Raw genomic sequence first — 56,670 nt, 5'->3', positions numbered from 1 at the left:
GTGTCGCCGCGCGCGTAGTCGTCGATCAATCGCCCCGACAGGTGGTCCCGGTCGGCGCGGCCGTCCCGCCGCACTCGGCGGACGCCCCGTCCGGCGCGGTTGTCGACGATCCGCTCGCTCATGTCAGCGCCTTCCTCATCGCGATCCGGGCCCGGCGGGCACGCGTCTTCACGGTGCCTTCGGGCAGTTTGAGCAGGACGGCGGTCTCCCGGACGGAGAACCCGTCGAGCACCGTGGCCTGCAGCACCTCGCGCAGTTCCGGCGCGAGCTTCCGCAGGGCGTCGCCGACGTCACCGCCGACGGTCCCGGCGAGCGCCTCGTCCTCCGCCGCGAGCACCACCGTCCGCTCGGCGACGGCGACAGGGGGTTCGGCGTGGTGGGCGCGGCGCCGGAACGCGTCGACGAGGCGGCGTGCCGCGATCGTCCACAGCCACCCGACGGCCGTCCCGCCGACCGCGCTCCCGGCGAAGGCGCCGGCCGCGCGCCACACCGCCAGGTAGGTCTCCTGCATGACCTCGGCGACGATCTGCTCGTCGGCGCAGCGGCGGCGCAACCGCATCGCCAGCCACGGCGACGTGCGCCGGTACAGCTCGTCGAACGCTGCCCGCTCACCCCTGGCCACCAGCCGGACGAGGCGTTCCTCGTCCAGCTCGTCCAGTGCCCTCATGCTTGATCTCACACCAGCCAGACGCCCGCTGTGGCGTGCAGGTTCTTGTTTTCGCGTGGTCTGCGTCACACCTTCGCGGTCGCGCCGGCCCGGCGTCTCCGGTGGAGACGTGCTGGCGGGTCCGGTGCGTCACCCGCTCGTCCGGGCCGCCGCACCGGCCCAGGCGGCCACCTCGGCGGCGACCCCCGGCTGCATCGGGACGGTGTTCCTCAACTCCACCAGGACTGTCGGCAGCAAGGGGACGTTTCGGTGGTGTTCGGCGGGGACGGTTCGACGGCGGCCGGCGGGGAGGGGCTCGGCGGCGGCCGGCCGGTTCCTGGCGTCCAGCCAGGCGGCGGCGCTCCCACCCCTGCCGCGGGCCCGCACGAACGCCAGCACCGCCTCCGGGCGCGGCAACGACTCCCGGCGCAGCATGTCCGCCGCCGTGCTGCGCGCCAGCACGTCCCCGTACTGCGCGGCGTTGGCCTCCAACTGCCGGTAGGTCAGGCCGGCCTGTTCCTTGTGCCCCGCGTCCGGGCGCCGGTGCGAGCGGGCGTGCTCGCAGCGGTCGCGGGCCGGCGGTCCTGCGTCGCTCCGACGATCCGCCCGGTGCCGCAGACAGCTCCTTCGAGCGTCGCCGTCAGGTGCTGAGCACATCCAGGGACAGGCGTCTGGCGCGGTCCAGATCGGTATCGTCGCCGAAGAGTTGGTAGCGGGTGTTGGCGGCGCGCAGGTAGGCGTCGATGCGGAAGGCGTCGTCGGCCGGGAAGCGGCTGCCGGCGGCGGACAGTTCGGACTCCAGCAGATGCAGCCACTCGCGGACGAGGTCGCGGACCGCGTCGGCGACGGGGCCCTTGCGGCGGCCGTATTCGACCGAGGTCGTGGTGATGAAACACCCGCCGGGGAAGACGCCGGCGCGCAGATAGGCGACCCAGTTGTCGAGCAGGGCGCAGAGCCGGGGCCTCCCCGGGGCGGCGGGCCACGACGGCTCGACGACGTGCCGCCGGTACAGGGCGCGGGCCTCGGCGACTGCGGCGACCTGGATGGCCTCCCGGTTGGCGAACACCGTGAGGATGCCGCTCTTGCTGTGCCCGGTCCGGGCGGCGAGCGCGCCGACGGTGATGGCGTCCAGCCCGTGCACGGTCGCGGACAGGGCCGCCTGCCGGGCGACTTCGTGCCGTGTCCGGTCGCCGCGGGCGCGGCGGCCGTCGGCGCGCGGCGCGGGGGATTCCGCGGCGGGGTCGGGGGTGTCCGGGGCCATCCGCCGATGGTATGCGATTGGTCGGTCGTGTAGTGTGCGGCAATTAGTACGACCGATCGATCGCATAGTTGGGGGTGCGGATCATGGGTGTCGACGGCGGCGCCGGGCTGGACGGCTTTGCGAAACGCGTGCTCTCGCTGTCCGGGCGCGAGAAGACCGTCCATGTGGCCGGGAGCGGGCCCGCGGTGGTCGTGATGCCCGAGATGCCGGGTATCAGCCCCGACGTCGTGCGCTTCGCCGGGTGGGTGCGCGATGCGGGGTTCACCGTCTACGTGCCCTCGCTCTTCGGCGTCGACGGGGCGTATCCCACCGTCGAGCTTGCCGAGCCGATCCTCAAACGGGCCTGCGTCAGCGAGGAGTTCAGGGCGTTCGCGGGCGGTGGCACGAGTCCGGTGGCGGTGTGGCTGCGCGCGCTGGCCAGGACCGCGCACGACGAGTGCGGCGGACCGGGCGTGGGCGCGGTGGGGATGTGCTTCACCGGCAACTTCGCGCTGAGCATGACGCTGGAACCGGCCGTCATCGCCCCGGTCCTCGGCCAGCCCTCGCTGCCGCTGGACGACCCGGCCGCCCTGGAGCTGTCGCCGGACGACGAGGCCGCCGTCCGCGAGCGGTTCGAGCGCGACGGACTCACCGCACTCGGCCTGCGCTTCGACACCGACAGGTGGTGCACCGGCCGACGCTTCGCCGCCTACGCACAACTGCTCGGCGACCGCTTCGACGGCCGCGTCCTCCCCGGCGAGTACGCGAACCCCGAGCCGCCGCCGTTCTTCCGCGACGTGGTGCAGACTCCCCACAGCGTGCTCACCGCGCACCTCGTCGACGAGGAAGGCCACCCCACCGTGCAAGCCCGCGACGACGTCCTCGCATTCCTGCGCGCCCGCCTGCTTCCCGACCACACCACGGCCTCACGGCCGGAAGCAACCTGACCGCGACGGCATACCGGCGGCAGCCCGTCGACATTCGTCCACGACCAGTCCGTACGTCGGATGCACTCATCCCACCACTGGAGGTTCCATGCCCAAGGGCTACTGGGTCAGCGTCTACCCCGCCATTTCCGACCTTGAGAGGCTGACCGCCTACAACAAGCTCGCCGGTCCGGCCGTCCGCGCGGCGGGCGGGCGCCTCCTGACCCTCGACGGTCGGGTCGTCGCCCACGAAGCCGGAATCACGCAACGCGTCGTTCTGATCGAGTTCGACAGCTTTGAACAAGCCGTCGCGGCATACGAGAGCGAGGCGTACCAGAAGGCGCTGGTGGCCCTCCCCGACGGCTACGAGCGCGACTTCCGCATCGTCGAAGGCACCGGCTGACCCGGCCGCCGTCGTCCGGCCCGACCGGGTCCGGCAGCCGCGTCACGCTCGTGCGCCGTGCTGAACCGTCCCGGCGGCGCCCGGCCGGGACGCAGCTGCCCGGCCGCTCCCCGCCGGAGGGCCGCTGACCCGCGGTGACCCCGGCACGGACCACCTCGGTTGCGACGGCGCGGTGTTCACCGTGCTGCTGCCCGGCCCGCCGGGGCCGACGGGGCCGCCCCGAGGGGCCCGCGCCGGGGTCCTCATCCGGCGGGGACGGTGGCCGACGGCTCCCGTACGTCGTCCACGAGCTCCCGTATCAGCGCCGCGACCTGCGCCGTCTCCAGGAGGAACCCGTCGTGGCCGTAGGGGGAGGAGATCACCCGGACCCGGTCGGCGGAGGGGATCGAGGCGGCGAGCTCCTCCTGCTGCGCGAGCGGGTAGAGGCGGTCGGTGTCGACTCCCGCCACCAGGGTCCGGGCGGTCACCCGGGCCAGCGCGGCGCGCGTGCCGCCGCGTCCCCGGCCCGTGTCGTGGGCGTTCATCGCCTCGGCCAGCACCGCGTAGCTGGCCGCGTCGAACCGCCGGACCAGCTTGGCGGCGTGGTGGTCGAGGTACGACTCGACCTGGTAGCGGCCGCCCGCCCGGGGGTCCTCACCGTCCTGGGCGCGGTTGCCGAAACGGACGTCGAGCTCCTCGGCACCGCGGTAGGTGATGTGGGCGAGGCGCCGGGCGATGCCGAGACCGGCATGCGGACCCCGGCCGGGAGCGGCGGTGTGAAAGTCACCGCCGTTCCAGTGCGGGTCGGCGCGGATCGCGTGGACCTGGGCGGTGGCCCAGGCGATCTGGTCCGCGCTCGCCACCGCCGTGGAGGCGAGCACGAACAGCGAGGCGACCCGCTCCGGGTGGGAGACGGCCCACTCCAGCGCGCGCATCCCGCCCATCGAGCCGCCGACCACGAGTGCCCAGCGCTCGATGCCCAGCGCGTCGGCGAGCCCGATCTCGGCCAGCACCTGGTCGCGCTGGGTCAGGCGCGGGAAGGACCCGCCCCAGTGCCGTCCGTCGGGACGGAGCGAGGCCGGACCGGTGCTGCCCTGGCAGCCGCCCAGGACGTTGGGTGCCACCACGAACCAGCGGTCGGTGTCGAGGGCGCGGCCCGGCCCGACCAGCGCGTCCCACCAGCCGGAGGTCGGGTGACCGGGCCCGGCCGGCCCGGCGACATGGCTGTCGCCGGTGAGCGCGTGCAGGACGAGGACCGCGTTGGAACGGTCGGGCGCGAGCCGCCCCCAGGTCTCGTACGCCAGCCGCACGCCGGAGAGCCGACCGCCGGCCTCGAGCGGCAGGGGCTCCGTGCTGTCGTACCAGAGGCGGCGCCCGGGCGGGTCCCCCTCCCGCCACGCGCCGGTGGCGGGAGGGGGCGTCGCCTGCGGGGTGGTCCCGTCAGCGGCGTTCAGGACGCCTCCTTCGCCGCGCGGAAGCCGGCTTCGAGGTCCGCCTTGAGATCCTCCAGGTTCTCGATGCCGACCGACAGCCGCAGCAGACCCGGGGAGGTGCCGGTGGCGGCGAGCTGCTCCTCGTCGAGCTGGCTGTGCGTGGTCGAGGCCGGGTGGATGATGAGGCTGCGCACGTCGCCGATGTTGGCGAGGTGGCTGAAGAGCTCGACGGCGTCCACGAACCGCTTGCCCGCCTCGATGCCGCCGCGCAGCTCGAAGCAGAACACCGCCCCGGCACCGCGCGGGAGGTAGCGGCGCCCGGCCTCGTACCACTGGTTGGAGGGCAGTCCGGCGTAGTGGACGGCGGCGACCTCGTCGCGCTGCTCCAGCCACTCGGCGAGCGCCTGGGCGTTGGACGAGTGGCGCTCCATGCGCAGGCTCAGCGTCTCCACGCCCTGCAGCAGCAGGAAGGCGGAGTGCGGCGCGATGGCCGGCCCGAGGTCGCGCAGCAGCTGGACGCGCAGCTTGATGGCGTACGCGCCGGGCCCGAGAGCGGGCCAGTACCGCAGGCCGTGGTAGCTGGGGTCCGGCTCGTTGTAGTCGGGGAAGCGATCGGCGTGGGCACCGAAGTCGAAGGTCCCGGCGTCGACGACGACACCTCCGAGGGTGGTGCCGTGGCCGCCGAGGAACTTGGTCGCCGAGTGGACGACGACGTCGGCCCCGTGCTCGATGGGGCGCAGCAGGTAGGGGGTGGGGACGGTGTTGTCGACGATCAGCGGGATCCCGGCCTCGTGGGCGACGTCGGCGACGCCGCGGATGTCGAGAACGTTGCCGCGCGGGTTGCCGAGGGTCTCCGAGAACAGGGCCTTCGTCCCGGGCCGGATGGCGGCCCGCCAGGCGTCGAGGTCGTCCGGGTCCTCGACGAAGGTGACCTCGATCCCGAACTTGGGCAGGGTGTGCCGGAAGAGGTTGTACGTGCCGCCGTAGAGGGAGGCGCTGGAGACGATGTGGTCGCCGGCGCCCGCGAGGTTGAGGATGGCGAGCGTCTCGGCGGCCTGGCCGGAGGCGACCGCCACGGCGGCGACCCCTCCTTCCAGCGCGGCGATCCGCTGCTCGAAGACGTCCTGGGTGGGGTTGTGGATGCGGGTGTAGATGTTCCCGGGCTCGGCGAGCGAGAAGAGGTCGGCCGCGTGCTGGGTGTCGCGGAAGACGAACGAGCTGGTCTGGTAGATCGGGACCGCCCGGGCGCCGGTGGTGGGGTCGGGCACGGCACCGGCGTGCAGCTGCTTGGTCTCGAAGGACCAGGCGGGGGCGGTGGATCCGGCGGACTCGCCGTCGGGCGTGCGGTCGGCGGTGACGGCGTCGGTCGGCTGGCTCATGCTTCTCCTCGTACACATGTGGAGCCCGGTGGGCCGGGCTGGCGCCGATGTGAGCGGCGGGTGCGGGGAACGGGCGTACGGGCGCTCCGGGCGGAGCGGGTACGCGGATCGCGGCTACGGCTGCGGAAAGATCACCAGGCGCCGCGTCAGCGGGCGGTGGGACAACTCATGGTCGTGACACGCGTGTAGTCCACGTGGCGTCGGGTCACGAGCATGATCATGGGCTCAGCGAACCACAGGCGCGTTGCGGACACCAACGCGTCCCACCATGCGGACAGCCGGCGGTCCGATGCGTGGATGCGCTCCATTTTCCCGATGCGGCGCGCACGTTGGGGGCGGTCCTGCGGTGGCGCTGCGCGAGCGTGCCGACCGGGACGGCGGAGGGGGACGGCCGCCGTCCGGACGCGCGTTCTCGCCCACCGGGCTCTCTTGTCACCCCGACCCGCCCCCGCGGACATCCCGGCCTCGGCCCTACGGCAGGGCGGCTTCGAAAGCCGCCGTCCGACGGTCCGACCGTCCGACCGGCTGCCGTGCGCCGCGACCGGCCGTTGTCCTCCGCTTGTCGGGGGCAGGAGGGTGCTCCTCGTGGATCGGGCCGACCCTACGGGGTGGGAGCGGCGCGGGCGGCCGGTGCCGGTGGCCGGTCAGGGTGTGGAGGTCAGGGCAGCTCGTCGGTGATCGCGTCGAGGAAGACGGCGAGCTCGGCCCTGGCGGCCGGGTCGCGGACGGCATCGGGCAGCGCCTGTCCCGCCAGGCGGACGTGCTCCCTGATCCGCGTTTCGAGCCAGGTGCGGCCTCCGCACGCTGCGACCAGGGCGGCGACCTGCGCGAGTTGATCGGGGTGGGGCTCGCCGGAGTCGTCGTAGAAGGCGGCCAGTTGGTCCCGGGCCGGGCCCCGGGAGCGGAGTGCGTGGGCCACGAAGGCCCGGCTCTTGCGCCGGCGAAGGTCGGCGAGGGAGTCCTCCAGGGAGTCGCGCGAGCGGCTCCAGACTCCTTCCCAGTCGTCGAAGAACGCCATGGCCATCCCGGCGTGGTAGCCGAACCGCTCGGCCGCCGCCACCTCGGCGTCACTGGCTCCGCGTACCACCGCGCCGACCAGGCAGACGCCGGCGGTGGGCAGCGCGATGGTGCGCTCCAGCAGGTCGAGCGAGTCCCGCAGGCTCATCCGCGAACTGCCCTCGGACTCCAGGTCCCGGATCTGGCCCGAGCAGCACTCCCGGACGGCGAGGGCGGCGCGGCGGCTCAGTTCGACGGCGACCCGTGGCTCCTCGGCGGCGAGGAGCTCGAAGGCGAGGCAGTGGAGGGCGACGCCCACCTGGATCGCGGCCGGGACGCCGAATGCGTTCCACAGCGTCGCTCGACCCTTGCGGATCAGCTCGCGGTCGATGATGTCGTCGTGGACGGTGCCCGCCGCGGACATCAGGGTGCCCGCCACGGCGGCATTGCGGACGCCGTCCCACGCTTCCTCGCTGCTGCCGGCGCACAGCAGGGACATCAGTGCCGGACGGCGACGGAACCCCACCGGGGTGGACGGCCGTCCGTCGGCGTCGACCCAGCCGAAGTGGTACTCCGTCATGTGCAGAACGGGTTCGCTGAGCCTGCTCGTCGCCTCCCGCAGCGCGGGTTCGAGGTAGGCGATCACGTCGTGGGTGATCTGCTCCGAGGTTCGTACGGTCCGCAAGATGGCCTCCTGCAACGATGGGCGGGACCGGTGCGGGTACGCGGTTTCCCGGCCGCCAGGTGATCGACCGGAAACCCGTCGACTCTGCGTCACCGAGGTGCCACAGACTGTTTCGGCCAGTATCGGGGATCGGCATCGGCCGCCGCATGTCGGGCCCGTTCCCGCCGGGGGCGGGCCCTTCTCCACGCCCGCACCGAAGCAGGCCTCGACGCCGACACTCCACGACGCTCCCGCCGTCCGCACCCCGCGCTGCCTGAACCGCCCCCGCCGGCCGGAGGGGCCGGGCCGCTTCCGGGCGCGAGCCCCTCACCTGCCGCGCTGTCACGGAGGGCTGCGCCACCGGAACCGTGGCGCGTCGGCCGGTCACGGGCCGCGTTGGCGTCGCCCCGCCCGGAAGGCTGCTTGCCCGCAATGGCGGCCCGACGAGGACGCATATGTGCTGGACGCCGGCGGGCCGACCGTCGGCGCGCCGGCTCCCGGGTTTCCGGGCTATCCGAGGACAGGACTAGTGCAATTTCACATTGCGATGTAAGTTTCCCCATCAAGATCGGCGGGTTTCCCCGCAGGTGGCCACAATCCCCTCCTGCCGCCGGTTCCACCCCCCCTCAGGAGAACCGTGTCGATTTCTCTGATCCCGCTTCCGGACAGGTCCGTCCGGATGGAGGGCTAAGCCCCCTAACAGCCGCCACGCCCCGTCACCGGCACCCCCACTCCCGTACGAGGACACCCCCCCAACTGCGTCCCGTACGGTCCACGGCTCCGCGCCGGCTCTCGGCGCGGTCATCGGCCCCGGCCGCCGGTCCCCCACGCCTCGGCGCCGGTGTCGCCGGCACGTGCCGCCTCTCTCTCCTCCCTCGGTACGCGCCCGCACACGCACCATCAGACCACCCCCCCCACATCCCTTGAGGAGATCTCGGTGCCTTCATCAGCCACCGTGCGCAACACCCTGCTCTCGGCCGCGCTGGCCGCTGCGCTCGCGGTCCCGCTGCTGCACAGCGCTCAGGCCTCCGCCGAGCGCGCGCCCGCCGCCGCCCCGACCGCGGCCGCGGCCCGCACCGCCCCCGTCCTGCCGCAGGCCGGCGACCACCTCGCCCACCAGGGTGCCCCGGGCGGCGCTGCCGCCGCCGGCCCGCAGGGCTGGCCGGGGACGGCGACGCGCCAGCCGACCACCGGCCTGCAGTCCGGCGACCCGGCCGACCCCGCCCTCCCGGCCGCCGCCTCCGCCACCTCCGCCAAGAGCGCCGCCTGCACCCCCGAGGTGTTCACCTCGCTCACCCCCGCGGCCCTCGTCGACTTCCTCACCGACCGCGGCCACACCTACCAGGACTGCCTGCGGCCCCTGCTGGTCAACTGGGACCCGCGGACCGCGAAGGTGATGACGCCCGAGCACGTGCGGGCCGTCGCGGCCGAGGTGAGCTCCCGCGCACCGTCCTTCGACAGCGCGAACAACCTCAACCAGCAGGAACTCTGGTACTACCTGCACATCGCCGTCTTCTTCGACTTCAACCACACCGAGATCGACCTCGGCGACGACACCACCGTCGCCGCCCTCGACCGCGCGATCCGCGACTACACGGCCAACCCCCGGGTGTTCGAGCCCACCACCACCAACGGCGACACCATGGGCGAACTACTCCAGGCCGGCAGCGCCCCCAGGCTGCGCCTGGCCCGCCTGCCGCTGGTGAAGCAGGTCATGAGGACGTTCGCGCCCGGCTCGCCCGTGACCGGCGACCGGGGCTGGAACTGGGCCGTCCAGGGCGCCCTCCAGATCAACTTCCAGGGCATCGAGAACGTCGGCGAGGACCCGCAGGGCCTCTTCCGTGCCGCCGTCGCCGCCGACGCCGACTACCGCGAGGCGTTCCGCGCCTACGCCGGCTACACCCACCTCAAGGGCACGGCCAGCGAGTGGGCGGCCGCCGACGCCATGCTGGAGTACGGGCGCTTCGCCCGGATCGATGCCCTCAAGCCTGAGCTGAAGCAGCGCATCGGTGCCCAACTGGACCTCGCCGCGGCGACCTTCGGCCGGATGAGCCGGCCGTGGGCCAACCTCCTCGCCCCGGTCAACGACCTCGGGCTGTGCGGCCAGTACGCGGTCTGCCGCACCGACCTGGAACGCCTGGTGTTCCCCCACACCTACAGCTACGACAACGGCACCCTGATCGTGCGCACCGCCCTCGACAGGGCCACCGCCGACCAGCTCTACTACGCCACCAAGCAGGTCAAGGCCCAGTTCTTCCGGACCCTGGGCACCGACCAGCCCCTGGCCGGTGACAACCACCCCGTCCTGACCGTCCAGCTGTACGACACCAAGTCCAACTACCAGGCCCTGCAGTACGTCCTGTTCGGCATCGGCGACGTCCAGAACGGCGGGATGTTCATCGAGGAGAACTCCACCTTCTACACCTACCAGCGCACCACCCAGGAGTCGTACTTCAGCCTGGAGGAGCTGTTCCGGCACGAGTACACCCACTACCTCAACGCCCGCTGGGCGATCCCCGAGGAGGGCTACACCACCCGCTGGCCCAGCGACGCCACCTTCGCCATGAACGAGGGCACCGCCGAGTACTTCGCCGGCGCCACCCGCGACGGCGGCGTCAAGGCCCGCAAGTACATGCTGCGCCAGATCGGCTGGGACGACCAGGCCGGCACCCCGCGCCTGAGCGTCGACCAGATCCTCCACGCGACCTGGAACGGACTGGGCTTCCGCGCCTACCCGTACTCCGCCGCCTTCTTCAACCTGCTCGGCGAGAAGCACCCCGACCAGCTCGCCGAGATGTACCGCCTGCTGCGCGCCGACGACCGCACCGGCTACGACGCCTGGCGCGACCGCCTCGGCAGGGACACGGCCCTCCAGCGCGAGTACACCGCCTACCTGGACGCCGAGGTCCCGCTCGCGGACGGCCTCTTCGTCCCCAACACCACCTACACGGCCAACGGTTCGCTGAACTACGCCTGGGCCTCCGAGATCCGCAACGCCTTCGCCGCCGCCACGCAGAACACACCCGACTGCAAGGACAACGGCGACTGGGACAACAAGATGCGCTTCACCTGCACCGGCCGCATCACGGCCAACCTGACCAACGCCGCCGACTCCGGCCAGACCCGCAAGGACATGGCCGCCACCGTCGACCACTTCCTCCTCGGCCGCGCCGGCGCGGCCGCCAACAACATGGCCGACATGAACTGCTGGTTCGGCAAGGTCGACGTCTGGCCCTCCGGCCAGGCCGGCACCGCCGACTACACCTGCGAGGGCCCGCTGCGCCGCTGACGACGCCGCCCGTGCACGACGCGCCCGGTCCACCGCCCGAACGGGCCACCGGGCGCGTCGTGCACACCGCCCTCGGTCGTCGTCACCGGGTCACGGGCCGCGCAGTACGGCGGCCGGCGTGCACAGGAGGCGGTGACCCACCGTGGCGGCCTCGTCGGGTACGAGCAGCCGTGCCCCGCGGGCAGCAACAGAACAGGGGTGCGTCGTCGTCACCGACCGACTCGGCGCCGCACGGGGTGATCCCGTCGGCGTCGACCGTGATCACCGGATCACCGGATCACCGGATCACCGGCCGTCGTCGTGCCCGAGACCACGGCCGGGCGCGCTCATGTCGCCCGTCCTCGGCGTGCCGTCGGCGAGCCCGTAGCGCAGGAACACCGTGCCCGTGGGTCCGGCCACCGGTGCTTCGAGCAGCGTGACGTTCGTGGGCACCGCGCCGCCGTCGAAGACCTTCTTCCCGACTCCGAGCACGACGGGGTGCACCCACAGGTCGAGGCGGTCGAAGAGCCTGTCCCGCAGGAGGGTCTGCACCAGGTCCAGGCTCCCGACGACCTTCACGTGCTCGTGCCGGTCGCGGATCGCGCGCACCGCGTCGGCCAGGTCCGGGCCGAGCCGCGTCGATCCGGCCCACGGGAGCTCGGGCGTGCCGCGCGAGGCCACGTACTTCGGGACGCGGTTGAAGAGCTCGGCGATCTCGCCCTCCGTCTGGCGCGGCCAGTAGGAGGCGAAGAGGTCGTAGGTGCGTCGGCCGAGCAGGAGGGCGTCCGTCCCCTCGTACGCGGCAGCGATCTGCGCCCCGGTGACGTCGTCCAGCAGCGGCACCTGCCAGCCGCCGAACGGGAACCCCGCAGGGTCCTCGTCCGGTCCGCCCGGCGCCTGCCCCACGAGGTCCAGGGTCGCGAACAGCTCGATGTGGATGAGGCCCATGTCTGTACTCCCGATCCGTCCGGTGGTCCCTGTCGAGATGTAGACCCCCCGGGGCCGGAAAACTCATCGCCACGCCGTCCCGCCGTCATGCCCTCGGGTTCCGCTCGGTGGCGCAGCGGCCCCGCTTCCCCAGGCGGGGCGATCCCGGCGCGCGCGCAGCGCGACCACAACGCGCGCCGGTCGCGTGGCCGTGCCGCCCGCGCGGGGCCGATTACCTCACCACCACCGGCCCGGGCGGGCGGGCGTACGTGCGGTCGTCCCTTCATTCCCCCCGTGGGAGGTCAGCGCTGGTAGCCGAGGTGTCGGCGGGCCGCGACGACGAGTGCGTGCCCGTCGGACCTGGTCCACGGCCGGCCCGGCCCGAACAGCCTCGTGATTCCGTTCGGTTCGAGCAGGGTGTCCGGCTTGGCGAACATCGACCAGACGCCGAGCTGGTACTTCAGGAAGTCGAGGGCGCCGCGGAACGCGTCGTCGAGCGATCCCGCGCGCAGGGTTTCGTCGGGGACGCTGTGGATCAGGCATTGCGCGAAGTACGACGGGAGGGCCCTGGACGCCCCCGCCGAGGCCGGATCGGACGCGACCGCCTTGAGGGCGCGGACCGCGTACGTGTAGCGGTGGCCGGTCGCGGTGTCCTTCGCCCGCCCGTTCTCCAGCTGCTGCCGAGGCCAGTTGACGAGGTGCCTGCCGTCCCGGGTGAACACGACGGTGCCGCGCTGCTCGGTGCCCATCAGCACGGGCCGGTGGAGGTAGCCGAAGCACGGCACCACCCGGACGCCCGGCCGGCCGCCCGGAACACCGGGGACGCGGAGAGCGGTTGCGCGGCCGGTGTCGACGGCGTCGTGGACGGCCGTCAGCGCGGCGCCGAGTTCGGACCGGAACTCCGCCGGCGTCCAGCGGCCGCCGTACGCCCGGTGCTGGCGGGCGAGGCCCGGGGACGACACGCCGGCCGCGGCGCCGTGGAAGGTCCGTTCGGTGAACTCGACCCTGATGTCGATGTCGACGGTGCTGTCGAGGTGAGTGCCGTTCGCCCAGGATCCGATGGGTTCCACCAGCAGCCCGAGATCCGCGAACGCCGGATGCCGTGCCACCGCCTCGGCCACCAGCTGCCGCGCGTCCTCCAACCACTCCCGGTCCGAGGCTGTCCGGGGCTCGGCCCACCGGGCGAGCTCCGCGATCCGCTGCGAGTCCGTCAGTGGCATGCCCGCTCCTCCTCCTCGGCGCCGCCGCCGGTCCACGGCCACCGGCCGTCCTCGCGCCGCACGGGGGAGACCCCGCAGGCCGGCCCCGCCCCGCCGGCGCCCACCGTCGGCAGGAACAGCCGGTACTTCCGGGGCCGTCGGACGCCGATCTGCGCCTCCAGCCCCACGAGCCCGGCCGGCGACGGCACCGGGTCGATCCGGAACCGGTGCCCGATCGCGCCGAACGGGGATTCGGGCACCGCCGCCGATGCGCGGGCCGACTCCTGCGCCCGCTCCCGTACACCCGTCCACAACCGATCGTCCATGGGGCGGAGAGTAGCCTGCAGGTGTGACACGCGATCCGGTGGCGGAGGACCACGCCGGAACGCGGTGTCTCAGCGCAGCCGACCGTCGTCCCGGGTCGTGGAAACGGGCACCGGGCACCGGGACGACGACGCCGAGGCCCTGGCGAGGGGCTTGACGGCGCCGAAGACGGGAAGCGGCAGGTCGGTCGTGCCTGGCCCGATGACGCGGTGAACCTCTTCTCCCGTCGTCAGCAGCCCCCACCGCAGCCATTCCCGGACGCGGATCGCCCGCAGCGTGTCGGGCCGGCGACCGCCGCGGCGCGCTCCGCCCGGTGTCCGGCGGCCAGGAGCCGAGCCGTGGCCCGGACGCACCTCGGCCGCTCGGACCGCCGCACCCGGATCGACGGATCGCCGTCACCCGTTCGCCACCGCCACTGCACCGCCACCGCACCGCCACCGCCGGTGGTCCGGTGATCGGACTCCGGGTCGGAAGCTAGTGCTGAAGATCAGTCAACTCAATGGAAAAAGACGCTTGTTGCAGCCTGCAAAACATGTCAGGGCGGGCCTTGACCGCGGTGAACGCGAAACGATTCAGTGTGCGCCAACATCGTCCCCCACGGCGCCTGTCGGCCGACCCGGCCCCCACCGGGTCTGATCGGCGTGCGCGCGATGTACGAAAGGGATACACGTGCCCAGAGCTCGTATGAAGGCAGTGCTGGCCGGTCTGATGGCAGCCGGTTCCCTGGCCGCCGCGGCCCTCGTGCCCGGTACGGCGTCCGCCGCCACCCCCACCCCGGCGGACGAATGCGCGGTGGCGCCCGGCTGGTCGAAGGGCGCCAACTACCAGGCGCACGACATCGTTCGGTACACCGACGGCAGGATCTACGTCGCCCAGCGCGACAATCCCGGTTACGACCCCACGGTGAGCACGTACTACTGGTCGCCGTACACCTGTGGAACCGGTGGCAACCCGTACCCGAACAGCTTCGTGGTGAGCGAGGCCCAGTTCGACCAGATGTTCCCGAACCGGAATCCCGCCTACACCTACCAGGGCCTGGTGGATGCCATGAAGGCGTTCCCGGCGTTCGCGCACACCGGTGACAGCACGATGCGCAAGCAGGAGGCCGCGGCCTTCCTCGCGAACATCAGCCATGAGACCGCGGGGCTGTACTACATCAAGGAGGTCAACGAGGCGAACTACCCGCACTACTGCGACACCGGCCAGCCCTACGGCTGCCCGGCCGGCCAGTCGGCGTACTACGGGCGCGGCCCGATCCAGCTGAGCTGGAACTACAACTACAAGCGGGTGGGCGACTTCCTGGGCATCGACCTGCTGAACGACCCCTGGCTGGTGGAGAACGATCCGGCCGTCGCCATGATGACCGCCCTCTGGTACTGGAACACCCAGAACGGGCCGGGCCCGATCACCGGGCACGACGCCATGATCAGCGGCGCCGGCTTCGGGCAGTCGATCCGCTCGATCAACGGCGCGCTGGAATGCGACGGCAAGAACCCGCGCCAGGTGGAGAGCCGCGTCAACCGGTACAAGGCGTTCACGCAGATCCTCGGCGCGCCGACGGGATCCGGCGTCCCCTGCTGACCCCTCGCGGCTGACCGCGGTTGCGGGCCGGGCGTCCTCGCCCGGCCCGCAACCGTGCGGGTGGGGTCCTGGAGGCGGTCCTGCGAAGAACACCCCGGCCACCGTGAGCAGCGGCCTGCCCGGCCTGCCGTGAACAGGCGGGCCCGGCCGGGCGGCGCGTGAAGCTCGGGTGGGTGACGCCGCTCGGAGCGGCTGTCAGGGGCCCTCGGCGACCACCGACTTCGCGGTCTGCAGCATCGCGTCGTTGGCGGCCTTCGCCGCAGTCAGCTCCGACTGCCGCAGCCGGATCAGTTCCTGCTCGTACGCGGCCTCCACGGTGAACCACACCCCCACCACGTTGACCCGTTCCTTGCACTCGACGTCGGCGGTGGCGGTGGTGATCTCCTGCGTCGTCGGCCTGTCGGTGGCCGCCCAGCGGGGGTCCTTCAGCGCGTCCCCCGGGGTGGCGTAGGAGTACCCGCGCTCGGCCATGCACCGCGACCAGTCCTGGAAGACGGCCTTGACCCGGGGGTCCTCGCGCGAACGCTCGAAGCCCTCGTAGTTGACGCCCACCGCGACGTCCGCGTCCCGGCCGGTGCCGCCATGGGCGGTCAGCTCCCGCTGGGCGTCGGCGATGCACCCGCCGGCGGGGAGCCGACGGCCGCGGTACTCGACGGCGGTGCCGGAGGCGGGCCTGCCGTCCGCCCCGAGGCCCGCGCCGAGCACGGTGGTGACGTCGGGGCTCAGCGAGGGGGCGGCGGCCGGCTTCTTCCCGCGGTCCGTGTCGGGGGAGTGGTAGCCGTTCACCGAGACGTCGGAGACGTCGACCGGGTCGTAGCGGTGCGTGGTCTGGGTCTCCGCGGGCGCGACCGGGGCCGGCGCGGAGTAGTCCAGGCCGAAGCCCCGCACGCACCGGGTGACCAGGACGCCCTGGGCCTCGTCGTACTGCCGGAACTGCTCTCCGCTCAGCAGGTAGGCCTCGATCGGCAGGGCCCGGTCGTCGGCGCGGGCAAGCCGGGGCACGTCCCCGATCGGCGGCGGCTTCATGGCGGCCAGGGAAGCGGACGGCGGCGGCGCGGTCGCGGTCGCGCCGCCCTCGGGGGCGCAGCCGGCGACCAGGGCCAGCGTGGCGGGCAGCAGCAGGGCCGACAGTGACCGGCCGCGGCGCGGGGGTGTCATGCGGAGCTCCTCGGGCACCCGCCCGCGCGGCGCGGCGGGCGGTTGGGGCAGGTGGTTCGGCGGGTGGGGCGTGGCCCGGGTGCCGGACCCCGGTGAACGGGGTCCGGCACCCGGGCCGGTGCCTGCTTAGCGGGGTTCCCAGCTCTGCGAGTGGTTGTTGTTGCGCATGTCGATCGAGCCGCCGTTCCACGGCACCGCGCCCAGGTTCACCCACGAGTCGTGCGGGACGTACTGGTTCGGGCCGGTGTCGCGGATGCTGTACTCGCGGTAGTGGACCCGGAGGTTGAAGTTGTGGTCCATGTTCCACACCGAGGCGGCGTTGTTCATGACGGCCTGGCCGTTGCCGGCGCCGCCGCCACCGAAGTAGCCGTCGTAGTTACCGGCCTCGCCCTTGCCGAACTTGGCGCCCTGGAGGTTGGGGCTGTAGTAGACGCACGCGTCGCCGGTGACACAGCCGCCGCTGCTGGCGAAGGCCGGCGCGGAGGCGCCGAGCAGCACCGCACCCACGGTGGCCGCGGCGAGTACGCCGGCCGCGATCTTCTTCTTCATTTCATTGCCTCTCGATCGGTGGTTCGAGAATTCTGCGCGCCCTCGTCGTCACGGCGCCCGGTGAATTCCCGGATCGGCTCCGGGCTGTGCACCGCCCGGCAGGAAACGACTCTGCCGCAGCGGCCGGACCGGTTCGAGGGAAAAAACGAGCTTTGAGACGTCTCACTCGGCCGCGCGGCGTTGACCTGCGGTTTGAGAAGCTCGCCCGCCTTACTGTGAGACGCCGCCGTTCCGCGCGATGGGCGATTCGGTGGCTTTCTCCCGGGTTTTCGTCTTCGTTGTGACTGTTCCGCAGTGGTACCGGTTCTGACGTTGTTTCAGGCTGCCCGGATGAGGAATTGCCACTGGCAAGGCAAGCGGAACTATGCGTTCCGGTGCCGCTGGCGGCCCGGACCGGCCGGAGAGCGCCGAAATGATTTCCGAAAGGAATTCCGGGCGTCCGGGCGCGGCGCGGACACCCACCGGTGCGGCCGGGGAAGGGAAGCGGCCGGCCGATCCGGTGGGGCCGCAGGCGTTCGCCGCGCACCTGGCACGGACCGCACCGGTCGTCCGGGTGAGAGTCCGCCTCGGGTACGAGGCGGGGCGAATTTCGGACGACAGGACGGTGGGTTTCCGGGACGATGACGCCTGCTGCGCGGGACGGGTGTGTTGGTGGACGGGATGACGATGACGGGGACGCTGCTGGAAGCGCTGGACGCCGTGGTGTGGGAAGGGCTTGCGACGGCGCATCCGGTCGACTCGGTCGACGATGTTTCGCGGGCGCTTCGCCGGCTCGCCCTGACGAGCACGGCGGCGACGGAGGAAGACTGCTACCCGCTGTACTCCCTCATCACGAGGGAGGGGCGTGCGACGCCGACCGCGACGGCAGTGGCCCTGCCGTTCGTCGTCGCGCTCGCCGCCGATCCGGCCCTGTCCACGGCGGTACGGGTGGAGCTCATCGAGCTGCTGGTGGCCTTGCAAGCGCCGGAAGTGATGGGCTTCGACTGGACGCAGGCGCGTGCGCTGCTCGCGGATCCGCAGCCGGCGGTGCGACGGGAGGCCCTGCCCCTGGCAGGGGGGATCGGACAGCTGCTCGAACGGTGGCGGACGGAGACCGACCCGACGGTCCGCGTCCCGCTGCTGCTCGCCCTCGGCGAGGCGGTAGCCGCAGGGGCCGGCCAGACCGGAAGCGACGACGAAGTCGACGGGGTGCGGACGGTGCTGGCGGGGCTGGTGGACGGGGACGACCCGGTGCTCCGGGTCGCGGCCGTGCACGCCTCGGCGGAATTCGACCGGGAACTGCCGGTCCGGCACCTGGACCGGCTGATCGAGCTGTACTGCGACGCCGCGGAGCGGCCACGGTTCGAAGAAGTCTGGTACACCCCGGGCGTCAACGGCCCCTGGACCCGTGAGGACGTGGTCCGCTCGACGGCGTGGAAGCTCGCGCACGATCCTGACGCCGAACTCCGCTTCGCCGTCCGGCTGGCCGAGACGGCGGACCGCACCCGGGACGCCGCGCTCTGCCGGGAGGCCCTGGACGTGGCGTGGGGCCTCCTGACCAAGCGGCGTTCCGTGGAGGCGGATCTGCTACCGCTGGCGGGCGGGTTGTTGGCCAGTCCGGACGGAGCCGTGCGGCTGAGGGCCGCGAACATCCTCGCGGTGCTGGGCCCGTCGGCGGCCCGCTACGCCGATCGGCTCGCCGCACTGCTCGGCGACGACGCGGCCGACGAGTACCTCGACGGAACGGTCGCAGAGATCGCTCGCTGGGCACTGACCCGGATCGGTGACCCGCGCGCCCTTCCCGGCCTGGTCGAGCAGCTCCGCGCGCAGGAGGAGGAGCAGGGCCGCGGCTACTGCATCGCCGATCCCCGGCGGCCGGACGTCACCGACGTGCTGATTCCACTACGCGCCCACGCGGACGTCCTGCTGCCTGCGATGCGGGAGGCGATCCGGGAGGGCGGGGCCCGAGGCGGTGCGACCCGTGCGTTCCTCGAAGTGCTGGCGGCCTGGGGTGAGGACGCACTGCCGGCGCTGCCCGACCTCCTTCCGCTGCTCGCCGACACCTGGAGCTCCGTCCATGTGCTCCACATCCTGCGAGGCCTGGGACCGGCCGCCGCCTCGGCCGCGCCGGCCCTGAGTACCTGCGAAGTCCTGGACCACCCGGGCAACCACGCCCTGGTGGCCGCGACCGCCGAGTACATCGTCGGTGGCCGGGCGGCACGGCTGCGGCTCGTCGGCGATGCCGTCATGACGGCATCGCCACCCGGGTGCGGGCCGATCGACGCCCTCGGCGACTTCGGCGCCGACGCGGCTCCCTACGCGCCCCAGGTCCGATGCGCGATGGAGAACAGCACGCACGGGACACGCCTCACCGCCGCGGTCACGCTCTGGTCGATCACGGGCCGTCCCGAGCCGAGCCTGCGGGTCCTCGAAGAGTTCGTCCTGCCGGTCGCCGACGGCGGCGACGGCTTCCACCTCCTTCGGGACGCCCTGCGGGCACTGATCCGCATCGGCGAGATCACCCCGACGATCCGGGCTGCGCTGCTGACCGTCCGGCAGTCGGACCGCCGACTCTGCACGGACGGGGGCTACCCGATGATCGTCCGCGACAAGGAACTGCGCGCACTGGTCGATCAGGCCCTGGCGGGCAGGACGTCCTCCTGAACCCGCGCCGGCTGAAGGCCGGACTTCCATCGTGGACCTGTTCGACCCACTGGGCTGTCCCTCCCATGAACTCGCCGTCCTCCGGGTGGTGGGAGGCGGAACGGCCCGCGTGGGCTCGGCCGGATTTCCGCGATCCGGGCCCACCGTCGGCGATGTTCTGACATCCTCGCCGAAAGTTTCCGATGTGCGACACGGGGTGGGCTTTGCGGTACACGATCAGCGTGAGCGCGTTCCTCGCGATCACCACCGTCGTCCGCCTGCGCCTGCGCCTGCGTCGGTGGATCCGGCCCGGCTCCCCGAACGACGACCCGGTGACTGTGCTGAGCGCCGCCGCCCCCGGGGCGCTGATCGCCGCACCGCGCCGGGCCGGAGCATCCACCAGGCCGTCGACCACGAGCCCTGTCGCGGGGGCCGGGGACAGGAGGGTTCACCAGTGACCAGCCCGGACGAAACCGCGGCCCCCCGGCCCGCGGACGCCGGTCCGCGGGCCGCGCACCGCCCCGCCGCCTGGGTACGCACCCGGCTGCGCGCGGCCCCGCTCGCCGCGCTGCTCACCGCCGCCCTCGCGTTCGGCACCGTCTTCCTGGCGACGGCCTACCCCCGCCTGCTCGACCGGACCGCCGACCAGGGCCTGCGCGAGTTCCTGCGCGACCGGGGCCCGGCGGCCACCAGCGTCTTCGCCGTGTCCGACCGGGGCATCGACGACCGGGGCCGGGTCGACCGGGCCGAGGGCCCGCGGGCCGACGCCGCGCGCCTGGACACCGACGCCGCCCTGCTCGCCGCCCGCACCGGCATCCTCGGCGTCGCTCCGGGCGACGTGGTCCACGGTTCCCGCAGCCGCAAGCCGCGCACCCTCGTCGACCCCGGTCTGACCCGGCCCGACGACGCCGACCCGACGATGGACCTGCTCTACGTCCAGGGCCTGCGCGACCACGTGACGCTCGCCGAGGGCAGCTGGCCCGGCACCCCGGTACCGGGGCAGCCCGTCCCGATCGCGATCAGCCGCGACGCCGCGGACACCATGGGCATCCGCCTCGGTGCCGTCCTCAGGACCGGTTCGTCCTCGCTCGACGACGAGGCACCCCGGGCCGAGGTGGTCGGCATCCTCCGCGTCAACGACCACAACGACCCCTACTGGACCGACCTGCCCTGCCCCGACCGGGCCTGTCTCAACGTCCTCCGGCGCCAGGGCAAGCTGCCCGCCAGGTACTGGCGCACCGCCGGCCTGGTCGACGGCACCGCCCTCGAACAGGTGCGGACCTGGCAGCTCGGCGCCCAGGACTTCTGGCGCCTGCCCGTCGGCGTCGACGGCCTGCGCGCCGACCGCCTCGCCGAGACCGACCAGGCGCTCGCCTCCTACCTCACCGGGGCCACCGCCAACACCCTGGCCAACGAGACCCAGCGCCCCGGCCTGCGGATCACCTCCCCGCTTCCCGTGCTCTTCCGCCAGGCCACCGCCCGCAGGGAAGCGGCCGCATCGCTCGCCACGATCGGCCCGGCCGGCCTCGCCGGCGTCGGCGCCGTCGTGCTCTGCCTGGCCGTTGCACTCACCGGCGACCGACGGCTTGCCGAACTGCGACTGCTCCAGGCCCGCGGCGCCTCCCGCACCGGCGCCGTGCGGCGGCTGCTCGGCGAGGGCGCGGTGACCGTCCTGCCGGCCTCCGCCCTCGCGACCGCGCTCGCCCTGTGGCTGCTTCCCACCCCGCGCTGGGGCACCGCCGTCCTGGCCGCCACCGCCGTCGCCCTGTTCAGCCTGCTCGCCTTCCCGCTGCGCGCCGCCCGGCTCTGGTCCCGAGCCCGGCCCGGCGGCCGCCGCCGACGCCTGGTCGCCGAACTCGCCGTCCTGGCCCTGACCGCCGCCGCCGTGGCGGAGGTCCGGCGGCGCGGCGTCGCCACCACCGAAGAGGGCGCCGACCCGCTGCTGGTCGTCGCGCCGCTGCTGCTCGCCCTCACCGGCGGACTGCTGCTCGCCCGCCTCCAACCACTGCCGCTCGGCGCCCTCGGCCGGATCGCCGCCCGGCGGCCCGGCGCCGTCGGCTTCCTCGGCCTGGCCCGCGCCGCCTGCGGCACCGGCGAACGCAAGGGCCCCTCCGCGCTGCCGCTGCTCGCCCTGCTGCTCGCCGTCACCACCGCCGGCTTCGGCGCCACCGTGCTGGGCGCCGTCGACACCGCCCGCGCCCACGCCGCCCGGATCAGCGTCGGCGGCGACGCCTCCGTGCTCGTCCCGATCGGCGTCACCGTCCCACCCGCCTTCTCCGAGGCCGCCGCCGAGCTGCCCGGCATCCGGGCCTCCGCGCCGGTCTGGGCCGACACCGAGGTCTTCGTCCTCGGCGGCGGCGACACCATCCGGATCTTCGCCGTGGTCGCCGAACCGGCCGCGTACGCGGAGATCTCCCGCTCGCTCGGCCGCGGCGCCTTCGACCCCGCCGCGCTGTCCGGCGGCGCCGGCGGATCGGACACGCCGGTGCCCGCCCTGCTCTCCACCGCGCTCGCCAAGCAGCTCGGCCCCGAGAGCACCCACCGCCTGGGCCTGCCGAACGGCGGCGAACTGCTCACCGCCACCGCCGGCACCGTCGACGCCACCCCCGCCCTCCAGGGCGACGACCGCCTGTTCGTCGTCCTGCCGGCCGGCCCGGCCGCCGCCCTCGTCCCCGAACTCGGCCGTCCCAACCTCTGGCTGGCCACCGGCCCCGTCGACCAGGACGCCCTCCGACGCCTGGTGCGCGAACGCATCGCCACCGGCAACGAACGCACCGCGCCCGCCCCCGACGGCCAGGCCGCCCTGCCGGACGGCTACACCGTGCGCACCAGCGCCGCCGTCACCGCCGAACTGGGCGACGACCCGCTCCAGGACTCCGCGGCCCGGCTGTTCTGGACAGCCGTCCTCGGGGCGGGCGCCCTCGCCCTGCTCGCGGCCCTGCTGACCCTGGTCCGGGCCGCCCCCGAACGCACCGCCCTGCTCGCCCGGCTGCGCACCATGGGCCTGCGTCCCCGGCAGGGCCTGGCCCTCATCCTGGTCGAGACCCTGCCGCAGACCGTGGCCGCGGCGGTCGGCGGTGGCCTCGTCGCCCTGGGCGCCGTCGCCCTGCTCGGCCCGTCCTTCGACCTGTCGATCCTGGTCGGCGCGGAGACCCCGCGCGGCCTGCCGGTCGCCGTCCCGCCGGTCCTGCTGCAGACCGCCGGCCTCGCCGCGCTCGTCGCGGCCGGCGTCGTCGCCGAGGCACTCATCGCCGGCCGGCGCCAGATCACCACCGAACTGCGCGCGGGGGACCAGCGATGACAGCCCCGGCAGCCCCGGCCAGGCCACGACGCGACCTCCCCCACTGGTGTTCGGCAGGGGAGTGGCTCCATCGAGCGGTAGCGACGTCGCTTGTCGACGGGTTTGGGAAGCGCCCTGTTCCACGGATGGACGATGTCGACGAGTTTGGGGGCACCGGGGTTCTTGCTGCCGACGCGAATGGGGACACCTGTCGCCGGGCAGCCCGGCACGGATCCGTCCGCAAGGTCGAACGTCGGGTTGTGCCGGGTGTGTCAGAGCCGTCTCGTGGTGAACAAGGTGGTCCCGCGTACCGCGTCCACTTCCTTCCGCTCGGTCTCGGTGAACCCGACCTTGGCCAGCACTCGGCGAGAAGCGGTGTTCCAGTCCCAGACGGTGGCCCACAGGCGTTCGTATCCGGATGATCGCGCCCAGTCCAGAACCGCCAACGAGGCCTCGGTCGCGTATCCCTGACACCAGACTCGGCGCAGCAGCTCGAATGCCAGTTCCGGCTCGCCTGCCGCTCCTCGCCCGCTGTCGACCAGCCCGCAGTAGCCGATGACGTCACCAGACGCCTTCCGCTCGACCGCCAGCAACCCGTTCGACCACACCTTGTGGGTGCGGATCGAATCTGCGAGCTCCGCGACCGTGGGGTGTCCGTCCGTGTCGATCCGGCGGTGCGGCGGCACTCGTGGATCGCGTTCGGTCCACAGCTCACGCTGGACGACAGCCTCGTCCACTCGCCAAGGCCTGAGCAGCAGCCGACTCGTCTCGAGTAGAACCTCGCTGCCCGGCGCGTCAACAGTCATGGCAGCAACCATCTCACAGGCGAACGGGTCGGCCACGTCCGGCTGGAACGGCTCGAACGGCTCGGTGGTGCGGATCGCGTGTGCCAGGTCGCGGTAGACCTGGCGCACGTTGCTACCCGGATGCTGTCTGCCATGTCGGTGTTCCTTCCTTGCCGCCCGAACGGGTCGGGACGGTCCGGATGATGTCGAGTTCGGGGGAAGGATCCGCGGGCGGGAACACGGCCGGGTCACCGGTCACGTTCCCGCCCGCGACGTCGGGGGATCAGGGGGCGGCGACGGCCGAGTCCTTGGCGGCGTCCTTCGCCACAGCCTCGGCATCGCGCAGCACCACGAAGGTGACCAGCCAGCCCAGGAAGACGAAGCCGGCCGCGCAGACGAACGCGAGGCTGTAGCCGTCGCGCAGCGCCGCGATCTGCGCGACGCCATCGGCGACGCGGCTGTTGCTGTGCGAGGTGGCCACCGTGGCCAGCACCGCCAGGCCGACCGCAGCACCCGCCTGCTGGGCGGTGTTGTTCAGGCCGGAGGCCAGACCGGCGTCGCTGGGCCGGGCGCCGGACATGGCGCGCATGATGACCGAGGGAATGGTCAGGCCCATGCCCAGGCCCTGGATGACCAGGGTCGGCGCGACGTCCACCCAGTAGTCACCGTCGACCGGCGCCCGGCTGAGCAGCAGCAGACCGACGCCCAGCAGCAGCAGGCCGGTCAGCAGGACCCGGCGGGTGCCGAAGCGGGCGACCAGCTTGGCGGAGAAGAACAGCGAGATGGTGCCGATCACCAGCGGCGCCGGCAGGAACGCCAGGCCGGTCTGCATCGAGTCGAAGCCGAGCACCCGCTGAAGGTAGAGCGCGTTCAGGAACTGGAAGCCGAAGCCGGCCGCGAAGGCCAGCACGACCACGGTGTTGGCGCCGTCGATCTCCCGGTTGCGGAAGATCCGCAGGGCCAGCAGCGGGCTGGCCGCCTTGGCCTGGCGCAGCAGGAACCCGGCCAGCAGCACCAGCGAGATCAGGCCGTAGGCGGCGAGCTCACCGCCGCCGTACTGGTCCTCGGAGACCTGCGAGATGGTGAAGACGCCCAGCGAGAGGCCCAGCGTGACCAGCAGTGCGCCGAGCGCGTCGGCCCCCGCCCTCAGCCCGAGTCCGGCCTGTGGGGTGAGCTCGCGCAGGCCCGCGATGCCGGCCACCACGCCGATCGGCAGGTTGATCAGGAAGACCCAGTGCCAGCCCAGCGCGTCGGTGATCACGCCGCCCGCGATCAGGCCGACCGAAGCGCCGCCCGCGGAGACGAAGCTGTAGATGCCCATCGCCTTGGCCTGCTCACCGGGCTCCGGGTAGAGGCCCACGATCATGCCGAGCACCACGGCGGAGGCGAGTGCCGCGCCGACGCCTTGGACGAACCGTCCGGCGATCAGCAGTCCTGCGGTGTTCGCGACGCCGCAGATCAGCGAGGCGACCGTGAAGGTCGCCAGGCCGGCCAGGAAGACCTTCTTGTTGCCGATCAGGTCGCCCAGCCGCCCGGAGAGCAGCAGCAGGCCGGCGAACGCGATCAGGTAGGAGTTGACGACCCAGGACAGGCCGCCCTGCGAGAACTCCAGGTCGTTCTGGATCGTGGGAAGGGCGACAGTGACGATCGTCCCGTCCAAGATGATCATCAACTGCATCGCGCACAGGATCGTCAGCGCCCTGCCACGAGAACTTGCTTGACCGGTGTCCGTGCGGTTCACAATCGTCGCCTTCTCCCTAGGTGCACGTCTTGTTACGGAGTACATGGTCTGGAACTATTGGGCCGTGCGGAAGGAGGAACTTCTATGTCCCAGAGGAACAGCGATGTGACCCCGCAGGTCAGCGGCCTGCCGGAGTGCGAATCCCCTGCGGCCGAGGCTGCCTGCTCGGTGCTCGAGGTCCTCGGTCGGGTGAGCGGGAAGTGGAGCATCGGGATCCTGCTGGTCACCACCCAGGGACCCACCCGGTTCACCGAGCTGGAGCGCCAGGTCAAGGGGATCAGCCGACGGATGCTCACCCTGACGCTGCGCAACCTGGAGCGGGACGGCCTGCTGGAGCGGACCGTCTACCCGACCGTGCCGCCCAAGGTCGAGTACCAGGCCACCCCGATGGCCTGTGAGCTGTACGACTCGCTGTTGGCGCTGACCGGTTGGGCCGAGCGCCATCTGCACGAGATCGACCGCTCCCGGCTGGAGTACGACGAGCGCACCGCCCCGGCCGAGGGCCGCGTCCCGGTCGCATCAACCGCAATTCCGCACAATCGCTCATCGGCCGCGAAGTAGCGCTTCACTCCCACCTCGGAAGCGGTGTGGCACGTGATGTCCAATGCGCGTCGGGCCGGCGAACGTCCGTCTCGACGCCACCGAGCTCGGCGAGTGCTTCGGATACTCATCCCGAACAGCAGCGGCCCCACACTCACGAAGGGCTCGAATGCCCACTGCTGTCGTTCGCTGTCCGGCAGAGCGTTCCACAAGCTCATTGCGGCGCAACCTACGACGATCCACTCGGCCGAGATCTGGGGCCTGCTGGCACTACCCCGCCTGCGGACGGGGATTCGGGGGTGGACGTTGGGGATGTGAGTACGTGACGAGGCGCGCGCTGGCGGGTGGGGGCGTTACTCGAACGGTTCGTCGCTCCAGCGGAACCAGGCCTGGTCGCCGTCGATGTGAAGCAGGAACTCGGCGACGGGCCCTGTTGGCGCGGCCAGGAGCAGGCGGCCGCAGATCTGATCGATGACTGGCTCCCACTGGTCCCAGTCCTCCGCTTCGAGCAGCGCGAGCTCCCGGTCGAACAGTGGCTTCCAGACGGCGAATGCCGGCGTCGCCGAGAAGCGACCGGACAGCCAGGGGACGTCACCCTCCTCGATCACGATCTCCCCGACCAGCTCGTCCCCCTGCAGCAGCCGCCAAACCTCACCCGCCGCCCACACGCCCGTCGCCCTCCACGCCATCATCAACCGACCCGGCAACACCCGGCCACGTACCTGCGACAACCGAGAAGTCGCAGATCCAGGCCCTGGACCGCTCCCAACCGGTGCTGCCGATGATGCCCGGGGTTCCCGAACGCCGCAGCCACGACTCCGTCCGCGCGGGAACCGCCGCCCTCTTCGCCACACTCGACACCGCCACCGACAAGGAGCGCCGAAGCCGGGACCGGTACCCGAGGGGTCACCGGCCGGCGCCCCGCCCGGACTCCGCGCGGCGGAGCCCTGGGCGCGGCGCCGGCCGCCGTCGACGGATCAGACGGCCGGCCTGCGGACGGTGGCCGGTTCGGTGGTGAGGAGTGCCGTGATCTCATCGGCGAGGTGCGGGCCGAGCTCGCCCCAGCCGTCCTTGTAGCCGTAGACGCCGCCCAGGGTGCGGGCCTCGTAGTCGCCGTTCAGGATCTCGATGTCGTTGGCCGTGATGAGTGCCGGGTGGGCGACACCGACGGCCGACGAGACCTTCATCAGCTCCTTGCGCAGGGTGCGCAGGTAGACGGCGGCCCGGGTGGCCTTCGAGGCCGGGTCGAGGCCGCGGGCCAGCCACGGGTTCTGGGTGGCGATGCCGGTGGGACACCTGTCGGTGTGGCACTTCTGCGCCTGGATGCAGCCGATGGACAGCATCGCCTCACGGGCCACGTTGATCATGTCGGCACCCAGGGCGAAGGCGACCGCGGCGTTCTCGGGCAGGCCGAGCTTGCCGGAGCCGATGAAGGTCAGGTCGTCGGTCAGCCCCAGCTCGGCGAAGGTGCCGTAGACGCGGGAGAAGCCCATCCGGAACGGCAGCGACACCGAGTCGGCGAACATCCGCGGGGCCGCGCCGGTACCGCCCTCGCCCCCGTCGATGGTCACGAAGTCGACACCACGGTCACCACGTGCCATCAGCGCGGCCAGCTCCTGCCAGAAGCCCATCTCGCCCACCGCGCTCTTGACCCCGACCGGCACTCCGGTCTCGGTGGCGAGCAACTCGACGAAGTCGAGCATCGAGTCGACGTCGCTGAACGCGGTGTGCCGCGACGGGGACGCGCAGTCCTCGCCGACCGGAATGCCGCGGATCCCGGCGATCTCCGGGGTCACCTTCGCGCCCGGCAGCATCCCTCCCAGCCCCGGCTTGGCGCCCTGGGAGAGCTTGATCTCTATCGCCTTGACCGGGGCGCCGGCGACCACCTCCTTGAGCTTGTCGAGGTTGAAACTGCCGTCCTCGTTGCGGCAGCCGAAGTACGACGTACCGAGCTGGAGGACGAGGTCGCCGCCGTTGCGGTGGTAGGGCGAGAGGCCGCCCTCGCCCGTGTTGTGCATCGCGCCCGCCAGCGCCGCCCCCTTGTTGAGCGCCGTGATGGCCGCGCCGGAGAGCGATCCGAAGCTCATCGCGGAGATGTTCACCACGCTCGCCGGTCGGAACGCCTTGGCGCGCCCGCGCGGCCCGCCCAGCACCTTGGCCGAGGGTAGGGGAGCCTGCGGGTCGTGCGCGTCGGGCAGAGCGCCGGCGAACGTGCGCTGCTTCAGGTAGGCGTGCCCCTGCACGTGCGCGACGTCGACTTCGGTTCCGAACCCGAAGTAGTTGTTCTCCTCCTTCGCCGACGCGTAGATCCAGGTGCGCTGGTCACGACTGAACGGGCGCTCCTCCTCGTTCGAGGCCACGATGTACTGCCGCAGCTCCGGCCCTATCCGCTCCACCAGGTACCGGGCGTGCCCGACCACCGGGAAGTTCCGGAGCAGTGCGTGCCTCTTCTGGATGAGGTCGCGGGCAGCCAGAAGCGTCACCGCTGTTGCGGCGGCCGCGCCGATCCTTCGGGCGTGCATGAACGTTCCTCCTCGATGCACGACTCCATCGCCAGGCGGTGGAGTCGCGTTGTGTCGTGTCGGGCGGTGGACGCACGGCCGAGCGGGCATCAGCGTCCGTCGAAGAATGCGAAATGATAGTAAAAGGGCAGGCGGACAGGGATGTGGCCAGGGGCTGCTCCCGGGTTCGGCTGCGCGTTAGCGGGAGACGGGGGACAAGGAGGCAGGGGATCGGTGAGGGTCGCGATCCGCGCGCTTCGCGCGACCGCTCCCACGGTGGCGTCGGCGACCCCCGCCCCCGCCCCCGCATGATCGCCCAGAAGATGCCCGGCGATGTCACCCGGCGCCTCTTCGAGGCCCGCGACGCCGGAGCCACCCAAGCCCAACGGAGAGCCGGATGACCGACTCGGTGCACTCTCGGTCGCGCCGCTGCTGGGTGGCCCGGTCCCGCATCCGCTGGACCGCGCCCTCGTCGGTGGCGGCGGCCGGGGCCATCACGGTCATGGAGCCGTTGCCGAGGACGGCGAGGAGTTCCTGCTCGACCTCGCGGGTCAGTGGACCTGGTCGTCGATGGCGATGCGGTCTGCGGCCTTCACCCGTGGGTGAGGTGGGGCGGGCGACGGTGGGTTCGTTCGGTCGATGCTTGAGGGTGCTTGTCCTTCACGTCTGTGCGCGTCGCCGGGGCGACAGGAGGGGTCAGCGCGCGAAGCTCCAGAATCCGATGAGCGGGGCGGCTGCGGCGACGAGGCAGACGAGGAAGGCGGCCGCCCACGTGGCCAGGCCTGCTGACGTGGTGGTGTGCTCTTCGTCCGTCGCATGAGCACGGTGTGGCAGCGGAGCCGTGTGAGGGGTCGAATGTGCTTCCACGTCTGGTCCTTCCGGTCGTCGTTCCTGTGCTGACCGAGTGTCCGGTGTGGCCGTGCCGCCGGTGCAGTCGGTGCGCAGGCGCTTGAGGCTGTCCTCGATGGAGCGCTCGGTGGCCTCGGCGGTCCACACGTGGAGGACCTTGTTGGGGTTGCCGTGCTCGAAGATGCCGCCCTTCTCGCCGAGGTCGCGCTCGCCCTCCTCCACCTCGTCGAGGATGACGCGGCCGACCTTGGTGGACAGCACGTACTCCTCACGCGGCTTGGTGGCGAGGACCTCGCCCAGGCGCTCCTCGGCCAGGCCCGCGCCGTAGAAGGGGGCGGTGTCGTAGTAGCGGACGCCCTGGTCCCAGGCGGCCTCGACGGTGGCGGCGGCCTCCTCGTCGGGGATCGCGCGGAACATGTTGCCCAGCGGGGCGGTGCCGAAGCCGAGCTTGCCGGGAAGGATCTTCTTCAGGGACATGACAGTGCCTTTTCGATCAGCGTCGCCGAGGGCATGGCGGCGCCCCGGCGTGGGGTGGCGGGCTGTCCGTTGGGGCCGGCGGCGGTGCGGGTGAGGCCGCGGCGGCGATTGCGAGGCGGCACTTCGCAGAGTCGGAGGTGAGGCGCTCCGGGTGGATGCAGAAGCGCCTTACATGTGAAGACAATAGTTGCATGCGCTTGCTATTGCAAGTGTTGTCGCTGTGCCGGACAGTCGCTCCGACGTTCAGCCGGGGCAGGGCGTCGCATCATGCGGTCCCGCCCACCTCACCGCCGCCCACAACCGCTCGCAAGCCGAAGCAGCCCCGACCGGCCCGCGCTCACCGTGCTGCCCGCCGGCACACCCGCAGGCCGGCCGAACATCGCAAGCTCTGCCCCCGGGCGGCCTGCTGCAGGCTGCCCTCGGGACCGGGAGACGCCCGGCCCGCATCGCTGGAGGAGTGCATCGTGTCCGAGGTCCTGGAGCACCCGCGGTGGCCACCTGCCGCACCGCGACTACAGCGCGCAGGTTGTCGCCGAACCGGAGGGCATGGGACGCGGGCCCGGCGGCTGGGAGCTGGGGGAGGAGAACAGCCCGCCCGGCGGCCGAGCGCTGCGCGCGCAGCTCGGATGGGGCGCCGGACAGTCACGACCACCCCGAGACCCCGGACTCCGTCCTGCTGCTCACCATGAACTGGAGCGGTATCGGCGGTATGGCTGGGACACCGAGTGTCTGATCGACGGCGACGGTCCGCGGGTGTTTCTGGACGTCCCCGCCGACGCCGAGCCCGCCACCGTGACCCCGCTCCCGGAACAGGTGATGACCAACCAGGACGACCCGGCCCGCTGGACCGGATCGGAACGCCTCCACGAAGCCGTCGTCGACATCTGGCGTGCCGACATCTGAGCCGCCACCGCCGGGCGGCATGTTCGCGGCCGAAAAGACCCTGGTCGCGCCCCTGGCCACCGCCGATCAGCGGGTCCCGTGTCTGCGCCACGGCGGCCCCACCACAGCGCCACCGGGCCGCCGGGCAGAGCAGCCGCGCCACGTCCTCCCGGCGCGGCTGGCTTCCCCCCCCCCCGGCCGGTCCCCGCGGAACGCTCCCCCCGTCGTTCCCCGGGACCCGGCCGCCTGCACCCCGTGCCCGCCCGGCCGGGTGCCCGCAGGGGAACCGGCCGCCGGGCAGCGGATTGGGGGGAGAAGATGACGACCGCCGCCGCCGGCGCCGAGCGGCGGCTGTGGCTGCGCACCGAGTACGGCGCCATCATCGGCCACACCGAGGCGTGGACCTGGGGGCGCACCGTGCGGCTGCGGCTGCGGCGGATCCTGCACGAGGACGACGGCGAGAGCGGCATCATCGACGCCCGCCAGCTGGTGATGGCGCTGCGGATGGTCCTGCGAGGCGCCCAGATGTCCCGCCGGCACCTGGCCACCGAAACGGGCCGGGCGATCCTCGACGAGGGCCTGGCCGCGTTCACCGCCGCCGTTCCCGGCGGCAAGGAGGCCCGGACGTCCTGGTCATGCCGGCGCTCGCCCTCGTCCTGAGCGCGAGCCGCTTCGGCCGCCAGGTCCGTACCACCCGCTACCAGGCACCGCGCCCGCTCGGTCTGCCCGCCGCCCACGCCAGGCCGGGCGGCGCGCTGGAGCTCGCCGACCCGCCGTGGCCCAGCCGGCGAGTCGCGTACAGGAGGCTCAGCGGGCCAGCAGGTCCTGGATCGCCCCGGCGATCTCGTCGGGTGCCTCCTCGGCCATGAAGTGCCCCGCTCGGGTCAGCCGGTGGTCCAGGTCCGGCGCCCACGCCTTCCACACCGCGGCAGCGTCGTAGCCCAGCTGTGCGCCCCAGTCCTGCTGGACGACCGTCACGGGCATGGCCAGCTGCGACCCGGCGTCGAGGTCCGCCTGGTCGTGCGTGACGTCGATGCCCGCCGAGGCCCGGTAGTCCGCGACGATCGATGTCACCGCCGCGGCGCTCGCCCGCAGGTACTCGGCACGCACATCCTCCGGAATGGCGGTTGGGTCGTTTGCCCAGGCGTCGAGGAACGAGCCGAAGAACGCGTCCGCACTGCCTGCGATCATCGCCTCCGGCAGGCCCGGCGGCTGCGCCATCAGGAAGAGGTGGTAGCCGACCGCCGCCGAGGCACCGCGCAGGACGTTCCACATGTCGAGCGTCGGCACGATGTCGAGGATGCCCAGGTGCGTGATGGTCTCGGGGTGGTCCAACCCCGCCCGGAAGGCGACCAGGGCGCCCCGGTCGTGACCGACGAGGGCGAAGCGCTCGTGGCCGAGCGCCGCCGCCAGGGACACGACGTCGGCGGCCATGGTGCGCTTGGCGTACACATCGGGGTCGGTGGCCGCCGGCTTGTCGCTGGCGCCGTAGCCCCGCAGGTCAGGACAGATCACCGTGTGCCCGTCGGCGAGCCGCTCGGCGACGTGCCGCCACATCAGGTGGGTCTGGGGAAAACCGTGCAACAGCACGACCGGGCTGCCGCTGCCGCCTACAGCGGCAGCCAGCTCCACACCGTCCGCACCGGGCAGGCGGATGTGATCGAACCCGGGAATGGTGAGCGTCATGAGGGACCGTCCTTGCGGGTCGGGGACTTGACCGGATCAGCTTGGGCGACGGCGATCAGCAACCGATCAGTACGGTTGGGAGCAGTCGGCCCCTGGCACGGATGATGGGGGCATGCGAATCGACGTGCTCGGTGCGGTGCGGGCCCTCCGCGACGACGGCAGCCCGGTTGACCTGGGTGGACCCCGCCATCGTGAGGTACTTGCCCGGCTCGTCGCCGCCGAGGGGCGGATGGTCACCACCGACACCCTGGTCGATGACCTGTGGACCGATCCGCCGGCCCGCGCCGTGGGTGCTTTGCGTACGTTCGTCGCCGCGCTGCGCCGCGCCCTCGAACCCGACCGGCCGCCCCGCGATCCGCCGCGCGTACTCGTCACCGAAGGTCCCGGCTACGCGCTGCGCCTGCCGCGCGAGGACGTGGACGTCCATCGGTTCCAGGACACCCTGGCCCGTGCCCGCCGCAACCCCGACGCGGTGACCGACCTCGGCGCGGCACTCGCGGACTGGCGTGGACCCGCCTATGCCGATGTGACCGGCTCCGCATGGGCACAGCGCGAGCGGGCCCGGCTGGAGGAATTGAGGTTGGAGGGGGTGGAACTGCGCGCCCGGATCCTTCTCGACTCCGGGGGAGGGGCCGACCTCGTCGCCGAACTGGGTGCTCATGTCGCCGAACACCCGTGGCGCGAGCCGGCCTGGGAGCTGCTTGCCCGCGCGCTGTACCGCGCGGGCCGCCAGGCCGACGCGCTGGCTACCCTCCGCCGCGCCCGCGCGATGCTCGTCGACCAACTCGGACTCGACCCCGGTGCCGACCTTCAGCGCTTGGAGACGGACATCCTCAACGGGTCCGTGCCCCCCGAAGGAGCACGTACCGCGTGGACCGGCCATGGTGTCCGGCTCGGCCCGCGCACCATCGTGGATCTGGCCCGCACCCTCGCGCTGGCGGGCGGCGACGCCCTCGTCCACTCTCGGCGCGACCGCCTCGCCGCCATCCGTGCGGCGGAACGCACGGGAGACCCCTCCCTGACCGCCCGGATCATCGGTGCCTACGACGTGCCCGCCCTCTGGAGCCGGGCCGACGACCCCGAGCAGTCCCGCGCCGTCGTCGCGGCTGCCGAGCGCACGCTCACCGGGCTCGGCCCGGACGGCCCCGCCGACCTGCGCGCCCGCCTCCTGGCCACGGTCGCCGTCGAGAGCCGCAGCGCCGATCTGTCCGGGACCGAGCTGAAGCACGCGCAGCAGGCGGCGCTGCAGGCCGAGGCACTGGCACGGGACCTGGCCGATCCCGCCCTGCTCGCCTTCGCCCTCAACGGGGTGTTCCTGCAGTCCTTCACCTGCCCCGGGCTCACGGTGGTACGAGACCGGATCGGCGCCGAGATCCTCGACCTGGCCACCCGGCACGAGATGCCGAACTTCGCCGTACTCGGCCGACTCGTCCGCCTGCAATCCGCCTCCGCCCTCGGCGACCTCGACGCCGCGACCTCGCACGCCGATGCAGCCGACCAGCTCGCCGCCACCACCGAAGCGCCCCTCGTCCCCGTCCTCACCAGGTGGTTCAGGGCCCGGGCCACGGCCGCCCGCAGCACCGAACCCGGCGGACCGACCGCCGCCACGGCAGCAGCGCACTACCGCGCTGCCGAGAACGCCCTCCAGACGGCCGGAATGCCCGGGCTGCACCGCGGCCTCTTCCCGCTCGCCCTACTGGGACTGCGCCTGCTGCACGACCGGCCCGCACCCACCGACCCGCACCTCGACTGGGGCCCGTACAGGCCGTGGACGCGCCCCCTCGTACTGCTCGCCCAGGACCGGACCGACGAGGCCCGTGCCACCCTCGCCGCGGTGCCCGAACCACCGCGTGACCACATGCAGGAAGCCATGTGGTGCCTGACCGCCCGCGCCGCCGTACGCCTCGGCGCGCCCGGAATCGCCGCACGCGCCCATGCTGCCCTGCGCGAAGCCCGTGCCGAACATGCCGGCGCCACCAGCGGAATGCTGACCCTGGGCCCAGTGGCGCGCTACCTGGCTGAGGCGGAGGCGTGCGCCGGAGCGGGGTAAGCGACCGCAATCCGCGAACTCCGAGCCCGTGGTGATCCACTGCCCGTAAGTGAAGGCCCCGTCGTGGCGATCTGGGCGACAGCCTTGGTGGTCCCTGCTGGCGACCGCATCGTGGGGGGTGCCGAGCGGTCTGTTCGCAACTCTTCGCAACAGGTGTGACACTCGGCGATTCTCATAAATGAACAGTTGAGACCGCTGGGTCGACATCGGCTTCAAGAACGCCGTCGTCGAGCACGGGGCCGGCCTGGGCATCGACGTCGAAGTCGTCCATCGGAAGTCCGACACCCCCGGATTCCACGTCGTGAAAAGGCGATGGGTGGTCGAACGAAGTCTGGGGTGGATCATGCTCCACCGGCGCCTCGTCCGCGACTACGAAACCCTACCGGCCAGCTCCGAGGCCATGATCCACATCGCCTTTATCGACAACCTCGCCAAGCGCATAACGGGCGAGACCACACCAACCTGGCGAGGAACGTACTAGGTCATAAAGGGCAATCCCTTCAGATCAAACGCCCTCTGAGCTTGCCGCTTAACCCTGGTGCGCTTGGTGTTTCTTGATCGTCTTGGCGCGTTTGACGGTCTTGCCGACGTCGTGGCGCTTGGCGTGCTGCCGGTTCTTCGAGCCGGGAGGCCGTCCCGGACCCGCGTGGGACGGTTTCGGTGCGGCTGCTGGGCAGGTGGCTGTCGCGCGGACGTTGCGAAACCCCCGACGGACGTGGGCAGGGGTGAGGCGCCGTGGCTCGGCCGGTTGAGGTCCCCGCTCTTCCGGGTCCGGGCGCACCAGCAACTCATCCTCATGGGCATAGCCGCCGGTGAGTACGGTCGCCACGAACTGTGCGAAGCCGCCGTTGAAACGGTCGAGCGCGCCGTCGTTGAAATCGCAGAAGACGACCACCGGCCACTGCTCCGGGTCCGGGCCGGTGGTCAGCCAGCAGCAGTAGTTGTGGTCGAGCCTTCAGCCTGCTCGTACCTGGCGCTCGGGCCGGCCGGTTTCCGGGTCGAGGGCTACCACGAACACCTGGCCGCCCTGGGTGGCCAGCTTGATCCGGTTGGGTCCGTCCCACTGCGCCGAGGTCAGTGCGTTGTCGGGCGCGTCGCCGTTGAAGTAGCCGACCGGCCACCGTCGTGCGGTCAGGCCGGAGCCGGCGTCCACCGAGACCCACCAGAGCGGATCGATCATCGCAACACCCTCGTGGATCACCAGGCTGCGGTCGGAGCGGCCAGGAGCCGGCCGGTCCGCGGTCTTGTGCGGCGTGCTGCCGAAGACGAGCAGTGCGAGGGGCGAGGCCAGCAGTGCGCAGCCGAGGAGCGGGACCAGCAGCATTGTCCTGGTCATCCGGGAGCGGATCCCGATCAGGACGGCGAGGACAATCAGCACCAGTACCACGGCGCCGTACGGCAGCGGGTGGTAGAAGACCTCGATGAGCACCACCAGTCCGCCGTACCAGGCGGCTTGAGCCGCGGCGTAGGTCAGTGCGATGAGCAGCATCGCCGGCGTGAGCAGTCCGAGCGCGATGGTCCGTCGCTTGCGCCGCGACCAGCGGGGCCGGCCCGGGGGTATGCGCGCCTGCGGAGGCCGTGTGGGCCGTGGAGGGTGGGGTGGCGCCGTGGGTTGCGGGGGAGCGGGCGGCGGACCCGCCGCCCCCTGCGCCGCATTGCCCTCGGACACCGGTTCCCCGGAGAGCGGGTCCTTCGTTGCTCGACCGCTCCCGTCCACAGCCCTGCCCTTGTAATCGGTCGGCAGGGCCAGGCCCAGGTAGGCCTCCGACGCTTGCCACAACTCCGGCCGCGCCTGGCCCCACCACTCCGGCTTGCCAAGCCGATCTCTCAACTTGTCCAACGCCGTTGCCGGCATGACCGCCCCCATCTGCCGTGTCCCATTGGCACTGGAAGCATCCTGCCGCCACGGACCGACAGAACGGCGCCCGACCGAGCCGGTACATGGCGTTGTCCGTCCCTGCGGACCGGACCGGACCGGTGCGAGCGGCAGGTCGGCCCAGTGGGGGAACTGGGCGACCAGCAGTCAGCGCACGAGAGGTTCATCGATGTCCGCCTCGTCGGCGTGCATCTTGCCGATGGCAGGTGTCGTGCGCTGCTTCTCGAAGTGGGTGCTGCCGTCCGGCAGATCCCGCAGCGCGGTCCAGCCGAGCCGACGGTAGAAGCTGGGAGCGCGGCTGGAGGTATCGGTGGTCAGCCAGACGGTCGCATGGCGCTCGAACAGGAACGCCTCCGCGCGCTGCATGAGCATGCGCCCCAGACCGCGCCCCTCGAACTGCGGGCGGATGAAGCATGCGAAGACGCTGCCGGCCTCGGTGTCCGCCATCGCGAACCCGGCGGCCTGCCCTTCGACCTCGGCGATCCACAGACACGGGGACGCAGCCAACGCCTCCTTCACCGACTCCTTCGTGATCCCGAGCTCGGTGAGCTGCTCGTGCGAGAGATGGTTCTCGCGCACGCTGGTGCGGATGTCGAAGACCGCATCGATGTCGGCCTCGCCGGCGATCCTCACCGCCAGCCCCTTCACCAGAGGACGCTCGTAGCGGTCGTAGACGGTTCCACTCTGCTCACGGATCCGGCGGACCAGGGTGAAGCCCGCCCGCAGGGCGACCCGTGCGGACGCCTCGTTCTCCGGCTCCGCCTTCATCACCGCGCAGATCGCACCCTGGTCGGCCGCATACCGGCACGCCAGGTCGACCGCGCGGGTCGCCAGTCCCCGTCCGCGCCAGGCCGGGTAGAGCCCGTAGGCCACGTTCACCTGACCAAGCTCCAGACCCTCGCCCTCGAACCGCAGGTCAACCGTGCCGGCCAGGGTCTCTTCGGCACCGAACCGGATACCGAAGGCCCGCAGCGGCCCGTCAGCCTCCGACTGCTGAGCGCAGTGTACGAGGTACGCCTCGACGCTCTCCCGGGTTCCGGGGCCACCATTCAGCCAGCGCACCAGCTGTGTGTCCTCCCCGGCCAGGTGCGCCGACGCATCGTCGAGACGCAGGAGGGAGAGGGCGACGGTGCCGTCGGACAGGATGTGATTACGCATCCCGCGATTGTCGCAGCCGACACGCATCCGGACAATCCGATATTTTCGGATATCTCGTTCTGGTAGGTGCCGACACGCTGGGGAGAAAAGTGTGAACGGTGTGATGGTGGAACACCTCTGCATGGCCGACGCCACCGTCATCTACCCGCGATGGAAGCGATGCGACGCGGTCAGCGGGTTCGATCTTGCAGACGGTCAGGCCGCCACCGATGCCCCTTCCGCAGGGCCGACACCATCTCCTGCGCCAGGCGATTCCTGCCCCGACGGGTACGCAGGCTGCCCATCAGGGGCCCCCCGGAATGCCGGCCCATGCCGTGGGCAAAGGAGCATCGTGCTTCCCGCCACCACGCCCGATCAGCGCAGACTCCACGGCAGCCCTTCAGGTCGGCAGGTCGAGCAGGCCGGACGGGAACAGGGCCCTACGAGCACGCTGCCCTCTGGCTCTCCTTGCCTGCCAGTCATGGGTCACACGAGCCCTAATCCCCATCATCGTCTTGTTCGTCAGGTGCGTTCGGGTCCCGGAGCGGTCGCAGGCCCTGGCCGGGGCCGTTGGCCTTGATGTTGAACAGGTAGCGGCCCAGGAAGTTGATGTGCCGGTCTTTGAGCGGGGAGAGGCGGGCGACGTCCTCGTCCTTGATGTCGTGGCCCTCGGCGCGGAGCTGGGCGACGGCGGCATCGAGGTAGCGGGTGTTCCACAGGACGACGGCATTGAGGACCAGGCCGAGGGCGGCGAGCTGGTCCTCCTGGCCCTCGCGGTACGCCTGGCGGATCTGGCCGGGGCCGCCGTGGCAGATCGCACGCGCCAGCCGGTGGCGGGACTCCTGCACGGTCAGCTGCCGGCTCATCAGCCGACGGTAGGTGTCTTCGACCGGGTCGACCAGCGCGAGCAGGTGCATGGTCTTGTCGATCCGCCCGTACTCGGCGAACGCGGCGCCGAGCGGGGTCGGGTGGCCCTCGCGGCCGAACATCCGCAGCAGGTCGTAGGCCCGGACCTGGTTGGTGATGAGCGACCCGGCGACCCGGAGCATGTCCGGCCAGTGCGTGGCGATCCGCTTGAGGTTCACCTTGTTGCAGGCGATGGCCTCCAGCGGCCCGTACCCGGCGGCGGCCGGCGCCTCGCCGTCGGGCAGGTCGGCGCGCCAGAACCTCTGGTCGGCGAGGTCGCGGAAGCCCGGGGCGAAGCGGAATCCGAGTATCTTGTACAGGCCGAAGGCCATGTCCGAGTACGAGGCGTTGTCGGTTGCGACCATCTCCGGCTTCACCCCGCCGTCGAGGTTGAGCAGGGTGTCCAGGGTGTAGAGGCTGTCGCGCGGGGTGCCGCGTACGACCATCGCGCCGATCCCGGCGACCTGGTCGTTGACGGCGTTGAGCCAGGTCACGCCGCGTTTGTAGCCGTAGTATTTGGGCGAGGGGCCGCTGTTGATGCTCTTGACGGGGACGACGAAGCGCAGGCCGTCGACGGAGGCGAGCAGCCTGCCGCCCCACATCTGGGCCAGCTCGATGCGGGACTGGGCGGTGATGAGCGCGGCGTTCGCCGCGGCGATGGTGTCGGCTCGCAGGTAGTTCTGGTCGACGTGGGACAGCCGCGAGCGAGTCAGCGACTTGTTCTCCGGGTCGATGACCGGAGTCAGGCCGATGTTGCAGCTCTCCGCCACCAGCAGCGCGACCAGGGAGACGAGCAGGCCCTCCATCCGGGTGCGCCGCTCGGAGACGTGCCCGAAGGCGTCAAGGAAGCCGGTCCAGGAGTGGACCTCGAACAGCAGGTCCGGCAGGTCGATCCCCGGGAGCATCGCCTCCGTGGTGGCCTTGAGCCAGCTCAGCGACTCCGGCTCGCCCACCGCGCCAAGCTTGTCCACCGACAGCCGGGCGCATCCGCCGCCCTCGGGGACGACGATCTCCACCTTCGCCTCGGCGCCGGCCTCCTCCAGGCGGTCGGCCATCTGCCGCCACGCCGCGTCCAGCCCCCGGACGAGCTGGGCCAGGTGCTCCTCGGCGTCCTCGGTCAGGGACAGGCCCGCGAGCACGTCCGCGCGCATCGCCTCCCACCGCGGCCCGTCCAACAGCCGGGCGCGCGGGTCCGCCCACCGGTTCGAGGGAGAGGCGAACACATCGCGCCGGTGCAGGGCGCGGTGCAACTGCTCCAGGACGCACACCACGTACGCGTCACGGTCGACCGCGCCCTGCGGCAGCTTGGCGTTGGAGAACACCGCGCGCTTCCACACCGCCGGCACCAGCTCGGCGTCGACCTCGCGTAGCCCGGCCTCCTTCGACCAGACCGCCTCGCCCACCGGCCGCGCCTGGAGCTCGGTGCGCAGCATCCGGTACGCCTGCAGGTCCCACTCCGACGCGTCGAACAGGTCACAGCCCCGCTCGGCCAGGAAGTCGACCACCCGCAGCACGATGTAGGCGTACTCCCGCATCGTCTTGGGCTTGCGTCCGTCGAACGCCAGCCGCCGGAACCAGCCGCACAGGTGCTCCACCGGCAGCATCGTCCTCTCGTCCAGCAGTACCGGGGTGCCGTCCGGGATCGCCCGGAACCTCAGGAGATCGACGACCTCGCCCCCGGAGAGAGGGGCATCGCGCAAGTGCCGACGGGCCCGCGCGGAGTCGGTGAAGAACAGCAGCATCCGAGTCTCCGTCCGCCAGGTGATGGCACAGGGATAGCAGCTGCGGCCAACGCCAAAGCCCCGCGATCACTCCCACGGATGAACCCCGCTGAGACATCCAGCAACTATGGAAAGAAGGACTCGGCGACGGGTGGGGGAAGCTCGTCGGCCGGCGGGCGCGGGTGACGGTCACCGGGCGCGGGTCGGCGGTCCGTTCCCGCAGCGCGGAGCTGTGGCTGCCCGCCGCAGACGGAACCGCCACCGCCACCGCGCCCGACGCCGCAGCCCTCCCCGAAGGCCCGGCGTCCGGGCCGGATCGCGCTGCCGCCCTCGGGTAGTCACCGGGCCCGGGAACCTCCAGGGCGGCGACCGCCGCCGGCCTGCGGCACGGTGCCCGCTCGGTGCCCTGGACCCTGGAGGTTCTGCCGGCCGGTGGCGGGCGGGAGCGGTCCCGGTGGTCAGCGTGCGAGGGCGACGGTGATCGGGACGTCGTCGCAGCCGGCCGCGATTCGGTGGAGGGCGGCGAGCTCGGCGGGGTCGACGGGACAGCCGCCAGCGGGTCTTCACCGCGACCCGGCGGCAGCCACTCGGCGACGTCCTTGTCGGCCTTCTGCCGGTTCGATCGGGCGGTGACGGCGATCAAGGTGCGGGGGTCCGCCAGGTCCTTGGCGTACTGCTCGCGCTCCAGGCGTAGCCACCGACTGGCGGGGAGCGTCATTCCGAACGTGCCATATTCCTCGTGCCGGAGAACCGGCGGTAGCCGTCATACCCGCCTATAGATCGAGTCCTTCGATCCAGGCGGTCACGTCCATTGAGTGCTGCAGGGCTGGCCCGAAAGAGGTCGGGGTTCGTCTCGGCGAGGGTGCGGTAGCGGCCGGCGCGGCTTCCTCGGCGGCGGCCACCCCCTCCGCCCACCGACTCACCGCGCCCAAGAGGTTGGAGAGGTTGTTGAGGGCGCCGCGACGAAGACGAACTAGTGCCGCATCAGGCAACGTTTGCCCTGATGACGACTTCGCGTAGGCGCTCGTCGGCGGCGTGCTTGTTCCGCCAGATGATGTGGCGGCGGATCATGCTGCCTTGTTCTTTGTGGCTGGCGTGGTCGGTGCCGTCGAGGGCGAAGTAGCGAAGGGCGGTGAACTGGGCCTCGATCCGGTTGAGCCAGGAGCTGTTGGTCGGGGTGTAGGCGATCTCCACGTTGATCGCCGCCGCCCACGTCCCGACCCGCTGGCACCGCTTCGTCGTCAGGTGCGGCGAGTAGTTGTCGCAGACGATCGCAATACGAACGTCCGCCGGGTGCAGCGAGCGCAGGTAGCGGCAGAACTCCAGGAACTTGGAGCGGTTCTTGGTCTTCTTGACGTGGCCGTAGAGCTGGTCCTTGGCAAGGTCGTAGGCGGCGAACAGGTGCCGGACGCCGTGCGGTCGGGTATAGGTGGCCCGCCGCCGCCGCCGGCTGGTCTGGGCTCGCGGTCGGGGTCCTTGCCCTTGCCGCCGCGTTCGGCCCACTGCCGGCCCGGGTGCGGTTGGAGGTTGAGCGGGCCGAACTCGTCCAGGCAGAAGATGACTTCGGGCTCGCCCTCTTCGGGAATGACCTCGCCGTCGGCGATCGCGTAGAGGTGTTCGACCCGGGTTTTCTTGGCTGCGTAGTCGGGATCCTTCGAGGTCTTCCAGGTCTTCACGCGTTGAAATGAGACGCCCTCCTCGCGGAGCAGGACCCGAAGGCCCTCGTGGCTGATGTCGTCGACCACCCCCTCGGCGACCAGGAAGTAGGCCGGCTTGGCCAGGCTCCAGGTCGAGAACGGCAGGCCGTGCTCGGCCGGCTTTGACTTGGCGATCTTCTTGGTCTCCCGGCGCTCGGGCAGCGTGAACGTCCTCGGCCGTCCGCCCTTGTATTTCGGGTAGAGCGAGTCGAAGCCGTCGGCGTTGAAGTTGTGGATCACGTCGCGGACCCGGTCCGCGCTGGTGAACGTGACCTCGGCGATCTTCGCCACGGGCATTCCCTGGGCCGACAGCAGCACCATCTGGGCCCGCCGCCACGTCACCACCGACCCAGTGCCCCGGCGGACGATCCGCAGCAACCGCCTGCCCTCGCCGTCATCAATCTCACAGACCCTTACTCGTTCTGCCGTGCACCAACAGCCTCGCGTCAGGAGCGGACGAGGACAGGAGAGCCTTCGGTGTGCGCTACCTGGCGCGGCGCCGCCGTAGCTCCTCCAGCCACTCTCGTACCTGCTCGTCGTTGTGCAGGTACGGTTCCTCGGGCCCTGGCCGCAAATCGATCCCGTGGAGGTGCTCCAGCGCCCACACTGACAGGTCGTCCCATTCCAATTCGTCATCGAGGAACCAACGCCCGGCCCACCGGTCGGCTGCATCCCGGCTTACGCGTCCGTCGGCCACAGCAGTGAACCACGACTCGATCTCGTCCAGGTCTGGCTGATCTCTTCCACTCACGGCCTCACCGTATCCAGGCCAGGGCAAAGGTTGTCTGACGCGGCACTAGCTCCGGAGCAGAACACGCCGGAGCTGGCTCTCGCCGAAGATTCCGTCCTCGCTCTGGTCGACCACCCACGCGCCGTCCTCGTCGACCAGGCGTAGCGCGCGGCGGCCGACCTTTCCGGACGGGTCGAGGGTGAACGTGATGTACACCCCGTAGCCAGCGGGGTGGCTGCCGGGGCCTTGGGGCATCCTGATGACGGCGCCGGCGGCGGCGGGTCCGGGGCCGTCCAGGGTGCCCGGTGCCGGGGTCGTGGCAGGCGGCGGGGTGCTGGTGCGGGCGGTGACGCAGTCGGCAGTGCTGCCGCCGCGCAGGCTGGCCGAGCTGAGCGCGCAGGCGGCCTGCCAGTCGCCGCGGTTGGCCGCGTCCTGGTAGGTCCGGGCGACGGCGGCCAGGGTGGCCTGGGTTGCCGTGGGGATCGGGTCCGGCATGGCGATGGGCGCGGGGTTCTTCACGGTGCCGCTCGAGGCACAGCCGGCCGTGGCGAGCAGTGCGGCGGTGAGGGTGAGGGCCCTGGCGGTGTGCTTCATCAGCAAGTGGTCGCCTTCTGCATCTGCGCGCCCTCCTCGCCTGCGGCGCGCTGTTCGTCGCTGAACGGCTCCCCGGTGTCCGGCGCGGCCTTGGGCGAGGTGTCGAGGTACTGCAGCAGCTCGAACGATGGACGTCGAGCGACACGGTAACGCTGTCGGGACGGTGGTCGTGGCCGAACGGTTCATGAAAGCCTCAAGTGCTCGCCGGGACACGCTTCCACCTCTTCCTGTCCCCTGGAGAGAGAGGGGGGCCGGTCAGGGGCCCCGGCGAGGTGGAACGAGAGGCCCCGGCCGTCCTCGATGCGGAGACAGTCGGAGCGCCGGCGGGGGAACGGGGAACGGCCAGCGAGGGTGGTGGTGCCCTGGTGGCCATCACCCGGCAGCACTCGGCGCCCTGCCTGGGCCGAGCACCGCACGGCCGCTTCGCCCGGTGGGCGGAGCGGCCGTTCCCGCAGGGCCAGCCCACCACCCCCACCGGGCCGCCCGACCAGTGCTGCTACGCGAGTGGGTCAGGTCGTTGGCGAAGGCGCGGCGCTTGGCGGTGGTCCATGTGTCGGCCCCGACTGGCGGGGAGCGTCATTCCGACCGCGCCATATTCCTCGTGCCGGGGTACGGCGGTTGCCGTCTTACCCGTCTATGGATCGAGTCCTTCGAGCCAAGCGGTCACCGCCAGGGACTGCTGTAGGGCTGGTCCGAAGAGGCCGGAGTTGGCTTCGGCGAGGGTGCGGTAGTGGCTGGTGGCTTCTTCGGAGGCGGCCAGTGCCTCCGCCCGCCGGCCCAGCTCGCCGAGCCGGAGGGAGAGGTTGGTGAGGGTGCCGGTGAGGTTGGGCAGGTAGGCGGCAGGGTTGGTGTCGGCCAGCGTGCGGTAGTGGCTGGCGGCTTCTTCGGAGGCGGCCAGGCCCTCTGCCCGCCGGCCCACCTCAGCGAGCCGGTTGGAGAGGTTGTTGAGGGCCATCGCGAGGTCGGGCAGGTGGGCATCGGGGTTGCCGTCAGCCAGCGCGCGGCGGATGGCGACGGTTTCCTCGGCAAGAGTCAGGCCCTCTGCCCGCCGACCCACCTCACTGAGGTCGATGGAGAGGTTGTTGAGAGCGTCGGCGAGATCGGGAAGGTAGGCGTCGGGGTTGGCTTCGGCGAGGGTGCGGTAGTGGCTGGCGGCTTCTTCGGAGGCGGCCAGTGCCTCCGCCCGTCGGCCCACCTCAGCGAGCCGGTTGGAGAGGTTGTTGAGGGCCATCGCGAGGTCGGGCAGGTGGGCGTCGGGGTTGCCATCAGCCAGCGCGCGGCGGACGGCGACGGCTTCCTCGGAGGCGGCCAGGCCCTCTGCCCGCCGGCCCACCTCACCGAGCCGGAGGGAGAGGTTGTTGAGGGCCATCGCGAGGTCGGGCAGGTGGGCATCGGGGTTGCCATCAGCCAGCGCACGGCGAATGGCGACGGCCTCTTCCACAACGGTCAGGCACTCGCCCCGCCGACCGACCTCACCCAACCGGTTGGAGAGGTTGTTGAGGGCCGTGGCGAGGTGGGGCAGGTAGACGTCCGGGTTCGCCGTGGCCAGGGTGCGGTAGTGGCTGGCGGCTTCTTCGGCGGCGGCCAGTGCCTCCGTCCGCCGGCCCACCTCAGCGAGCCGGTTGGAGAGGTTGTTGAGGGCCATCGCGAGGTCGGGTAGGTAGGCGTCCGGGTTCGCCGTGGTGAGCGCGCGACGGATGGTGAGGGCTTCCTCGACCACGGTCAGGCTGTCTCCCCGTCGACCCACCTCACTCAACCGGATGGAGAGGTTGTTGAGGGCCGTGGCGAGGTGGGGCAGGTAGACGTCGGGGTTGGCTTCGGCGACGGTTCGGTAGTGGCCGACGGCTTCCTCGACGGCGGCCAGCCCCTCCGCCCGCTGCCCTACTTCACCGAGCCGGTTGGAGAGGTTGTTGAGGGAGCTGGCGAGGTTGGGAAGGTGGGCGTCCGGGTTCGCGGTGGCCAGGGTGCGGTAGCGGCCGGCGATGGTTCGGGTGAGGCGGACGGCGGTGGTGGCGAGGCGGTGGCTGGTGCTGGGGAGTTGGCCGTGGAGTGCGATAAGGGTGTCGAGCGGAGTGGTGGGGTCGGTGGTGAGGGTGTCGAGGGCGGTGATGAGCGGGGTCGGGTGGTCGGTACGGGTGGCGGTGGTGATGATGTGGACGGCCAGCGTCTCGTGGTGGCGGACGCAGAGGTCGGTGAGGTGGGTGTTGAGGCGTTCCCGGAAGGTGCGGTGGGCGGCGGCGCGGCTGTAGACGGTGAGGAGTTGCTCGGCCTGGGTGTCGTCGGCGCCGTCGAGGAGTCGGTCGGCGAGGCGGGGGTCGGCCAGGAGGATGCGGCCGGTGTGGCGTTCGGTGAGACGGTCGGGCTGGAGGGCGCCCCAGGGTGACATTTCCGGGGTCGTCGCGGCGGGGTAGAGGGTGGCGAGCCAGGTGGTGACCCGGTCGCGGCGGTCGCGGGGCTGGTCCGCGAGCGCGGGCAGTCGCTGCCACAGCAGGTCGGCGTGTTCCGGACCGGTGGCGCCGGAGAGGTAGGCGGCGGCGACCGCGGTCTTCAGGGTGTCCATGCCGAGGGCGGGGGTGAGGCCGCGGATGGCGGCGTTGTCCCGCCAATAGCGGGCCTCGTGGCCGAGCAGCCGGTCCTCGACGTCCTGGACGTCCTCGTCCTCGTCCTCGTTCCCGTCCTCGTCCCCCTCGTCGGTGCGGTCCGCAGGTTGGGCGCGGACGGTGTCGAGGAGGTCGGCGAGGGCGGTCATGTGAAGGGTGAGCGCGTTGCCGTAGGCGTCGTCCCGGGCCAGCCGCCGTGGTGGCTTCAGCGCCGCGGCCGCCGCGGTCCAGTCGTGTCCGGCCGTGCCCGGAACGGTCGGTAGCGCGCTGGCCAGGGCGTGGGCGGCTTCGTGGTAGTGGCTGGCGCGGCGGTTCGGGTCGTCCTCCAGCGGGGTGAGGCGGCGGGTGCGGGCTGTGGCGAGGAGTTCCTCGGCCGGTCGGCTCGCCTCACGGGCCTGCTGCCACCAGTCGCCTCCGGTCCGTGCGAGGAGAAGGAGCTTGAACGGGGTGGTGCCGGGGTGTTCGGTGGCGGCGTCGACGAGTGCGCCGAGTTGCCGGGGGCGGGTCTCGGCGTAGTCGAGGACGACCAGCAGCGGCTTGGCGGCGTGCCGGAGTTCGCGCAGTTGCTCGGGACGGGCGCCGGTGCGCGGCCACAGCACCGTCCAGCCCTGGGCGGTGAGCTCGTGGCCGAGGTGGTGGGCGAGGCGGGTCTTGCCCTGTCCGCCGGGGCCGTGCAGCAGCCACGCCCCGAACCCGTCCCGCCCGCACCACGCCTCCAGTTCGGCGATCAGCTTCTCGCGGCCGTGGAAGGGGACGATCTGGCGACCGGCCTCCAGCAGGGCGGCGGGTGTCACTGGGGCGCGTCGGACGGCGGTATGGACGGTGGGGTCGGCGATGTCCTGGAACTCCACAGCCTCCAGCCCGCCCGCCGGGCCGCCGCCGTGCTCGGCGAGGGCGGTGCGGAAGGCGGGATCGTGGTGCAGGACGTAGGAGGGGACGACGTTGAGGCGGCCGTGGGCGGAGTTCGCGCGGTCGGCGGCGACGACGCCGGTGAGGTAGCGGTCGCAGAACACCGCCGCCCCCGACAGGCCGCCCCACGGCGACGTCCCGTCGCCCGGCCATCCGGTGGCGGGGGTGCGCAGGTCCATGACGTACTGGTTGCCGACGAAGCCGCTGCCCGGGTTCACCTCACCGTGGAGGTGCGCGGCCTCGACGGGGTGGTCGGGGCGCTGGGCCTCGTCGGGGACGCCCCATGTCTCGCACGGGGTGCCGGGGCGGGTGGTGTCCGGTCGCCCCCACCGAACGGGAGTGGTGGGCGGCTGCCAGTGCGGGGAGTCGTCGACGAGGACGAGCGCGGCGTCGTCGCGTCCACCGGCGGTGCCGGCCCACAGCACGGTCCCGGTCGCGGTGCCGGTGCCGGCCGGGTGGAAGACCTTCACGCCCGTCCCGGCGGGTCCGGTGACGTGCGCGGACGTCAGAATCAGGCGTCCACCGACCGCGTACCCCGACCCCCGCCCACCCGGACCGTTCAGCCCGGCAAGCCGTACCCGTTCCACCCCAGCCTCCTACCCTCCGGTCCTGTGTACTGCTGCGTGGCCGCGGCCGGGCCAGGAGGTGCCGGCCGCCGTCCAGGTTTTCAGTCGGCGATGCGCCCGGATGCGTCGCCGGGGCCCTCCCGGTCCGGGGCAGCGGAGCTGACGAGCAGGTCGCCTCCGTCGGGGCGTTTGGGGGTGAGGGTGAACGCGATGCGGTGGGTGCGGGCTCGGGAGAGGCCGGCCTCGGTCTCGGCGCCGACCGCCCACAGCTTGAAGCCGGCCTTGGCCTTGGCGTCGGCGCGCAGCTCGACCTCGAACTCCATCTCCACCGGTCCGACCGCGAACACCACCTGCGGGTCGTCACCGGCCCGGGCGGCGGCTTCGAGTAGTTCGTCGCGCACCGCCGCTACTGCGTCCGCCAGCGGAACATCCATTCGTACCCACTCCTTGAACACCTGACTCACAGTCATGCCGATGCGGACACCGTAGAGCCCGCGCGGAGGCCTGCGCAGCGGAACGGCGACTTCGCCCGGACCCACCCGCCGGCCGCCCCGGGGCAGGCGGGTGGGTCCGCCGCCGGCTACGCGCAGGTGTCGAGCATCTCGATCAGGGCGGCCTTCTCGGGCTCGGCGACGGACAGGCCGTAGAGGTGTTGGATGTCGGTCCAGGCGCGGGAGCAGGTGCACCAGTACGGTCGCAGCGGCGGCCGCCACTGGTCGGGCGACTTGTCGGCCTTCGCGCGGTTCGAGGCGGCGGACACCGCGACCAGCTGGGAGTGTTCCAGGTCGTTGGCGAACGCCTTGCGCTTGTCGGTGGTCCAGGTTTCGGCACCCGCCCTCCAACTCGCCGCCAACGGAACCAAATGATCAATGTCGAGGGCCTTGGCGTCGGTGAACACCTTGTCGTCGTAGGGGCTCACCCAGGTGCCGGAGACGGCGCGGCACTGGTCGTCCTGAACGACGTTCTGGCCGTCGCGGGCGAGAACCACCTCGCGGGTGTCGCAGGTGCCGTACTGCCGGATCCAGTGCGGGAACTTCTCGCGGGTGTACCCCTCCATGGAATGCGGGGCTTCGACGACGAGTTCGTCCAACTCGGTACGGGCCTGCTCGGCTGGCGGCGGTTCGGGCAGTTGACGGTGCTGGCCAACAACGGCGGCCGCACGTTCGGCGGGCGCCGTTCTGTCGGTCCGTGGCGACAGGATGCTTCCAGTACCAACGGGACACGGCAGATGGGGGCGGTCATGCCGGCAACGGCGCTGGACAAGTTGAGAGATCGGCTTGGCAAGCCGGAGCGGTGGGGCCAGGCGCGGCCGGAGTTGTGGCAAGCGTCGGAGGCCTACCTGGGCCTGGCCCTGCCGACCGATTACAAGGCGTTTCTGGACCGCTTCGGGCCTGGCGCCGTTGACGGATACGTGTGGTTGGACCGGCCGATGGACGGCAGCCACGAGGAGGCGGAGCGGCTCTGGCGCCGGGGGTGGCAGGGAATGAATGACCCCGAACTGTACCCATGGCCGTTCCATCCCGAGGAGGGCGGTCTGATCAACTGGGGGCACGACGAGCAGGGCAACACGTACTACTTCCTTGCCGTGGAACCGGACCCGGACGACTGGCGCATCATCGTCTGGAGCGAGATCGGAGAGTGGTTCGAGACCGCCGGCACCTTCACCGAGTTCCTGCTGCGGTGCTTCGAGCGGGTGGACCGCCCGCCGTTCATCGACCACGGCTGGCCCGGGAAGGAGGCCCGGTATCACCGGAGTACGGCGGGCAACCAGCCCAGCGGAGCAGAGGCGCGCTGACGATCGGCGCCAGCGCGCGCCAGACGGCCCACCAGCGGCGCCTGCGTCACCCGCGGGCAGGCCCCCAGAACCGAGCACGTTCACTCGTACCTGTCTGGGCACAGTCATCTGCACGCCGACATCGGATCGCTCGCGCCTGCCCGGGGCGGGCTGGTGCGAGTCGTAGCGGTGCGTTGTTCGCCGAGTGCGCCGGCGAGTTGCTCGCGAAGTTGTTCTCCTCGGTGAGGCGCCGGATGCGGGCGTTGGCGGCTTCGAGACGTTGCAGCAGGGAAGCGTCGGAGGTGCGCTGACGTGCAGGAACCGGCGATCCGGGGCCGCGTCGGCGTGCTGCCCGAAGGCGCTCGATCTCCTCTCGCAGGTCCGGCTGGGCATAGAGCCAGGACCGGGACACTCCGGCCCGCTTCGTGACAGTCTCGAACGTGACCAGCTCGCCTGCCAGGTCGAGGGTGCGGAGGGCCTGGATGGCTTTGGCGCGGGTGTACTCGCTGCGGCGACGGGCGGTGTCGACGATGTGCCGGCTGTTGTCAGCTGGCATCGGCGCTCGCCTCCGACCGTCCGAGGTCGTCTTCCAAGCTGGTGATGATCTTCTCCAGGTTGCCGAGGACCTGGCGGTTCATTTCGACCACGTGGGCTTGGCCGCGGCCCTCGGCGGCGGAGACCGCGATCAGCTGGGAGTGGGTCAGGTCGTTGGCGAAGGCACGGCGCTCGGCGGTGGTCCAGCCATCGGCCCCGACTGGCGGGGAGCGTCATTCCGAATGCGCGATATTCCTTCGCTGCAGCCTCAGCGGAACCGTGGATCGGCTAGGCTTCCCGTCGCTGGCCTGCGGGTTGGCCACGGGGACGGGGAGGACGACATGACCACGGAGCGGGATGAACCGGCCGGCAATGGCGCGACCGGCACCGCGCAGACCTTCGCGGCGCTGCCGGACCGGACCAGCGACGACAGCTCGGCGTTCCACCGGTGCCTGGCCGAGGTGTCCCGGATCCCCGGGCTGAAGCCGGCGCCCGAGCCGGCCGACGGCGACAGCTGGGCCTGGGGCCACGCCGTCCGACGGGCGCTGCGCGAAGCCGGGGAGCGGGGGCTGGTGCTCTCCGAGGCGTCCTTCGAAGCCCTGCTGGAGGCTGCCGTCCAGGACCCGAACCCGAGCTACAACCGGTCGTTTGTCGAGCCCGCCCTGAACGCCTACGGCTACCGGCGGGTCCGCGCCGGACTGCTCGACCGCCTGCGCGGCGGCACCGACGCCCAGCGCGCCGGGGCGGCCCGGGCCTGGTACTGGACGGTGCTCCCCCTCGACCCCGACGGGGCCTCTGCGGAGCAGCCCGGCGCCCTGGAGCTGGACGGGGCCACCGACCGGGCCGTCCTGGTGCGCGAATGGAACGAGGCCGCCCTCCGGGAGTTCGTCACCAACGAGGACCTCGACGTACGGCGCTGCATCCTCCCCGGCCTCCCGCTGCGGGCGTCGGCCTACCCACCGGAGCTGCACCACCTGGTGGAGACCGCGACGGCGCTCGCTCGCGCGCACCCGGACGACTACATCAGGCACCGGGTGGAGATCCAGGTCCGCACCTGACGGCCGGCCAGAAGGACGGGCCCTCGCCCGTGAGGCCGTCGACCGACGCGCGGATCAGATCGGCGTGGCCGATGTGGCGGGCGTACTCCTCGATCAGGTCGAGCAGGATCCGGCGCAGGCTGGGGCGCTCGCCGTTGCGGGCGGTGAAGGAGTCGAGCTGGTCGGGGCCGCCCTCGGCCAGCGCCTCGGCGATGATCGTCCGGGAGCGGTCGGCGGCCTGCCGCCAGAGGGTGTACAGCTGCTCAGGCGTGGCATCGACGGGAGCGAGGCGGGCGTCGGCTTCGCCGCGCTCCACCGCGGGACTCTGACGGAAATTCTCGAACACGGTTTCCACTGGTTCCGCTTCGACGGCTGAGGCCGGATCCGTCTCCGGATAACCCGTCGGCCCGCTCGCTCATGGGGCGGGCCGACCGGTTGCGGCTACGCGCAGGTGTCGAGCATCTCGTTCAGTGCGGACTTCTCCGGCGCGGTGACGCTGAGGCCGTAGACGTGCTCGGTGTCGGCCCACGCGCGGGAGTAGGTGCACCAGTAGCCTGTCGCCGGAGGCTTCCACACGTCCGGCGACTTGTCGCCCTTGGACCGGTTGGAGGCCGCGGAAACCGCGATCAGCTGCGAGTGCTGCAGGTCGTTGGCGAAGGCCCGGCGCTGGGCGGTGGTCCAGGTGTCGGCTCCGACTGGCGGGGAGCGTCATTTCCCAACGTGCGCTATTCCCTGGCGAGCAGTGGCTGGCTACCTGCACTGTCGCTTGGTCGTACGGCTGGGACGACGAGTGCCTGATCCATGGCGAGGGGCCGCTGGAGATCGCACCATCGGAGTTCAGCAGACCTCCCGGTAGGGCACCTCGGGGAGGTACGTGTCCCAGTCGGCTTGCGGCAGTCCGCCTCCGGCTCGTTCGCAGATGTCGGCGGCTGCCTGATCCGGGGCGATCGTGACCTCGTGTACCGGTACGTGCTCGGTCGCTGCGCGCAGGGTGCGGTCGTCGGGGCTGAAGGCCAGGGAGAGGGTGGCGCCTCCCGGTGCCGGGATGGCCGGGCCGAGCGGTTGGCGGGATTCGAGGTCCCACATCCGTAGTGTGCCGTCGGTGCCTGCGGCGGCCAGGGTGTGGCCGTCGTGGGAGAAGGCGAGTGCGGAGATGGGGTCGAGCACCCCTGCCGTGTTGGGGCGGAAGGTGCCGGGCAGTACGCCCAGGTTCCGCTCAGCGGCGCCGTCCCAGAGGGTGACGCGGCCGGCTTCGTCGCCGGTGGCCAGGTAAGCGCCGTCGGGGCTGAACGCCACGGTGTGGGTCGTGTTCTGGGTGAGCGTACGAGGGATCACCCGCGCTGATGGCAAGTCGGCGAGTTGGTTGTGCGAGGTGACGAGGAGCTTTCCGTCCGGGCGGACGGCGAGTTGCTCTCCGCCGGCGCCGGAGATCACCCGCGTCGTGGCTCCATGGAACAGGTCCCAGACCTCCACCGCCTCATCCGGCGTCAACCGTGACACCAGGAGCGAACGTCTGTCCGGTGTGAAGACGATCGCATTGACATTGGACGCGGTGAGCCGCTCACCGGTGGCCCCGATGCTCAGGGGCGCGGTCACGCGGGAGGCGGAGACGTCCCAGGTGAATACATGCAGGGATGAGCCTGCGTCCAGGGCGTCGAAGACGCTGTAGGCGAAGGTTCCCCCGTCGGGGCGGAACGCCGTGAGGACCGTACAGGGCAACGGGGTGCGGCGCTGCGAGGTGCAGGGTACGCGGGGGAGGTTGACGACGTGTCCTGCACCGCGGAGATCGTGCAGTTGGAAGCGGTACGACTCCAAGCCTTCGGGCGAGGGCAGCGTGGCGAGGGTGTTGCCGTCGGGGCTGAATATGGCGGCCGCGATCGGCTGGCTCGTCCAGGCCGGGGCGAGGACGTTCGTCACGTCGACGGTGCGGACCACGGCTCCCGTCGTACCTTCCAGGTAGCGGATCCGGTGTGCTTTCGGATCCAGCCGGAACTGGCCGGCGTCGGTGTTGGCGAGCGGATGCCGTAGCAGCGGCACGGACGGTGTGTCGAGACGCCACAACAGCACCTCCTTGCCGTCCGAGGCCACCATGAGCGTTCCGTCCGCGCTGAACGCTGTCTCCCTGATGTCGGCGTGTTCGATCCGCAGGAGTTCCGTTCCTGAGTCGATGTCCCAGATCCGGACTCCCTCGCCGTCGACGACTGTCAGCCGGCGGCCGTCCGGCGTGAACCCGACCGCCTCGTCGAGGCACTGCTGCGCGGTGACGTCGGGGGCCCAGGGGGTATGAACCTGGCGCTGCTCGGGCACGTTCCACACCTGGACCGGCTCGCCGGGAAGGCACAGTGCCAGCAGGCGGTCGTCCGGGCTGAGCGAAGCATCGGGGTACGGGTAGTACCGCGTGCGGTCCTCCACCCGCATCCGCCGCTGCCTGACTTCCGGCACACCGCGCAGTTCGTCGGGACCGACCGGCCTGCGCTCACCGCCCCCGGTACGTCGTTCGAGCAGCAGCCGGCCATCGCGGGTATCCCGGACCTGGATCACATTGTCCGAGCCGAAGACGGAGTGGAGGAGCAAGGTCCGTCCGCTCGGACCGAGCCGGGCCGCGGTTCCGCGCATCCCGGAACCGAACTCGTGGATGGCCGCCGGGATGGCGCCGGAGCGTTCCGCAGGCACCGCCCACACCTTCGCATAGTTGTGTTCGAACGCGACGAGTGTCCCGGTGTCGGCGCTCATGTCCTCCACGTCCCCGGCCAGGCCCCCCAGGCCTGGCAGCGACGCCACCCGCCGGTGCGTGTCGACATCCCACCTCACCACCTCGTCGCGGCCGACACCGACCAGCGTGCGCCCGTCGCCGCTGAGGAAGTGCGTCTGCGGGACGGCCTTGTCGGAGGGCGGATCGGTGAAGACGTCCTTGGACGGTGGCGCCGAGCAGTGCGGACCGTGACTCGGGGAGGTCGGCGGTCTTCCACGCGGCGAGGCTCAGCCGCATCGCCGTCAGGGGGTCGGAGGAGCGCATGCCGTCGGCCACCGCGGCGGCCCGGCGGGCGGCGGCCTCCGTGCGGCGGCGTTCGCCGGTCAGGTGCTGCTGCCACGCGATCACGCCGGCCAGCATGGCGAGCACGATTAGGGCGGACAGGGTGGCGAGCAGGGTCCGCAGCCGCCGGGCGGAGCGTTCGGTCCTGCGGTTCTCCTGGTTGCGGACGGTGAGGGCGGTGGTGAGGAAGCGGGACTCCAGCGGGGTGAGGTCGTCGCGGTGCCCGGCGTCGGTGAAGGCCGATTCGGCTGCTGCCAGGCGGGTGCCGCGGTAGAGCGCTCCGGGGTCGCGGTCCAGGTCCTCCCACGCCTTGGCGGCTTCGGTGAGGTGCCTGTGCCGCCGTAGCGTGTCGCGGGCGTCGTCGACCCACGCGTTGAGCCGCGGCCAGGAGCGGATCAGTGCCTCGTGGGCGAGATGGACGGTGTCGCCGTCCAGGGTGATCAGCCGGGCGCGGGCCAGGCTCTCCAGCACCGCCGCGGTGCCGGTGTCAGGGTCCCCGGCGCCGAGGGACTCCAGTTCGGCACGGTCGGCGGGACGGCTCGTGTTCTGCGCGCCGTCGCCCGGGGTGACCAGCCGCAGCAGGATACGCCGGGCAACGACGGCCTGCTTCGGCGTCAGGCCGTTGTAGGCCCGCTCCGCGGTGCGGGCGATGGCGCCGTGCACGCCGCCGGCGGCCTCGTAAGCGGCCTCCGTCAGTACTCGGCCCTTGCGGTGGCGCCAGGTCTCGAGCAGGGCGTGGGAGAGCAGGGGGAGTCCGCCCGGTTCGCCGTCGATCTCCTCGATGATCCTTGAGGTGAGGGCGCGTTCGACGATCAGGCCCGCGCCGGCGGCCGGTTTGACGATGGCCTCGCGCAGTTCGGTGGGGCCCATCGGCCCTACCAGTAGTACGGCGTCCCGCAGGGCCGCCGCGAGGTCGTGGTGGTCGGCGCAGTGGCCGAAGAAGTCCGCCCGCACCGCCAGGACCACCCGCAGCCGGCTGCCCGGCGCGCCCGCCGCCAGCAACAGGCCGATGAAGGCGGCGCGTTCCGCCGGGTCGGCGCACAGCGTGAACGTCTCCTCGAACTGGTCCACCACCAGCACCGTGTCGCCCGGACCGTTCCCGGGCTCCATAAGCGCACCATGGTCGGAGGCGGGTCGCGGGCCCGGGGTGAGGATCCGGATCGCGGCCGGGCCCGCGCCGACCGTGCCCCGGTCCTGGAGCTCCGGGATCAGTCCGGCGCGCAGCAGGGAGGACTTGCCGCTGCCTGAAGCGCCGACGACGGCGACCACACGACGTGAGTCGACCAGGGCCTGCAGGTCGGCGACGAGCCGGTCGCGGCCGAAGAACCGCTCCCGGTCACCGGGTTCGAAGCGGGCCAGGCCCCGGTACGGCGCATCCACGTCGCCACCGTCCCCCGCGGCCGTCTCCCGCACCACGGCGTGCCAGCGCCGCTCCCACTCCGCGAGGTCTCCGCCGCAGGCCTGCACGTAGGCCAGCACCACCGGCATCGAAGGAAGCTGCTGCCCACCGGCCGCGCGCGACAGCGTCGCGACCGAGTACCGGGTACGGCCGGCCATCACCCGGTAGGTCACGTCCCCCGCATCCCGACGCAGCTCGCGCAGCTCCCACGCGAAGCGCTGGACCGGCCCGGCGGCCGGATCCAGCGGGCTCTCCTGACGCCCCATCCCGCGTGCTCCCCCCCACTCGGTGACACCACCGGACCGCGTCAACCTACGGGCGGAGCACTGACGTTGCAACGGCTCCTCATCGGCCTGTCTCGTTCCAGAGGCCCTTCCGACCAGCAGAGCGGTACTTTGTTTCGTCCAGCGAGGAGGGCTGCGCAACAACCGGCTGGCTAAGCAAACTCGAACCGTGCCGGAGCCCCGGACGCGGCAACGACCGCTCCTCGGCGTCGGCACGACCACGGTCCGGCGGCACCACCGCCCGTCTACGGGTCACATCCGCCGCTCCCATGGTGCGCGACGGCCTCCGAGACATCACCATCTCGGGCCGCCGCGAAGTCCACTCGCTTCCACACCGTCAAAAGGTCGCGTTGCGCACCGGCTCCAGGACCGCCGCGCCGGCGGCCTCCTGCGGGCCGATGCACGGCCGGCGGATGGGCCGCCCGCCGAGCAACGCCGATCTCCTCTCCTCAGGAAGGAACCTCCCATGAAGCGCATGAACCGGCCGACCAGGATCCTGTTCGGCCTCGCCGCAGCCACCATGGCGCTGACCGGCTTCGCCGTCCCCGCCGCGTCCGCCGCCACACCCCAGGTCACCGCTGGCTGCTACGCGTCCTCCTGCAGTGGACGGGACCCCATCCAGATGGGCTGCAACACGGACGCCTACACCGTGGAATCGAGGAGTTCCGCCTACGGCACGATCGAACTCCGCTACAGCTCCTCGTGCAAGGCGAACTGGGCGAGGATCTCCGGTGCCTCGAACGGACAGCTGTTCTGGGTGGAGAACAGCTTCGACATCCAGTTCTGGAACGCGATCGGCTCCACCGGCTACGGCGACATGGTCGACGGATCGGGCAGCGCGCGCGCCTGCATCTCCGGCAACGGTCCCTGCACCGGCTGGCACTGAGACTCCTCCGCCCTGCCGGGGCCGGGGAAGCCGCGCGGTACTCGCGCAGTTCCCCGTCCCCGGGCCGGCGGCGGACTCTCCGGTAGCACCCGCCGGGCCTCGCGTTCGAGCGACGGCCACGGTGTTCGGCGCTCCGCACCCCGGGCGGACGGCCACGGTGTGCGACATCGGAGAACTTCAGGACTCCGTGACATGGCCGTTCTGCAGCGGCCCGAACCCCCAGGACAAGACCCAAAGGCCCACAGCACCACCGAAGCGGACATGGCATCGACACGAAGTCGGGCCGGAATCCGCCCGGTTCGGGATGTCCAGACACCAGGAGGAAGAACATGAAGACACGACGCATCCTCACCACCCTGCTGCTGGCGGGGACGGTGGCCACCGCGACGCTGGCGGTGACGCCCGTCGCGCAGGCCGCACCGAACAACGGGAACTGCCGCGGCGCCCGGGCCTTCTGCTTCTGGTACAACAGCAACCAGTCCGGCTCGGTGGCCGGCTGGGACCTGCTCACCGGCTTCAGGGGCTTCTACGACCTCGCCGACGCCGGCGCGTTCCAGGGCCCCGGCCGCGGACAGGGCGTCGCGGTGAAGAACAACGCGGCCTCCGCCACCTACCAGTTCCCCGGCAACTGCTTCGGCTACGTCGAGGTGTTCTACAACAGCGGCTGGAGCGGGCCCTCGGACGTCGTTCCGGCCTGCGGCAACATCAACCTGGTGTGGACGAAGAACGACAACGCCTCGTTCCTCGTCAACGGCTGACCCAGCAGGATCCGGCCGGGGCGGCCGCCGCCCCGGCCCGGCCCGCCCCCCCCGGGTTGGAGGCCCCCCCCCCCCCCGAACCACCCCCGCCCCCCCCCCCCCCCGCGGCCCGGGGCCGCAGGGGTGGGGCGGTGGGGTTTAAA

44 protein-coding genes and 6 pseudogenes (1 of these 50 running past the window's edge) are annotated in these 56,670 nt (G+C 71.8%); 17 read left to right on the top strand and 33 right to left on the bottom strand.

The annotated features are described in order from the left end of the window. From ACFVVU_RS09480 to ACFVVU_RS09465, 4 genes are all read right to left on the bottom strand, one after another. Nucleotides 1-29, bottom strand: partial view of a zf-HC2 domain-containing protein gene (locus ACFVVU_RS09480; protein WP_387789206.1) — the start only. Its footprint begins 772 nt before the window's first position; 29 of the gene's 801 nt are visible here — the first part of the coding sequence; its start codon is at nt 27-29; the stop codon falls past the left edge of the window. Between the two features lie 89 nt (nt 30-118). Next, nucleotides 119-667: an RNA polymerase sigma factor gene (locus ACFVVU_RS09475; protein WP_387788946.1), complete on the bottom strand. Its 549-nt coding sequence runs from the start codon at nt 665-667 to the stop codon at nt 119-121. A gap of 129 nt (nt 668-796) precedes the next feature. Continuing rightward, the gene (locus tag ACFVVU_RS09470) at nt 797-1,303 is read right to left on the bottom strand and encodes a hypothetical protein (RefSeq protein ID WP_387788945.1); all 507 of its coding nucleotides are present in this window, start codon (nt 1,301-1,303) and stop codon (nt 797-799) included. Next, nucleotides 1,287-1,907, bottom strand: coding sequence for a TetR/AcrR family transcriptional regulator (locus ACFVVU_RS09465; protein WP_387788944.1), 621 nt, complete (start codon nt 1,905-1,907; stop codon nt 1,287-1,289). The genes ACFVVU_RS09470 and ACFVVU_RS09465 overlap by 17 nt, the downstream gene beginning before the upstream one ends. 83 nt (nt 1,908-1,990) lie before the next feature. Between ACFVVU_RS09465 and ACFVVU_RS09460 the strand changes: the two genes are divergently transcribed. Both ACFVVU_RS09460 and ACFVVU_RS09455 read left to right on the top strand, forming a co-directional pair. After that, complete coding sequence (locus ACFVVU_RS09460; RefSeq protein WP_387788943.1) at nt 1,991-2,833, top strand: dienelactone hydrolase family protein; 843 nt, start codon at nt 1,991-1,993, stop codon at nt 2,831-2,833. 88 nt (nt 2,834-2,921) lie between these two features. Further along, complete coding sequence (locus ACFVVU_RS09455; protein ID WP_380686600.1) at nt 2,922-3,215, top strand: DUF1330 domain-containing protein; 294 nt, start codon at nt 2,922-2,924, stop codon at nt 3,213-3,215. A gap of 242 nt (nt 3,216-3,457) precedes the next feature. Here ACFVVU_RS09455 and ACFVVU_RS09450 read toward each other — a convergent pair whose 3' ends face one another. The 3 genes from ACFVVU_RS09450 to ACFVVU_RS09440 all read right to left on the bottom strand — a co-directional run bounded on the left by ACFVVU_RS09450 (nt 3,458) and on the right by ACFVVU_RS09440 (nt 7,687). After that, entirely contained in the window at nt 3,458-4,648 is a 1,191-nt protein-coding gene (locus ACFVVU_RS09450) for a homoserine O-acetyltransferase (RefSeq protein ID WP_387789204.1), read from the bottom strand. After that, on the bottom strand, nt 4,645-6,006 hold the full coding sequence (locus ACFVVU_RS09445; RefSeq protein WP_387788941.1) for a bifunctional o-acetylhomoserine/o-acetylserine sulfhydrylase: 1,362 nt from the start codon (nt 6,004-6,006) through the stop codon (nt 4,645-4,647). The genes ACFVVU_RS09450 and ACFVVU_RS09445 overlap by 4 nt, the downstream gene beginning before the upstream one ends. Nucleotides 6,007-6,664: 658 nt before the next feature. Continuing rightward, nucleotides 6,665-7,687 carry a polyprenyl synthetase family protein gene (locus tag ACFVVU_RS09440; RefSeq protein ID WP_387788940.1) on the bottom strand — a complete coding sequence of 341 codons (1,023 nt, stop codon included), beginning with the start codon at nt 7,685-7,687 and terminating at the stop codon, nt 6,665-6,667. 916 nt (nt 7,688-8,603) lie between these two features. On the opposite strand from ACFVVU_RS09440, the gene ACFVVU_RS09435 reads away from it, so the two are divergent. Continuing rightward, entirely contained in the window at nt 8,604-10,955 is a 2,352-nt protein-coding gene (locus tag ACFVVU_RS09435) for a collagenase (RefSeq protein WP_387788939.1), read from the top strand. Between the two features lie 285 nt (nt 10,956-11,240). Here the strand turns inward: ACFVVU_RS09435 and ACFVVU_RS09430 are convergent, their stop codons facing one another. The 3 genes from ACFVVU_RS09430 to ACFVVU_RS09420 form a co-directional block, all read right to left on the bottom strand. Continuing rightward, complete coding sequence (locus ACFVVU_RS09430) at nt 11,241-11,882, bottom strand: dihydrofolate reductase family protein (RefSeq protein WP_387788938.1); 642 nt, start codon at nt 11,880-11,882, stop codon at nt 11,241-11,243. Between the two features lie 281 nt (nt 11,883-12,163). Continuing rightward, a complete protein-coding gene (locus tag ACFVVU_RS09425; RefSeq protein ID WP_387788937.1) occupies nt 12,164-13,081 on the bottom strand; it encodes a hypothetical protein in 918 nt (305 codons plus the stop codon). Beyond that, entirely contained in the window at nt 13,072-13,386 is a 315-nt protein-coding gene (locus tag ACFVVU_RS09420) for a hypothetical protein (protein WP_387788935.1), read from the bottom strand. The genes ACFVVU_RS09425 and ACFVVU_RS09420 overlap by 10 nt, the downstream gene beginning before the upstream one ends. 667 nt (nt 13,387-14,053) lie before the next feature. Here ACFVVU_RS09420 and ACFVVU_RS09415 point away from each other — a divergent pair. Further along, nucleotides 14,054-14,965 carry a glycoside hydrolase family 19 protein gene (locus tag ACFVVU_RS09415; protein WP_387788933.1) on the top strand — a complete coding sequence of 304 codons (912 nt, stop codon included), beginning with the start codon at nt 14,054-14,056 and terminating at the stop codon, nt 14,963-14,965. A gap of 195 nt (nt 14,966-15,160) precedes the next feature. Here the strand turns inward: ACFVVU_RS09415 and ACFVVU_RS09410 are convergent, their stop codons facing one another. Then, nucleotides 15,161-16,123: a hypothetical protein gene (locus ACFVVU_RS09410; protein ID WP_387788932.1), complete on the bottom strand. Its 963-nt coding sequence runs from the start codon at nt 16,121-16,123 to the stop codon at nt 15,161-15,163. A gap of 126 nt (nt 16,124-16,249) precedes the next feature. After that, on the bottom strand, nt 16,250-16,672 hold the full coding sequence (locus tag ACFVVU_RS09405; RefSeq protein WP_387788931.1) for a peptidase inhibitor family I36 protein: 423 nt from the start codon (nt 16,670-16,672) through the stop codon (nt 16,250-16,252). 660 nt (nt 16,673-17,332) lie between these two features. Between ACFVVU_RS09405 and ACFVVU_RS09400 the strand changes: the two genes are divergently transcribed. From ACFVVU_RS09400 to ACFVVU_RS09390, 3 genes are all read left to right on the top strand, one after another. After that, nucleotides 17,333-19,315 carry a hypothetical protein gene (locus ACFVVU_RS09400; protein WP_387788930.1) on the top strand — a complete coding sequence of 661 codons (1,983 nt, stop codon included), beginning with the start codon at nt 17,333-17,335 and terminating at the stop codon, nt 19,313-19,315. A gap of 221 nt (nt 19,316-19,536) precedes the next feature. After that, nucleotides 19,537-19,752 carry a hypothetical protein gene (locus ACFVVU_RS09395; protein ID WP_387788929.1) on the top strand — a complete coding sequence of 72 codons (216 nt, stop codon included), beginning with the start codon at nt 19,537-19,539 and terminating at the stop codon, nt 19,750-19,752. Further along, the gene (locus ACFVVU_RS09390; protein WP_387788928.1) at nt 19,749-22,595 is read left to right on the top strand and encodes a hypothetical protein; all 2,847 of its coding nucleotides are present in this window, start codon (nt 19,749-19,751) and stop codon (nt 22,593-22,595) included. The genes ACFVVU_RS09395 and ACFVVU_RS09390 overlap by 4 nt, the downstream gene beginning before the upstream one ends. A gap of 251 nt (nt 22,596-22,846) precedes the next feature. Here ACFVVU_RS09390 and ACFVVU_RS09385 read toward each other — a convergent pair whose 3' ends face one another. Together ACFVVU_RS09385 and ACFVVU_RS09380 are read right to left on the bottom strand one after the other, a co-directional pair. Beyond that, nucleotides 22,847-23,488: a GNAT family N-acetyltransferase gene (locus tag ACFVVU_RS09385; RefSeq protein WP_387788927.1), complete on the bottom strand. Its 642-nt coding sequence runs from the start codon at nt 23,486-23,488 to the stop codon at nt 22,847-22,849. Nucleotides 23,489-23,642: 154 nt separating this feature from the next. Further along, nucleotides 23,643-25,037, bottom strand: a complete 1,395-nt coding sequence (locus tag ACFVVU_RS09380; protein ID WP_380682710.1) for an MFS transporter — start codon at nt 25,035-25,037, stop codon at nt 23,643-23,645. Between the two features lie 147 nt (nt 25,038-25,184). On the opposite strand from ACFVVU_RS09380, the gene ACFVVU_RS09375 reads away from it, so the two are divergent. Next, on the top strand, nt 25,185-25,661 hold the full coding sequence (locus ACFVVU_RS09375) for a winged helix-turn-helix transcriptional regulator (RefSeq protein WP_380682711.1): 477 nt from the start codon (nt 25,185-25,187) through the stop codon (nt 25,659-25,661). A 332-nt stretch (nt 25,662-25,993) separates the two neighbouring features. On the opposite strand, the gene ACFVVU_RS09370 is transcribed toward ACFVVU_RS09375, so the two are convergent. Continuing rightward, complete coding sequence (locus ACFVVU_RS09370) at nt 25,994-26,332, bottom strand: hypothetical protein (protein ID WP_387788926.1); 339 nt, start codon at nt 26,330-26,332, stop codon at nt 25,994-25,996. A gap of 35 nt (nt 26,333-26,367) precedes the next feature. Between ACFVVU_RS09370 and ACFVVU_RS09365 the strand changes: the two are divergent. Continuing rightward, nucleotides 26,368-26,508, top strand: a pseudogene (locus ACFVVU_RS09365) (IS630 family transposase); the annotation flags it as partial. Between the two features lie 109 nt (nt 26,509-26,617). On the opposite strand, the gene ACFVVU_RS09360 reads toward ACFVVU_RS09365, so the two are convergent. After that, nucleotides 26,618-28,162, bottom strand: a complete 1,545-nt coding sequence (locus ACFVVU_RS09360) for an FMN-binding glutamate synthase family protein (RefSeq protein ID WP_387788925.1) — start codon at nt 28,160-28,162, stop codon at nt 26,618-26,620. Between the two features lie 912 nt (nt 28,163-29,074). Further along, a pseudogene (locus ACFVVU_RS09355) lies at nt 29,075-29,467 on the bottom strand (aldo/keto reductase); the annotation flags it as partial. A 753-nt stretch (nt 29,468-30,220) separates the two neighbouring features. Here ACFVVU_RS09355 and ACFVVU_RS09350 point away from each other — a divergent pair. Together ACFVVU_RS09350 and ACFVVU_RS09345 are read left to right on the top strand one after the other, a co-directional pair. Then, nucleotides 30,221-30,370: a hypothetical protein gene (locus ACFVVU_RS09350; RefSeq protein WP_380682713.1), complete on the top strand. Its 150-nt coding sequence runs from the start codon at nt 30,221-30,223 to the stop codon at nt 30,368-30,370. Nucleotides 30,371-30,667: 297 nt separating this feature from the next. After that, complete coding sequence (locus ACFVVU_RS09345; RefSeq protein ID WP_387788923.1) at nt 30,668-31,009, top strand: hypothetical protein; 342 nt, start codon at nt 30,668-30,670, stop codon at nt 31,007-31,009. A gap of 147 nt (nt 31,010-31,156) precedes the next feature. Here ACFVVU_RS09345 and ACFVVU_RS09340 read toward each other — a convergent pair whose 3' ends face one another. Then, complete coding sequence (locus tag ACFVVU_RS09340; RefSeq protein ID WP_380682715.1) at nt 31,157-32,035, bottom strand: alpha/beta fold hydrolase; 879 nt, start codon at nt 32,033-32,035, stop codon at nt 31,157-31,159. A gap of 112 nt (nt 32,036-32,147) precedes the next feature. On the opposite strand from ACFVVU_RS09340, the gene ACFVVU_RS09335 reads away from it, so the two are divergent. Both ACFVVU_RS09335 and ACFVVU_RS09330 read left to right on the top strand, forming a co-directional pair. Continuing rightward, complete coding sequence (locus tag ACFVVU_RS09335) at nt 32,148-34,085, top strand: BTAD domain-containing putative transcriptional regulator (RefSeq protein ID WP_387788921.1); 1,938 nt, start codon at nt 32,148-32,150, stop codon at nt 34,083-34,085. 196 nt (nt 34,086-34,281) lie between these two features. Then, nucleotides 34,282-34,566 (top strand): annotated as a pseudogene (locus ACFVVU_RS09330) (transposase); the annotation flags it as partial. A 48-nt stretch (nt 34,567-34,614) separates the two neighbouring features. Here ACFVVU_RS09330 and ACFVVU_RS09325 read toward each other — a convergent pair. From ACFVVU_RS09325 to ACFVVU_RS09285, 9 genes and pseudogenes are all read right to left on the bottom strand, one after another. Beyond that, nucleotides 34,615-34,836 (bottom strand): annotated as a pseudogene (locus tag ACFVVU_RS09325) (transposase); the annotation flags it as partial. 204 nt (nt 34,837-35,040) lie between these two features. Continuing rightward, on the bottom strand, nt 35,041-35,574 hold the full coding sequence (locus ACFVVU_RS09320) for a hypothetical protein (protein ID WP_387788920.1): 534 nt from the start codon (nt 35,572-35,574) through the stop codon (nt 35,041-35,043). A 534-nt stretch (nt 35,575-36,108) separates the two neighbouring features. Beyond that, a complete protein-coding gene (locus tag ACFVVU_RS09315) occupies nt 36,109-37,119 on the bottom strand; it encodes a GNAT family N-acetyltransferase (RefSeq protein WP_387788918.1) in 1,011 nt (336 codons plus the stop codon). A 476-nt stretch (nt 37,120-37,595) separates the two neighbouring features. Then, nucleotides 37,596-39,539 carry a Tn3 family transposase gene (locus ACFVVU_RS09310; RefSeq protein WP_387789203.1) on the bottom strand — a complete coding sequence of 648 codons (1,944 nt, stop codon included), beginning with the start codon at nt 39,537-39,539 and terminating at the stop codon, nt 37,596-37,598. A gap of 1,170 nt (nt 39,540-40,709) precedes the next feature. Next, nucleotides 40,710-41,800, bottom strand: a pseudogene (locus ACFVVU_RS09305) (IS630 family transposase). A 418-nt stretch (nt 41,801-42,218) separates the two neighbouring features. Beyond that, complete coding sequence (locus ACFVVU_RS09300; RefSeq protein WP_387788917.1) at nt 42,219-42,746, bottom strand: hypothetical protein; 528 nt, start codon at nt 42,744-42,746, stop codon at nt 42,219-42,221. A 634-nt stretch (nt 42,747-43,380) separates the two neighbouring features. Continuing rightward, entirely contained in the window at nt 43,381-46,725 is a 3,345-nt protein-coding gene (locus ACFVVU_RS09295; RefSeq protein WP_387788916.1) for a tetratricopeptide repeat protein, read from the bottom strand. A 197-nt stretch (nt 46,726-46,922) separates the two neighbouring features. Then, entirely contained in the window at nt 46,923-47,255 is a 333-nt protein-coding gene (locus tag ACFVVU_RS09290) for a trypco2 family protein (protein ID WP_387788914.1), read from the bottom strand. Nucleotides 47,256-47,401: 146 nt separating this feature from the next. Next, nucleotides 47,402-47,878: a DUF1524 domain-containing protein gene (locus ACFVVU_RS09285; protein WP_380688394.1), complete on the bottom strand. Its 477-nt coding sequence runs from the start codon at nt 47,876-47,878 to the stop codon at nt 47,402-47,404. A 3-nt stretch (nt 47,879-47,881) separates the two neighbouring features. Here ACFVVU_RS09285 and ACFVVU_RS09280 point away from each other — a divergent pair, with 3 nt between their 5' ends. Further along, entirely contained in the window at nt 47,882-48,616 is a 735-nt protein-coding gene (locus ACFVVU_RS09280; protein ID WP_387788912.1) for an SMI1/KNR4 family protein, read from the top strand. A gap of 46 nt (nt 48,617-48,662) precedes the next feature. Here ACFVVU_RS09280 and ACFVVU_RS09275 read toward each other — a convergent pair whose 3' ends face one another. Together ACFVVU_RS09275 and ACFVVU_RS09270 are read right to left on the bottom strand one after the other, a co-directional pair. Continuing rightward, nucleotides 48,663-49,151 carry a DUF6262 family protein gene (locus tag ACFVVU_RS09275; protein ID WP_387788910.1) on the bottom strand — a complete coding sequence of 163 codons (489 nt, stop codon included), beginning with the start codon at nt 49,149-49,151 and terminating at the stop codon, nt 48,663-48,665. 103 nt (nt 49,152-49,254) lie between these two features. Further along, nucleotides 49,255-49,347: pseudogene (locus ACFVVU_RS09270) on the bottom strand (HNH endonuclease); the annotation flags it as partial. Nucleotides 49,348-49,470: 123 nt separating this feature from the next. Here ACFVVU_RS09270 and ACFVVU_RS09265 point away from each other — a divergent pair. Beyond that, nucleotides 49,471-50,187, top strand: coding sequence for a hypothetical protein (locus tag ACFVVU_RS09265; RefSeq protein WP_387788909.1), 717 nt, complete (start codon nt 49,471-49,473; stop codon nt 50,185-50,187). Here the strand turns inward: ACFVVU_RS09265 and ACFVVU_RS09260 are convergent. The 4 genes from ACFVVU_RS09260 to ACFVVU_RS09245 all read right to left on the bottom strand — a co-directional run bounded on the left by ACFVVU_RS09260 (nt 50,153) and on the right by ACFVVU_RS09245 (nt 54,865). Beyond that, complete coding sequence (locus ACFVVU_RS09260) at nt 50,153-50,482, bottom strand: DUF664 domain-containing protein (protein WP_387788907.1); 330 nt, start codon at nt 50,480-50,482, stop codon at nt 50,153-50,155. The two genes, ACFVVU_RS09265 and ACFVVU_RS09260, sit on opposite strands and share 35 nt — an antisense overlap. A 125-nt stretch (nt 50,483-50,607) precedes the next feature. Further along, nucleotides 50,608-50,742: a hypothetical protein gene (locus ACFVVU_RS09255; protein WP_387788906.1), complete on the bottom strand. Its 135-nt coding sequence runs from the start codon at nt 50,740-50,742 to the stop codon at nt 50,608-50,610. 261 nt (nt 50,743-51,003) lie between these two features. Then, entirely contained in the window at nt 51,004-52,707 is a 1,704-nt protein-coding gene (locus ACFVVU_RS09250) for a WD40 repeat domain-containing protein (protein WP_387788905.1), read from the bottom strand. Next, on the bottom strand, nt 52,643-54,865 hold the full coding sequence (locus tag ACFVVU_RS09245; RefSeq protein ID WP_387788904.1) for a hypothetical protein: 2,223 nt from the start codon (nt 54,863-54,865) through the stop codon (nt 52,643-52,645). Before ACFVVU_RS09245 ends, ACFVVU_RS09250 begins: the two co-directional genes overlap by 65 nt. A 484-nt stretch (nt 54,866-55,349) precedes the next feature. On the opposite strand from ACFVVU_RS09245, the gene ACFVVU_RS09240 reads away from it, so the two are divergent. Beyond that, nucleotides 55,350-55,769 (top strand): DUF2690 domain-containing protein, encoded by a 420-nt coding sequence (locus ACFVVU_RS09240; protein WP_387788903.1) that lies wholly within the window; start codon nt 55,350-55,352, stop codon nt 55,767-55,769. 329 nt (nt 55,770-56,098) lie between these two features. Next, nucleotides 56,099-56,527, top strand: a complete 429-nt coding sequence (locus ACFVVU_RS09235) for a peptidase M23 (RefSeq protein ID WP_387788902.1) — start codon at nt 56,099-56,101, stop codon at nt 56,525-56,527. Nucleotides 56,528-56,670 lie beyond the last annotated feature (143 nt).

It is taken from the genome of Kitasatospora sp. NPDC057965, from assembly GCF_042887135.1.
In the GTDB taxonomy this organism is placed as follows: domain Bacteria; phylum Actinomycetota; class Actinomycetes; order Streptomycetales; family Streptomycetaceae; genus Kitasatospora.
The sequence above is the reverse complement of the archived record's forward strand: the minus strand, read 5'-3'. Positions and strand labels throughout refer to the sequence as shown.

What these genes read in the sequence shown, in the direction of transcription:
- ACFVVU_RS09475 (WP_387788946.1), bottom strand. Translation starts at nt 667, where the DNA reads ATGAGGGCACTGGACGAGCTGGACGAGGAACGCCTCGTCCGGCTGGTG.
- ACFVVU_RS09470 (WP_387788945.1), bottom strand. Translation starts at nt 1,303, where the DNA reads ATGTGCTCAGCACCTGACGGCGACGCTCGAAGGAGCTGTCTGCGGCAC.
- ACFVVU_RS09465 (WP_387788944.1), bottom strand. Translation starts at nt 1,907, where the DNA reads ATGGCCCCGGACACCCCCGACCCCGCCGCGGAATCCCCCGCGCCGCGC.
- ACFVVU_RS09460 (WP_387788943.1), top strand. Translation starts at nt 1,991, where the DNA reads ATGGGTGTCGACGGCGGCGCCGGGCTGGACGGCTTTGCGAAACGCGTG.
- ACFVVU_RS09455 (WP_380686600.1), top strand. Translation starts at nt 2,922, where the DNA reads ATGCCCAAGGGCTACTGGGTCAGCGTCTACCCCGCCATTTCCGACCTT.
- ACFVVU_RS09445 (WP_387788941.1), bottom strand. Translation starts at nt 6,006, where the DNA reads ATGAGCCAGCCGACCGACGCCGTCACCGCCGACCGCACGCCCGACGGC.
- ACFVVU_RS09430 (WP_387788938.1), bottom strand. Translation starts at nt 11,882, where the DNA reads ATGGGCCTCATCCACATCGAGCTGTTCGCGACCCTGGACCTCGTGGGG.
- ACFVVU_RS09425 (WP_387788937.1), bottom strand. Translation starts at nt 13,081, where the DNA reads ATGCCACTGACGGACTCGCAGCGGATCGCGGAGCTCGCCCGGTGGGCC.
- ACFVVU_RS09420 (WP_387788935.1), bottom strand. Translation starts at nt 13,386, where the DNA reads ATGGACGATCGGTTGTGGACGGGTGTACGGGAGCGGGCGCAGGAGTCG.
- ACFVVU_RS09410 (WP_387788932.1), bottom strand. Translation starts at nt 16,123, where the DNA reads ATGACACCCCCGCGCCGCGGCCGGTCACTGTCGGCCCTGCTGCTGCCC.
- ACFVVU_RS09405 (WP_387788931.1), bottom strand. Translation starts at nt 16,672, where the DNA reads ATGAAGAAGAAGATCGCGGCCGGCGTACTCGCCGCGGCCACCGTGGGT.
- ACFVVU_RS09400 (WP_387788930.1), top strand. Translation starts at nt 17,333, where the DNA reads ATGACGATGACGGGGACGCTGCTGGAAGCGCTGGACGCCGTGGTGTGG.
- ACFVVU_RS09380 (WP_380682710.1), bottom strand. Translation starts at nt 25,037, where the DNA reads ATGCAGTTGATGATCATCTTGGACGGGACGATCGTCACTGTCGCCCTT.
- ACFVVU_RS09375 (WP_380682711.1), top strand. Translation starts at nt 25,185, where the DNA reads ATGTCCCAGAGGAACAGCGATGTGACCCCGCAGGTCAGCGGCCTGCCG.
- ACFVVU_RS09370 (WP_387788926.1), bottom strand. Translation starts at nt 26,332, where the DNA reads ATGATGGCGTGGAGGGCGACGGGCGTGTGGGCGGCGGGTGAGGTTTGG.
- ACFVVU_RS09360 (WP_387788925.1), bottom strand. Translation starts at nt 28,162, where the DNA reads ATGCACGCCCGAAGGATCGGCGCGGCCGCCGCAACAGCGGTGACGCTT.
- ACFVVU_RS09345 (WP_387788923.1), top strand. Translation starts at nt 30,668, where the DNA reads ATGACGACCGCCGCCGCCGGCGCCGAGCGGCGGCTGTGGCTGCGCACC.
- ACFVVU_RS09340 (WP_380682715.1), bottom strand. Translation starts at nt 32,035, where the DNA reads ATGACGCTCACCATTCCCGGGTTCGATCACATCCGCCTGCCCGGTGCG.
- ACFVVU_RS09335 (WP_387788921.1), top strand. Translation starts at nt 32,148, where the DNA reads ATGCGAATCGACGTGCTCGGTGCGGTGCGGGCCCTCCGCGACGACGGC.
- ACFVVU_RS09320 (WP_387788920.1), bottom strand. Translation starts at nt 35,574, where the DNA reads ATGCTGCTCATCGCACTGACCTACGCCGCGGCTCAAGCCGCCTGGTAC.
- ACFVVU_RS09315 (WP_387788918.1), bottom strand. Translation starts at nt 37,119, where the DNA reads ATGCGTAATCACATCCTGTCCGACGGCACCGTCGCCCTCTCCCTCCTG.
- ACFVVU_RS09310 (WP_387789203.1), bottom strand. Translation starts at nt 39,539, where the DNA reads ATGCGGGAGTACGCCTACATCGTGCTGCGGGTGGTCGACTTCCTGGCC.
- ACFVVU_RS09300 (WP_387788917.1), bottom strand. Translation starts at nt 42,746, where the DNA reads ATGAAGCACACCGCCAGGGCCCTCACCCTCACCGCCGCACTGCTCGCC.
- ACFVVU_RS09290 (WP_387788914.1), bottom strand. Translation starts at nt 47,255, where the DNA reads ATGGATGTTCCGCTGGCGGACGCAGTAGCGGCGGTGCGCGACGAACTA.
- ACFVVU_RS09285 (WP_380688394.1), bottom strand. Translation starts at nt 47,878, where the DNA reads ATGGAGGGGTACACCCGCGAGAAGTTCCCGCACTGGATCCGGCAGTAC.
- ACFVVU_RS09280 (WP_387788912.1), top strand. Translation starts at nt 47,882, where the DNA reads ATGCGGGGCTTCGACGACGAGTTCGTCCAACTCGGTACGGGCCTGCTC.
- ACFVVU_RS09275 (WP_387788910.1), bottom strand. Translation starts at nt 49,151, where the DNA reads ATGCCAGCTGACAACAGCCGGCACATCGTCGACACCGCCCGTCGCCGC.
- ACFVVU_RS09265 (WP_387788909.1), top strand. Translation starts at nt 49,471, where the DNA reads ATGACCACGGAGCGGGATGAACCGGCCGGCAATGGCGCGACCGGCACC.
- ACFVVU_RS09245 (WP_387788904.1), bottom strand. Translation starts at nt 54,865, where the DNA reads ATGGGGCGTCAGGAGAGCCCGCTGGATCCGGCCGCCGGGCCGGTCCAG.
- ACFVVU_RS09240 (WP_387788903.1), top strand. Translation starts at nt 55,350, where the DNA reads ATGAAGCGCATGAACCGGCCGACCAGGATCCTGTTCGGCCTCGCCGCA.
- ACFVVU_RS09235 (WP_387788902.1), top strand. Translation starts at nt 56,099, where the DNA reads ATGAAGACACGACGCATCCTCACCACCCTGCTGCTGGCGGGGACGGTG.